The following is a 44,578-nucleotide window of genomic DNA, read 5'->3' on the forward strand; positions in this document are numbered from 1 at the left end:
ATAAAAGAATTAAGGCAAAATTAAAGGGTATGAGCCCAGTACAATACCGGGCTCATACCCTAGAGGCTGCCTAATGAAACGACCTGTCTAACTTTCGGGGGTCACTTCAAATGAATAGAGGACTTTTTCCAAGTATATTCTATTTTAAAGTTCTTACTTATCTTTTACTTTAAAAGATATTGCTGTAACTTCTTTATTAACAGTTCCATCCCGTTTGGACTTACAATAATCTTCCCATTCGCTAACGAAATATTGCTGTCTGAAATATCTCCTGTAAGTGCACAAGCTCTGGGAGATTGATATTTTCGTAAAATAATCTGATCCTCTTCTATAAACATTTCAAGAGAATCTTTTTCTACAATTCCTAAACTCCGTCTTATTTCCATTGGAATAACAATACGCCCCATACTATCTGCTTTACGAGTAATTCCTCTTGATTTCATAAAATGCCACCCTTTATATTTATCTAATATTACGGTATTCATTTTAGCAATAAACAACAATTAGGAATAGTTCGTATTACAGTACTTTTTTTAGAAATAAATAACAATTAGGAATAGTTTATGTTAAAATTCTTTCTTGTTTATTCTTGATTTTTAATATATTTTTCCTTGATCATTTTTATATATTGTTTTCTTTCAGTTAGTTCAAATATAAATAATGCTTTTTTTATGTCTGTTAAACCAACTTCATTAGAGTGCTGAACTTTCAATAAAATTGCACCTTTTTCAAAAAACAATTCACCTAATAAGTATAAAGTATTCATATTTATGGCTAATTTTATACCTATTTCACTATACTTTATTGCTTCTTCATATTGATTTGCAAGGTGTAAACATTTTGTTAACGTATGAATGAGTCTTAATTTGATTTCTTTTTCTCTAGGAAATTCTATCTTATTAAAATTAATTAAACTTTGTTTTAATATATTTATACTTTTCTCATACTCTTCATTTTCTGCATGTATTATAGCAATTGAATTCATTATGCTTATTTCTTTTTCTGATAAAAAGTTAGTACTACTTAAGGTTTGTTTTAGTGCTCTATTTAAAATGTCAAAAGCATTACTTGTTGCTCCATTTACATAATATATAGCAATCGCTTCATGCCATAATAAAAATTGTTTATCCTCTTTCAATTGGAAATTATTATCATTTTTCTCTTTTTTTACTATTTCATAAAGCTCATTATATTGTTTTTGTTTTACACAATCTCTCATTACACATTTTACATTTTCAATATATTTTATTTTTTTATTTTTGGTTAGTGCGAATATATAATTTGGATCAATACCAAGTCTTTCAGATAATTGATACAACAATATGCTAGATGGATAAATAATACCTTTTTCTATCTTACTAATTTGACTTTGTGAACATATTCCATGACATAATTCAGATTGTGACATGTTTTTTTCTTTCTAAGTTCTTTAATAATAATACCAAGATTGTAGAATTCCATCTTTCCTCCCTCAAATGTAACACTTTATGAGTATAAGAATATTTTCCAACTTTTAATGTAATGTAAAATTGATATAGTTACAATTACTAATTATATGGATTTATAGTTTCTTTTACAAACTTGTATCACAATACGAGAAATTATTAAAATATGGTTCACTAATAATCAATGTGCGTTTTATTCACCCCCACTGATTATTAGTCCACCCCAGGCAGGCTTTTACAGGGAGTCCGACTTCTTTGCCACATCTAAATTTTGAGGTCGGAGTCTTACTACCCGCAAATAGCCGGATTAAAATAAATATGATTTTTCACCTTTATTTCTTTTAATAGTTTCTTTTGATTTTTATATAAATAATTTCGAAGGAGCGTATTTTATGAAAAGAATGTTGACCGAAAGAGAGTTAGAAGTGGCTATTTATGTAGCAAAAGGATACACAGATGCAGAAATTTCAAAAAAAATATATGTTACCCCTCGAAGAATTTCAACGATAATTAATCATATTAAAGAAAAATGGCATATTAATTCTAGAGTGGAATTAGGTATTTTAGTTTATCATTATGGTTTTATAGATGCACCCTTATTTTCAAATAAAAAAATTCAGCTATGTAAAAAGGTTGTACAATAGATAGCTGAATATAACGAGTTTAAATTGCAAATAAAAATAGAAGAGCAGACAAACTTTTATTATTTGGTTTACTCCATCACTTTTTAAATTTCAGACATTAATATAAAAAGGTTAGAGAATTAACTTCTCTAACCTTTTTATATACACTATTAGGTTTCAAACAGTAAAGATGCCCTAATGCTACCATTGATCCTGTTCCCTATTCAACCTTGTATAAACAAAAAAAATCAGATATTACCACTATTCAAAACCAGTTACAATTCTCTCTTTCATTTTCTGTATTACTTCACTGCTCGATACTTTTTGACCAGCAGGAAGTTTTAATATGGCAGCGGCACCTTTACTAAGGTATATTTCTTGATCATTATTTTGATTTACTACCAATATTCCTTGCCCTTCAAATTCGAAATAACTAATATCTTTTGTTTCATTTGTATTATTTTTTATTGCTTTATATAATCCATATAAATCTTTACTTCTATTTTCTCCGCCCGTTCGAATCGGTTCAGTATCATTCGCAACAATTAGTCCTTCTGGCTGCTCACCCTTCATAATAAACCACAGCTTTTCATTTGTTGGTAATAGTAAATTCTTAAATTCAGAGCTATTTAAAATTTGCTGTGCTGGAATTGTTTCATAGATTGGTAACGAAAATGGAGATGTTGTTATTTTTTCAAAACTTAAATTTTCAGAAGAACTTCCCTTACTATATTGATAATCTTTTAATGCGATCGATTGTACTGATTCACTTTTATTTTTTGATGCATAACTAATTTTACTAGCGAAAATAATAACGGTCATTAAGCACATGCACAGTATCACAAGCTTAAGTAGTTTTCCCATTTATGAACCCCCGCTTTTAATATTATTAGTTTGCATGGATATTATAAACAGTTTCACTCCACCAAAAATTATTATTGTTATGGAACGTACTGAAATTATGATTATAATGATCACCATACCAAGGGTCCATGTATGTTATATAATCTGTTCCATTTGTCCCTTTATAAAATCCATCAAGTACTAGAAAGTGTCCGATGTTAGCTCCATTTTGCCACATAATGAGTGCAATCATCGGCTGATTACTATTAATTTGACTTTTGAACCAATCATAAGATTTTGCTCCAGAACTTATAGCTGAGCTAACACCATATCCCGATAATCCATATTGTATTTCACGTGAAGTTGCAGGATTATTATATGATCCACCCTTAACATACCTAACGTACTGATCTTGTGAAGGAGTTTTCCCAAAATAATTTAAAACTGAAACCGAAGTGCCTGCCCAACACCAATTTGATCTTTCTTGTAATATGTTAGGTACAGATAATTTACGGTCTGTTGGTGTACTTGGGGGATTTCCATTAATATACGCTGACGTTACATATACTTTTTTTCCATCTTTAAAATAATAAAACCAACGATTATCTAAATTTCCTGTCCAGTAATCTTTAACCGCTTCACCATACTCCCATCCTTTAAAAGATACTTTTGTATTTCCGGGAATCACATCTACAATATTTGCATTTAAACTTTTTGCCTCTCTAACATTTACATTCAATGGAGCTGTTGTTCCTGAAAATTCAACTTCTTCTGCTATTATTTTCTGAACACCAATAAAACTAAATGTGAAAAACAATAAAAACATACAAACAATAAAATGATTTCTTCCCTTCATTTCTCCACCCCTTCATCAGTACTAAAAAACATCAACAATTCATCCTTATTAATTGTTCAAGCTTAATATTACATACTAACGAAAAATGACTTCTCATAAAGTGAAACTTTAATCAGTAGTGGTTTTATTCATCCCCCACTGATTATTAGTTGAACCAATCGGGCTGCCCGGCAAATAGTGGGATAAATTCCAATACAAAAAAGGAGCCTATAAATTTTTATAGACTCCTTTTTATTTCGTCGTTATTGCTTAGCTAATTCTTTCGTACCCTTCATTACATCAATGAAGAATCCCCAGTTATTCACTACAGAAGAGATACTGATATGTTCATCTGGAGTGTGGACGTTGAAAATGTCTGGTCCGAATGAAATTGCATCTAATTCAGGCATCTTTTGAACGAATGCGCTACACTCAATCCCCGCATGTACAGCGAAGATTTCAATTTCTTTATTGTATTTTTCTTGATGTACTTTTTCAAATAAATTACGAATTTGTGAGTTTGGATTGTATGGCCATTCTGGATACTCTGACTCTATTTCAAATGTAGCACCAACTAATTCAGCAATATATTTGATTTCTTCTGCAACATGTTGTTTTAAACTACTTACAGAACTTCGCACTTCGTTACGTAATTTAATTTCATCTTGCAACGTTTCAATAACGCCTAAATTTGTTGAACTTTCTACAAGACCTTTAATATCCATGCTCATACTTTGAATGCCATTTGGAATTAAGAATAATGATGAAATAAGCTGCTTTTGTGTCTCTTTAGCAAATACTTTTTCAACTTTTTCATCCAATTTTGTCAGTGTAACATGAACATCTGGATCAACAGCACGCATTTCTTCTTGTAATACACGTGTCCATGATTCTAGTTTTTCTTCTACTTGTCCTACATCTTCTGTACGAATTAAAATTGTAGCTACACTTTCACGCGGAATTGCATTCGTTTTTAATCCGCCGTGAACTTCACTTATGTAAAACTCCGTATGTACTGATAAATCACGTAATACTCGTCCTAATACTTTGTTCGCATTACCGCGTTGTTTATCAATTTCCATACCAGAATGGCCGCCTTTTAGACCACCAACATATATACGGTATGCATCCATATTCGCTGGCGTTTCATCCCAAATTACTTGAATTGTTTCAACAGCTTTCGCACCACCTGCACTACTTACAAGTAATTTATGATCTTCTTCAGAATCAATATTTATAAATATCTTTCCTTCAAAATGATTTGGATCAATAGCAAAAGCTCCGCCCATTGTCGTTTCTTCTTCAGTAGTGATAACGACTTCAAGTGCTGGATGCGGAATTTCTTTTGAATCTAATAAAGCTAATGCATACGCAACTGCAATACCATTATCAGCACCTAAAGTTGTTTGATTTGCATATAACATGTCCCCAATGATTCGTAATTCAATTGGATCTTTTTCAAAATCATGTACTGTTGCTTGATTTTTTTCGCAAACCATATCCATATGACCTTGAATAATAATAGCTGGTACATTTTCATAACCAGCTGTTGCTTCTTTTTTAATAATGACATTTAATGCTTCATCTTGAATGACTTCTAAGTTACGCTCTTTTGCAAAGCCCACTAAATAATCACTAATTTCCTTTTCATTACCTGATCCTCTAGGAATCTTTGAAATTTCTGCAAAATGAAAAAATACAGGGTGCTTTGTTAATTGTTCTAAAGTAGAATACATTTTTCAAGCTCCTCTCAAAATGAAAAAATAATATGTAAGTCTCATATCATTATACCATGATTCATTATTTTATCTTTCTTTTAACTTTTATTGTTCATTTTATGTACAACACTCTTACAACATTGTAAGCGCGTTGTAATCTACATCGATTTTTCTCATTTAATAATAGTCGTATACTTTTTAAAGAAACACATTAAAGGAGATAAAGAAAATGAAAAAGTTTTTAGCAATTATTACACTATGTTTATTATTTTTTAGTTTTACTATTGGCTGTGAGAGAGCGTCACTAAATAGAATTGGTAAAGATGTATATTACATGCAGATAAAAGGCGAAGGAACTATCGAAAAAGTAGATCATAGAAACTTACGAAACTATACGCTGTCCGCATATGATGAAGATGGCGTCAAAAAACAAATTACATTTAGAAGTACAAAAAAAGAAAACAATCATAAATTAAATGAAGACGCGTTTTTACGCCTTTATGTAGATCAAGATGATAATAGCAACAATGAAATATCATCAATTGAAGTAAAGTCCTATGAAGAGATTCAGAAAACAGATTTACCTAAAAAAGTAAAAGATAAGTTTACTATTAAATAAAAAACAAAAGAAAATGCTCTATGCATTTTCTTTTGTTCTTTTCACCTGTATATATTTTGAACTACTATTATTCATCAGTTTCTCTAACCGATTTATATTCTCCGTTAATGCACCTTTCACAAGAGAGAAATCTGTATTGGATTCTTCTTTTTTTTCTTTAAAAAACGAAGACTTTTGTACATTGACTTCAGCCATCTCTTCTCCCCCTTTTCAAAAAGATACAACCTTTTATTTATATTATATAGCAAATGTAGAAAGAGTGTACACTTATGATTTTCTTTTTAATTCTTCTTCTAATTCTTCTACTTGCTGCAACGTATCCCCTTTTATTAAAGAGAAATCTGTTGTATCTTCGTTATCTTCTTTAAAAAAATCATTGTCATAATCTTTTACCACTACAATCACCTCTACATGCTAGTGTAGGAATGATTGTCCAATTTTATTCAACTTTGTCGGATTTTGTTTTTAATTTATGTATAGAAGAAAAGGACAGAAAAAGATTCTGTCCTTATTTACTAAAATAACTATGATGTATTGTTAAATTATATACATTTTCAAAATCCCGATCTTGCAGGTTATTTTTCTTTCCATCAATAACAATGAAAACGTCACTTACTATTTTTGCTGGTATAATCCCGACATTTTCTACTTGCACCGCTTTCTGCTCATTCAATTGCTCGATATGTTCTAACGGGACGATAATACTAAATTGTGAGCGAATACCACGAAAGTTTGTATTTAATTCCTTCGCAGCTTCAAAAACAACAATTTTCGCGCCAATCTTTTCCCCATATGAATCTAAAAATGCATTTAAGCTCTTTGTATATTCCTCTTCCGTATGCCATTCCATCGTACCGAATACTGCTGGATTAACATTTTGAATAATTGTCGTGTATATTTCTCCTCTTGCTTTAGATGCAATTAATGATCGTTTTATGGATTGAACTGTCTTGCCAATATCGCTAAATTTCGCACCCCATATTTCTGAAATATTAGGCGTTAAAATGAACGCAATATCAACAAAAATAACCATTGCAGTAAACATTAAAAGATTTTTCCAGAGGGTTAAATCGATTCCTTTTATCATGAAATACACGGTGACAGATATGATAAACAAACCATACCAAGTCTTTCTAATACGTTGCTTCTTCTCCTCGTACAACTCTTCATTTTTCCAATAAAAGAAAACAAGGACTACAAAGACAATCGCTAAAACAAATAAGCCAATTCGAATGTTAGAGATCATTAATCACATCACCCTCCATTCAAAAACTACTCACGATATCATTACATGCGCAAGCTGCTCTCTTTATGACAAAAGACGTGGACAAGCTTCTAAAATTAGCTACATCGCATATATATTAGAAGGTACCACGTCTTTTATCCTGCTATTTGTGGGCAGTAAGACCCCACTGATTAAAATTTCACTTTACCATGAGTCTATATTGTATATGTAGACAAGCATTCATTTCAAATTTTCGTATTAAAAAGAAATATGTTTCGGAATTTCCCCTTCAGGTACTTCTCCATCCATACTTAAATAATAATGACGAATCGGACGTAAGTTTTCGTCTAATTCATAAACAAGCGGAATGCTAGTTGGAATATTTAATGAAACTACACCATCACTTGAAAGGTTGTCTAAATATTTTACTAGCGAGCGAATTGTGTTACCGTGTGATGAAATAATTACTTTATTACCACTTTTTAATGTCGGCGCAATTTCTGAATGCCAATAAGCAAGTACTCTCTTCTCCGTATCCTCTAAACATTCAGTTAATGGAAATTCACCTTTTTTGAGTGTTTTATATCTTGGATCGGTCGCTTCATATCGAGGATCGTCTTCAGTAAGAGCCGGTGGTCTTACATCAACACTTCTTCTCCAAATATGAACTTGCTCCTCACCATACTTTTGAGCAGTTTCATCTTTATTCAGCCCTTGCAATGCACCATAATGTCTTTCATTTAGCTTCCAAGATTTATGTATTGGAACCCAAGTAAGATCCATCTCATGAAGTACAATCCATAACGTCCGAATTGCGCGTTTTAATACAGATGTATAAGCCACATCAAAAGTATATCCGTTTTTCTTTAATATTGCTCCTGCTTCTCTCGCTTCACTTAATCCATTCTCTGATAGATCAACATCTGTCCATCCAGTAAAGCGATTTTCAAGATTCCATAAGCTTTGTCCGTGACGAATAAGTACAAGTTTTATCATTATAATTCCCCTTTCGGAAATGTGAATTTTATTGTTCCATTGCGTACACGTATAAAGTATCTAGTAATGTATCTTTTTATCCATTCACTCTATGACCAATCGATAGTTGCCAAATGTATGGATAAAATTTGTTCTTTTTCAAACGATAAAAACAGAAGTTTTTTCATTATTTTTGATCGACTGGTATTTCACGTTTCGATATCCAAGCATCAAAACCTGATCGGCTATTTGCCATTTCATTCATAACTTGGTGCCAATTGTCCTCACATGATTCACCAAATTTTGAAAAAATAGCACCCATTTGTTGTCTTTGTACATCACTCAGTTTTTTCTCTAAATCTGTACCTTTTTCTGTTAAAGACAACTGTTTCACACGTCGATCATGCATAGCTTCATTACTCTCAATTAAGCCCTTTTCCACAAGTTGACGTAGCGGTCCGTGGAGCGCTTGCTTACTTATTTCTAATAGTGATAATAACTCATTTACACTTATCCCTGGAAAACGTGCGATAAAAAATAAAATTCGATGATGTACTCGTTGAATGCCATATTCTTTTATAATTTCATCTGGCTTTTCAGTAAATGTTTTATATGCAAAATAAAATAATGCTAATGCCTCATTCATCTGTTCTTCTTTATGTTGTGTCATCTACTTTCCCCCTGTATGTAAATTATACCACAATCTAGTAATGAATATTTTAATCAACGCATTAGAACTTGTTCAGTCTATTGAAACATTCATTGCATAATTAGGAGATGATTCATTTGAAAAAACAATATACTGTAAGTACATATTTATTGGATAGACTACACGAATTAGGAATTGAACATATATTTGGGGTTCCTGGTGATTATAATCTTGCCTTTTTAGATGATGTGGTAGCACATAAAAATTTAAAGTGGATTGGCAATTGTAATGAATTAAATGCTGCATATGCAGCAGATGGGTACGCTCGCATAAAAGGAATCGCCGCTCTTATTACTACTTTCGGTGTTGGAGAATTAAGCGCTATTAACGGTATTGCTGGCTCATATGCGGAAAACGTGCCAGTTATAAAAATTACAGGTACGCCACCAACAAAAGTAATGGAAAATGGAGCAATCGTCCATCATACGTTAGGAGATGGAAAGTTCGATCACTTTTCCAATATGTATCGAGAAATCACTATAGCACAAACAAATGTAACACCTGAGCATGCTGCTGAGGAAATTGACCGTGTTTTACGTGCATGTTGGAATGAAAAACGCCCTGTTCATATTAATTTGCCGATTGATGTGTATAATAAACCAATTAATAAACCTACAGAACCAATTTTATATAAACCGATTTTAAGTAATAAAGAAACGCTGGATAAAATGCTTCTACATGCCACTTCAATAATAAATAACGCCAAAAAACCTGTAATTTTAGCTGATTTTGAAGTAGATCGATTTCATGCTAAAGAAAGTTTACATCAATTCGTAGAAAAAACTGGGTTTCCCATCGCGACGTTCAGTATGGGAAAAGGAATATTCCCAGAAAAACACCCTCAATTTATAGGTGTTTATACTGGTGATGTAAGTTCTCCGTACTTGCGAAAAAGAATTGATGAATCTGATTGTATTATTAGTATTGGTGTGAAGTTAACTGATACTATTACAGGCGGCTTCACACAAGGTTTTACAAAAGAACAAGTTATAGAAATCCATCCCTACACTGTGAAAATTATAGATAAAAAATACGGTCCAGTTGTAATGCAGGATGTTTTACAACATTTAAGTGATTCAATTGAGCATCGTAATAAAGATACCCTTGACGTTAAGCCATTTATTTTAGAATCATCACCTTTTACTGAAGAGTTCAATCCAAAAGCACAAATGGTCACACAAAAACGTTTTTGGCAGCAAATGTACCATTTCTTACAAGAAAACGACGTCTTAATTGTAGAGCAAGGAACACCTTTCTTTGGTAGTGCTGCTATCCCTCTACCTAATAACACTGCATATGTAGGACAACCGTTATGGGGATCTATCGGATATACACTGCCCGCTCTACTTGGTACACAGCTCGCCAATTTATCACGGCGCAACATTTTAATTATTGGTGATGGTTCTTTCCAAGTAACTGCCCAAGAGTTATCAACTATACTACGTCAAAATTTAAAACCGATTATATTTTTAATCAATAACAACGGATACACTGTTGAACGTGCCATTCACGGACAAAACCAACTTTATAATGACATACAGATGTGGGATTACAATAAACTATCAATGATATTTGGATCAGAAGAAAAAAGTCTAACATTTAAAGTAGAAAATGAAGCAGAATTAGCAGGAACCTTAGCAAATATAATTTTTAATAAGAATCAACTTATCTTTATTGAAGTTATAATGAGCCAAAGCGATCAACCTGAATTGTTAGCTAAACTCGGGAAAAGATTCGGTCAGCAAAATTCTTAATATAAAAGCATAACCTAATTATACAACTAGTAGTGTAAAACTTGTTTTGAGAATAGTTTCGACACTCAAAATACATAAGGAAAAGGATGGAAAGTACCATCCTTTTCTATTTTAAGAGCCTTCTTCGACTAACGCCCCGTGCGACAAGCAAAAATTCTTAATCCATCTTTAATTTTATAGCTTTTGTCGCAATAAATGTTTTAATATGCTTATCTAATATCCTTGTTCCACCAAAATCATCCTCATAAAAACCTGTTATAGCAAAACCAGCATCAATTTGGCCTTGGATTTGGTCTTCTAAAGTATGCGCATATTCTATTGTTTGATTTGAATCGATGTAATCTTGAACTTCATCCTCTGGTAAATAATCCAATGTTGATGAAGGAATTGAATGTTTAACATCCAGAATACCTTTTTGCTCTTGGTTATCATCAAAAATCCATAGTAACGGATTTGTAAATCCAGCAATAAGAACACCTTTATTCTTTAAAACCCTAGAAACTTCATTCCATACAAGATGAACATCTTTGACAAACAAATTAGACACAGGATTTACAACAATATCAAAATATTCTTCCTCAAAATCACTAAGGTCTGACATATCTCCTTGTACGGTTTTTAAAGTTAAACCATCCCGTTTTGCTACCTTTTCATCTTGTTCCAATTGCTTCTTAGATATATCAGTAACTGTTACATCTGCTCCAGCAGCAGATAGAACTGGTGCTTGTTGTCCGCCACCTGATGCTAAGCAAAGTATCTTTAATCCATCTAATGACTTTGGAAACCATTCTCTAGGAACTGATTTTTCCGTAGTGACTGTAATCTCCCATTCACCTGATTTGCTTTTCTCAATAATCTCGCTACTTACAGACTGCGTGTATCTAGAACCTTCTTCCACCTTCTTATCCCATGCATTACTGTTTTGTTGTGTAGTATCCATTACAATTATTCCTCCTAACAATCTAGTTGCATTTTAAGTGTAAAATTATTAACTATTTATGCTTTCCTTTTTCTATTAACCCGCCTGATAGTTCATACATAGTTGTCTATATTTATATTAACAGATAAACGCTAATAATCGCTAAAAATTCTAAAAAGACAAAAAATTATACATCTATTCCATTCATTTAAAATAATCGTAGAATTGGTAAGTTTTAAACAACTCACTTCCACATAAAAATAGCATTCCAAATCTGTTGACAGTTGGAACGCTTTTTTATGTTATTTCATTTTTCAAGCTTTTAACTAAATCCATTAAACAAATAAGCTACGCTTTTTCTTTTTTTATTCAGCAAGAGTTAACTGCCAAGATACACCATACTTATCATTTAACCAGCCAAACTTTTTACTAAACGGATAAGAACCTAAAGGCATAAGAATCGCTCCATCCTGCGCTAGTTTATGAAAGACCTTTTCAATTTCTTCTTCTGTCTCACAAGTTACATAAAGAGACATAGCTGGAGTGAATGTAAAATTATGATTTACATAACTATCAATACACATAAACTCTTGGCCATTTAGCGTAAAAGTTGCATGAATTACAGTTCCCTCTTTACCAGGTCCATTTTCATCGTAGCGAGAAATACTTACAATTTCTGATTGATCAAATAGTGACGTATAAAAATTCATTGCTTCCTCAGCTTTGCCCTCAAACATTAAAAACGTAGTAATTTTTTGATTTGCGTTACTCATATGGAGACAGCCCCTTGTTATGTATTTATGTAAAACATACGCCAACAAAACCAAACGTACGTTCCTTTTAATATATTGTCTATAAAAACGATGAGTTTGTCAATTATCTACTTTATTATTTCTTCTTAAATAATGCTGTCCAAAGAAATGATTCTCCAAACATTTCTTTCGGTTGTTTCATTTGTTTCATTCTTCTAATCTCAATTACCTCAAATTCTTTAAATATCTCTCTTAACTTTTCTTCCGAGTATGCAAGACCACCTTGTAGACTCCACCCTCTATATACGTCCCAATCTGTTATTTCCGATCCATTTCGCTCATCTAAATCACCTGCCGCAAAACATGTTAATCCGAAATAACCACCCGATTTTAATGAGTTTTTAATTAAATCCACATAATTTATTCTTCTATGCGGTGGAATGTGATGCAAACAGCCCGAATCGTATACAAAATCAAATTCGTTTTGAACCTCTAAATTAAAAATTGAATCACAAATAAAATGAATTGCTACCTCTTTTGCCAATGCCCTTTCTTTAGCCCAATTAATGCCTTCTACAGATAAATCCACTGCTGTTACATCAAATCCTTGAGTCGCTAAATAAATGGCATTTCTACCTGGACCACATCCAAGTTCTAATACTTTCCCTTTTGAAACTCTCTCTTTTTGTATATACGAAACTAGGTTCTCATCTGGAACATTTCCAAAAAATGGAACATCCTTTTCTCTATTCTCATAAAATTCATTCCAAAATGGTTCTGCAGGTCTTAATAATGAATCAAGCATTTTTAAAATGTCTTCTTGTGTGTGTAACGTTTCATTTTTCATTAATACCCCTCCACAAATTAATAGTCAGAAAATTATTATATATCTTTTTGAACTTTCAAACAAAGAAAAAACTCCTACATTCAATAGGAGTTTTTCCCTTTAAAATCCAAGTATAGCTAACCATTTTAACAACTTCTCTTCTCATACTTTCAAATGATCATGTTCCTATTTACCCATCCGTATTTCACTAACAATTTCTCCGTCTGCCAAAAAAAGAACTCTTTCTGTTTTCACCGCTACCTTTACAACATGAGTCACTTAAGAAGAATACTTTGCTGAAAAATAAAGCCGATTTCGTTAAGGCATATTTTTGCTAACGCCTCTTCTTTCATACATGATATTTCTTTACTATTCACTTTCACACTTCCTGATGACATTTGATCCATTCCACTAATATTATATAATAACGTCGATTTTCCTGAGCCAGAAGCTCTCATGAACGATACACACTCTCCTTCATTTATCTTTAAAGCGATATTTTTTAGTAATTCGAAATTTCTATTTCCATCTATTGAGTATTTTTTATTTAATTGCTTTACTTCTAAAATTTTTTTCAAATTACACACCTCCTACTCTACTTTTAGCTTTCTTGCTTCCCTTATAAAATCCATATCTATGATCAACTTCTGCAATCATAATTACAAGTACCATTATTATTCCAGCTTTTACAAAAACACCTCTCCAAACTTTATCGACTTGGTATTTCTCTACGGCCTTTGCACGACGCATGATAGCTTTTCTAATTTTTCCTTTCTTTAAATTAGCTATTCTCCTAACTTCACTTTCTATTCAAAGGATCTATTTTGTTAAAAAATTCATTTTAATTTATAACCGCTATCTTTTTCTTTTATTTTCCATTAAAATTGAGTAAAACTATTTTGATAACATAGGAGAAAGCTATGAAGCATAACATCAATCTATGATCCTTTATTTGTTCTTTAGTTTGCGTTGGGCTATTCCGTTTATATTTTGAAATTTCACTTGAACTATTCAAATTTTTCACGGATTTATTACACATTCACCCTTTGTTTATATTACTAGTTTTAGCAATAGGAACTTTTTTGCAGACATCATAGGATTTTCTAAGATAAATAATTGGATTGCGATGCTTAGAAGTGTAGCAACAGTCTTACTAACATTGGTATTATCAGTGTTTTTAACACTAACTTTGATTGTTGGCTATGCATTAAGTTAAACATCGTTCTTCGTGAATAAAACTCAATATTCCGTTAATAATATAGATAGGCAATAGCCAAAACTCATTTAATGAAATCCCTAACCTTTCTCCTTTCCCCTTGGAGAACCAAGCAGTTAGCTTTTGCTGGCTGCTCTTTTATTTTCTGCAATTGGTTACACTTACCTGATGTTTTTAACGTAAAATTAAGTTACGATATAAAAGAATAAAATATATTTGGCTGTTATACCATTACCCTAGGAAACTAGGGTTTTCATTTCCATAAAATTAAATTTTTGTTAAAAATAACGAACTTTCAAAGCTACTGAATTGTAAATATAAAAACACGACAGTAGACAAAAGACTTTGCAAAGAGTGCCTTTACAAGGCGCTCTTTTTTTACATATACTTATCAAATAGCGTTTTGGTTTAAAATAAATGCTCTAAATAAATTAGATACATTTACCAGTATGTTTACCACAACATTCATGTTAAAATCCCTTGTGAGTACGACATAACTCGACCTTATGAAGCCTTGCAGCCATTATCGCGGGGCTCTTTTTTTAATTTAATTAACGGTTTTGTTTAATTTTCTAACTTTTCCCCCACTTAACATACTAAAATTCATATATAATAAAAACATAGTTGCAGCATTTTATTATTAGGAGGTGTAATTATGTCATTTGCAGTATGGAGTGCAATTTTTATGACTTTGATCGGAGCAATGTCCGGAGCAATATTTGGTACAATCTCTTCTAGAAATAAGAACAAAAGTACGAACTAAAAAACCTAATATTAAAATTTAATATCTATTTCAGTGCCAGCTGATACACCCTTGACATTTCAGCTGGCATTTTCTATTTAAATAAGGTTTTTGTTAAAAACTTACATGGATATATTTTCTGATACTTAATTAATTATATTAGGAATGTTAGTAATACTAAAAATAATAATGATTTTGTTATACATCTGTTTCGGAATAAGTGCAGTTTTTAGATTAATAAAGGAATTTCAAAAGCTACAGAAAAAACAGTTCTTGATTTTAGTTGATTCTCTAATTTTGATAGAAGCAATATTTTTAATGGCTAGTTTCTTTATCTAAATTACATAAAAAAACTCCCAGTGAGTGAAGCAGCTAGCAAAAGCTAACTGCTTTTTAATTACAATTACTAGTTTGTTTAAATTCACCTTAATTCATATCAAGTTTTCTTAACATTCTCTTTAATAACCTTATAATATAATTAAACTATTTGTATGAGAGGTGATTATTATGAACTGGAAACAAAAATACAATCCAAAATATCTCTTTTACCGAATGTATAGTTATATTTATAAAGCCCTTGATGATATATCATGGTCCTTAAAATAACGCTTTTGTTCACTTTTTTGATACATTTACGAAACATTCATGTGTTATCTTCATTAAGTTCTTTTCTTTTTATAATGTCGTGTGAGATATACCAACAGAGGAAGCCCTAGATCCCCTAATCCTAGGGCTTTTTTATAAGAATTTTATACATTTTATTATTTCCACTAACTCTTTAAATTGTATATACATAATATAAAATTTTCATGTTGTTATATTTTTTGATGGCCTCTTATCTTTCCTTAAAAGGCTTTTTTTCAAATAACGCTTTTGTTTAATTTATATTTAAAAAGTTCCTTTTCATAAAGACTTCCCTTATATGCTATACTCATTCTTAAATAATTGTATAAGGAATGTTAAAAATGGATGATAGATCGTCAAGACAATGGAAATTGCGACAAAAGTTAAGAGCACTGAAAACCAAAAACAACAATGACACAAACCCTTTGTTTAGTGAATGCCTTGAATCCCTAGGAAACGAAACTCTCATTTTCTCCCAAGAAAAAAGCCAGCAGATTGCTACTATTTTAATGAATTCATTTCCTATAACTGTCTCGGGAAGAATAGATTGGGAACAGATAGATAATCAATTCATAGCTTCGAACAAAGAACAACTAATTTCCCTTATTAGAGCAAACCAACTAGATTTTGACGAACAGATTTTTATAATATGGGATAGCTATGAAATCCCTGTAGTAAGTACAAATCTTGATAAAGTATTCCAATCACTAGTTGACGTTGATGCAGTCAGTTTTTATTACTGGCTATTAGACAAAGAATATAGATTCGTAATTGAAATAAATGATGAAGAATTGATTAGGATTGGGTTTCGCTAATACTCTAAGCATATGAAGCTAGTTCCCTTCATTTCTTAATATTTTCTTCGTCACCACCGCTATTATTATCATTATGAAACTAATAGCAAATATAGGTAAATAAATTTTCGTACTGAATCCTTCAAACATAAAACCATATACGACTTGCCCAATTGGTGCCATACATTGAGATACCGCTGTTATAAATGCCATCACTTTTCCTAGATTTTCATTTGGTGTTTTCTTTTGGACTACAGTAATCACATAAATGGATACAATTGTCATAATCATTGCGATTAGAAGAGAAGAAAGTATAAAGAGGATAAATGGTGGATAGTATCCTAAATTAAGAATAAACGGTGTAACTGATAGTGCCACTGGCATTACTAATAAAGCTATGATAAGCATCCAATTATATAATGTTTTCATCTGTAACTTTTTAGCAAAGAAACCGATTGACAATGCACCTAATATAGTTGCAAACTCAATTAATCCCATTCCAATTCCATACATCGTATCGCTACTCTGCATAGTTACTCGTAACATAATAGGTCCTCCAACAACAAATAACGGTGTCAAAATTAAGTTTAATAAAGCTGCTAGTAACATAGCCTTCAAAATAAAAGGTTGCTTTAAAACATAAAGAAAACCTTCTTTCATATCTTTTACAATTGTAGGTACGATATGGCCTTCCTGTATTCTTTTTATAAATGGTATTGTAATAAACATTTCTAAAATTGCAGATAAAAAGAAAGCAAGACAACTTGTTATTACGAGCATTTTCAAACCAATTATGCCATATAATATTCCTCCTAGTACAGGTGCAACTATATTAGATAATGCTTGCACACCATTTATGATACCGTTTGCTTGTTCTAACTTTTTCTCTGGAACTAATTGCGGAATACTTGCCATAACAACTGGTGAGTACATTGCACTAATGACTGCTAGTAAAAACATAATTGCTCCAATCAATAAAATAGATACCGATTCAGTTAATAACAAAACTATAAAACTTAATACAATAGCAGCGTTTATAAAATCCAAAATGACCATTACATTACGGCGGTTGAAACGATCTGCTATCGCTCCGCCAAGAGGAGCTAACAAAAACGGGATACTCGTTATGGCATATAACCCTGCAAATATATCGGCACGTCCTGTTATATCTAGCACATATAAAGACAGTGCAAAACGTAATAGTGTTGAACCTAAAATAGTAATAATTTGACCACTTACCATTAAGTGAAAATCTTTCAAGGAAGATTGAATACTTGCTGGCATCTTCATCACATCCTTCATTTAGTCTAGACCGACTGCCGGTCTATAACACCCAAACAGAAAAAAGCTATTTCTGTTTCATTAAAACCTCGATCATATAATCAAAGGACCCTTCTTTCGCTCCAACAGATACTTCCATCATTTTAATATAAGCCTTAGCTCTTCTCATCATTTCTTCCGGTTTCCACTGGAATAAACCATCATCAAATATGACTTGTGCTGAAGAGAGTAATAATTCAATTGTTTCTTGTGGGTATGGAGTAGAAAATATGCCTTCTTCTATTCCTTGCTCTAAAACTTCCGTTAATACAGGAGATAAATGTATAATGGATTGCACTAAACTTTTCTGATGCATTTCTGCATTATTTGGTTGATGGAATTGTTCAATCATTTTTTCTTTGACATCTCCTGATTTTGGTGATTGTTCCATTAAAATTTTAAATAACTTATCTAAAACGGGGATATCGGGATTGGAGACAATCCTTTTCGCCTTAGTGACATCCTCTTTAATAATCCTCATAATGATTTCATCCATTACTTCCTCCTTCGACTTAAAATAATGATAAAACGTCCCCTTTGCTATACCAATTTCTTTTAAAATATCATTCACGGTTGTTTTCGTATAACCTTTCGTAAGAAACAAACGCTCAGCTGTTTCTAAAATTTCCTTTCTACGCTCCTCATACTCCTTTACAATTCGCATTCAAGTTCTCCTTCCCATCAGACCGACTGTCGGTCTATTAAAATTATATGTTTAGTTTGCAAAAAGTTTCCTATTATCGTACATATACAACACCATACTTTCTATTTCCTTTATAAATTTTTATTTTTTAACGTCCGCTCAATTTGTTTAAAACGTATCTCATGTTTCTTATCGTCACCTTTCATTTTAGGAAAAGAACGATGCCTCCGTTCGATCTATGTACTTATCAATGGAGTATTTTGTTGAGTTCCAATATGTAATATTGCATATTTCGTACTTTTAATTTTTGTATATGTAATAATTTATTTATAAAAATATAAATTATTAATAAGGGTGATTTATATGAGCAAGTTCCGAAAGAAGATTATTAAATATTTGCAAACATTTTGGGGATGCTTAGCATTTGGTGTATTAATGTTTGCTATCTTCTTAATTACGGATTTAACAGATGCATCTTTAAATACATTAGGCTGGAGAGACTGGCTAGGTTCTGTAGCAGGCGCAACCATTTTATCTGTTGGGATGTTTACTTTAAATAAATTGAATTTAAAATAAATATTCGGTCAATACTGAATGTGGGCTGTATGCCAACATTCATTTAAAGTAGTCTTCTCTGTATCTCCTTGTATTGAGCAGTTAGCTTTTGCTAGCCGCTCTTTTATTTTGTTCCGGTTCTTGCCTCTTAAAGAACTCTTTATCTACTTTCCCCCAATAAGTACACATATCTATTCTCCATTGCTACAAAATGAAATCTTTATTTTGTTTTACGCGTCGCTTCTTCAATCAGCCAAGATACAATATTAAAATCATTAGTTTCACCCTTTAAAGATGTTCCGTTCCAAAAGCATTCTTTCATCACTTCAAGTAATTTTTCAACAGCTTCAATTCATCTCATATTAATTTTCCCTTTCTCCCAAATAACTATTTTGTTTTATTAATTAACTGATTAATAAAACAAACACCTTTATTAAACATTCCATGTTTCTTCACCCCTTGAATATTTTTCAAATAAAAATACATACTATTTTCAAGCCGCCGTGTCCACGGCTAATACCTCTTTCTTTTGATGTATATTTTTTTAGAAATCGAAAATAATACCAACAAGCTGTTTGAACTAGCAGCTTCACTCTTCTCGCAATGGGGATGCAAATTATCACAATTAGCTAACTCATTGAACTCACTGGCAGACAACCAAAATCGTTGTCTGCTTTTTGTATGAGATTTTTCGTTTTACATATACTACTTTTGAACCTGCAGACCAATACGAGCCATTTTGGTGCTTGGGATTTCCCTTCCGGGGATAAGTATCTTTTACTTATCCCTTTTTTGTATAGACACGTATATTTAGGGTAAAACTAATTACAAGCAGATTTTCTGTTTATGCGTAGTTCTAAACAAGATTACTTTTTCTCCTATTAAAGGACGGCAGGTACGACTGCTAGTCCTTTTTTCTTATTTCGCATATTATCACTACATTACCTTCATCGTCGTCGTAAGCAATTTCCCCATAAGGATGGCAGTGGTGCTTCTCGAGTTCCTCATCGATCAAAACTAACAAATTAGTTTTCCAGTTTCCAACGATCGTACACCAATACGAGTTTAATCCTTCATAAACTTCTCTTGTTCTATTTCAATAATTGCGGAATGTATAATGAAAATACTCGCTCGCTTCAATACCTTTTCTTTTAACCAAAGTGTTCTGCTGAATGATAGTAATACCCTTGCACTAATGGTTTTGGACTATAAAATTTCCTTTATAAATTTCAAATGCGGTGAATGAAATTTTGTTTTTTTCTTGCCATCATCCTTCTTGTATACAAACAAAAAAGAGCCACAATATTTTGCGACTCTTTTACAATTATAACTATTTAACGGCCACGTCTTTGCTGACCTTGCTTTGTACTACCTTTTTTATTACTTGGCTTATTAAATGATCGGTTATTTTCATTTCTAGAACTATTTCTCGAACTATTTCTTGAATCACTTCTTAAGCTATTTCTTGAATCACGTCTTGATTCACTTCTTGAACCTTCGCGGCTATCTCTTTGACGATTTTGACCTGATTTCTTCGGAGCCGGCTTTGGTACCGGTTTTCCGTTTTCATCTACACGTTTTATCTTCGGTTGTTCGATTATTTCTCTTTGTATTGGTGCACCAAGCGTTTTTTCAATTTCTTCTAAATGTTTTTCATCTTTCGCTGCAACGAACGTAATTGCAAGACCTGATCCACCTGCACGTCCTGTTCGGCCAATACGGTGAATATAACTTTCTACATCTTCAGGGATGTCAAAGTTAAATACGTGCGTTACACCATCTACATCAAGTCCACGAGCTGCTACATCCGTTGCGATTAAGTACTGAATTTTAGCTTCGCGGAAACTCTTCATAACTCTTTCACGTTTCGCTTGAGGTATATCACCATGAAGTTCAGCACAATTATAACCTAGTCCTTTTAAATTATCATACAGTTTACTTACTCTAAGTTTTGTACGGCAGAAAATAACAGCTAAAAATGGCTGATCACGATCCATAACAAAACGAAGTGCATCTGGCTTTGCACGGTCTGTCGTCTCAATGACACGCTGCTCAATTGTATCAACCGTTACTTCTTCGCTTTGTACTTGAATCATTTGCAGTTCATCCATATAACGCTTCGCCAATTTTTTAATATCTTTTGGCATCGTTGCTGAGAATAACATCGTTTGTTTACTACCTGGTGTCTCATCTAAAATATCTTCAATATCATATAAGAAACCAAAATAAAGCATTTGATCCGCTTCATCTAGTACAATCGTTGAAAGATTACTTAAATCAATTGTTTCACGGCGTATATGATCTAATAATCGTCCTGGTGTTGCAACAACAATATGTGTATTACCTTTTAATTTTCTCAATTGTTGTGCTACATCTTGCCCACCATAAATCGCTAGTACATTAATATCTTCTCTTTGAACAAGCATTTTTTTAATTTCAGTTGTAATTTGCAGGGCTAGTTCCCTTGTTGGTGCAACAATTAAAGCCTGAACATCACTAGACTCTGAATCGATTTTTTCTAAAATCGGTAACACGAATGCTAACGTTTTACCCGTACCTGTTTTTGCCTGCCCAATAATATCTTTACCAGACATAATAACAGGAATTGCCTGCTCTTGAATTGGTGTTGCTTCTGTAATTCCATTTTCACGTAATGTATGATTAAAAGTTTCACTAATTCCTAATTCTAAAAATTTTTTCAAATAGACCACTTCTTTTCCTTATTTTTCACATTAGCTTTCATTGTACCATTTGTTTCGCCAAATATGAAAAATAAAAAAATTCTTATCTTCTTTTTTTATATTCATCCTGTACTAGATGAACAAATTCTTTTTGCTTTTTCTCAGATTTTATTAATGCTTCCATATTTATAGAAGTCAAAATATACCTTTTAATTTTTCTATTACTCCAAATTAAACTTGTATACTTCAGATCTTCATGTAGATTTCGAAACCACTCTAATTCACTTAATTTTGCGATATGATGTTTCAATTTCATGTCATTTCGAGGATAAAATAAAATGATATCTGCTATTACATCAAATAACGAACCCATCTTCTCCCCCCTATACTCTTGCTCAAATTATATATATTCTTCTTTACATATATATTTCAATTTTACCGAAATATAATGTTACTGATTTGGTTGAAATCGCAAAATATATGAACTAAAAACCAATCTTTTCGATTTAGGAAAGACCGATTTTCATTAATTTATACAGTAAGCTTTCCTCCATGATAGCAATAATACTGTGTTGCTTTAAAACTTTTAATCCTATTTAAAGACTGTTTCGCTTTTTCTATATCTAAACAAAAATTCGGATTAGCTATTACTAACCCACGATTCTCTTGAACAGCCGCATCTCCCGTAATTACACAATCTAAATTCGGAAAATATAATGAAATATGCCCCGAAGTATGTCCTGGCGTCGCTACTATTTGACATTCATTATTCAAAATCATTTGACCATCATGCACTTTTTCATCGACGGAAATATGTTTTATATTTTTTAACTGTTGTATAAACCATTTACCAAATTCTTTTTCTTCATTTGGCATACGTTCTAACATTTCTTCAGCTTGAACTAACCTCTCTGATTTTATATCACCACTAATATAGTTAGATTCAATTTCACTAGCAATAACATTAATTTGAGGATATTTCACTTTAAAATCGTATAAAGACCCTATATGATCATCATCATAATGAGTAATAATTATATTCTTTAAGTTTTTTATCTCATATCCATGTTTTAATATTGCATTTTCAATTAAAGGTAAAAAACTTGGATATCCTGTATCGACTAACGTTAATTCATTATGTAATATAATTAAACTTGGATAAATACATTGTTTTTGCCCGTTAAATTCGAATTCAATTGGTAGTTCTATTATTTTCATTTTTCTTCCCCCATACCGCCTATTCAATATTTAATAATAACCACTTCGTCCACATACATTTTACTATACATATTAAAAAATTTTTTATCAGTATTTTGTTTTAAGTTTTTTATTAGTTAATTCTATTTTTAAATGTGGATACCAAAGTTATTTTATATCTATTTCTCATATGTGTTAGCAAGTTCGTCTGTAAAATCATAGACAGGGTTTTCACTCTTAACCTAAGCTGTTACTTTTTATAAATGAATTTTACCCTTATTGGGCAAGTATCCGTTTCGTAATTTTCATATGTAATAAAAGAGACATCTCCTTAAATTAGAAATGTCTCTTTTAAATTAATAGAACAAATTCAGTTGTATTTCTTTTTTGTGAAAAGTTTTTTCATCAATAAATTATACATTTTCAGTGCTTGTACTACAACTTGTCGAGTATAAAATTGGTATACCACATATAGCATCATTCATTACATCACGAAAAACTTTTGCAGCGACTTCTGTGAAAGTTTGGCATAGATTAGAAATATCATCATTAAAAAACTGAATCACTTTTGCAGCAAAAACCGGAAAAACAACATTCGCTCCACCTGGGAACTGCGGCTGCACAACAACTTGCTCAAAATACAAGTTGCTTTCTAAAGCTACTTGTAAAAGGTGTGCAATTTCAAAAGCATCTAAAGGACAAGGAATTGGGTTTACAATTCCATCCCCAATAACACTAACAACAATAGTTACATTTACATTGCCAAATTGCACTGTAGGTTTAAGAAGTGTAGCTAATGCAATCGCTTTTTCAAAATCCGTAGTTTGTACTAAAATAATAAAATTTCCATCAGTCGGTATTAGCGGACCTACTGTTACAGTTGGATCAGCCCCTACCGAATTTCTGAGTTCGTTAAAATATGTGATCCATGGCGGTGAAAGTTGAGGTTGTACACGCTCGTCCATTCTTTTTCCACCTCCTTATACAATTCTCAATACTATAATATGAAAAAATTCTAATAGCGCATTAGATATATTTATTATTTTTTATAGCATTTTCGTATCAATCTGAGAATTTTGTTTGTTTAGAAAACCTTTTAGAAACATTTAACCATTTATTGTATGTCAATAATATAGTAGTTAAAAATTTACAGGTGAAGGATATAGAAAGAACAAGGTTGCTAGTTCATTAATTGTAAAAATATGACGTTTTAGATGAATAAGCTTTATTTGCAGTAATATACCTTTATTATTATGTACCTTATATTGCAGCGATTCACTAATAAGACGTACAATCCCTATCCTTTTAGAAGTAATTAAAACCTTCGGTGAAATCTTCTTTAGATAGATACCATTTGCAAATTGTTTAATTTAACAAATACTACTTGCATACTATGTAATGAAACACTGTGAATCATTGTATAATGCACATTATATTATTTTGAACAGGTAATCCCCTATTTTTATGGAAATATATAATTAAGAAAAACAATAAAATTGATTAATCTCTCACTTCTTTGTCCATCCTTTTAAAAAATCTATGTTTTTGTAAAAGGAGTGTTTATATGGAGAAACAGACACTTTGGAAAAAGTTCAAAAAAAGCTCTGTAAACCTCGGTAAATCTAGCGTATATGAAAGTATTATTTTATTCTACACAATGAAAAAGAAAGAATTACCTACTAAGGCGAAATTCATAATATTAGCCGCTTTATCTTATTACGTATTAACAATCGATTTCATTCCAGATATAGCTGCTATTATTGGGATTGGGTTATTAGATGATGTTTTAGCAATCGCTGTAGCGCATAAATACGTTATGAGACACGCAGATGCTGAAATTCGAGAAAAGAGCAAAGTAAAGATGGAGTCATTATTTACTTCAGCACAAGCATAATGAAATTATCTAGTCATTTACCTACCTTTTTACTTTCAAATAAAGCTAACTGTAATTAATGATAGTTCCACCTCACTGAATATTACCCTTCACCATGAGAGCATAGCAGAATAAATTCCTAAACAAAAGCATTTCTCTTAGCTCTCAAACCGTAAACAAATAGGGAATCAGCACTTGTTCCTAAGTTCTGACTCCCTTTTATTTGTTCTTATATCTATCTGTTATACAGTTTCATACGTTCCCTTATACAAAACTGCTATTGCCGCTACTATAAGAATCATACCCATAAAAGCAGGTGCGGCATGACCAAGTGATACATAGATTTGTCCTCCAAGAATAGGACCAATCATTCTTGCTAAAGCTTGAATAGATTGGCTTCCACCTTGAATCCTTCCTTGTTCACTAGAACTGGCAGACTTTGAAAGCATCCCGTTGAATGAAGGCCCGAAAATTGAATCCCCAAAACCATACATTAGCATTCCAACGATTAGTAGTGGATAGAGTGAAAACAAAGCTGATGCCGCAATAAAACTGTATCCTATAATCTCCGAAACCATCCCAAGAATAGCTATTTGTTTATCACTAAGATTGATTAAAAGCTTTGGCATGATAAAACTTTGTGAAACAATGTCTTGAAAGCCCAAAATTGAAAACATAAGTCCGATTAATGCAGGTTTCCAACTGAAAGTATCTATTGTAAATTGCGTGAAAATTGCTTGTAAAGATCCGTTAGGTATCCAAAGTAAAAACGCTGAGATAAGTAACCATTTTAAATTTTTCATGGAAAGTATATTTGCTAGCTGTGCAAAAGGATTTAACCTTACAAAAGTAATCTCTTTTAACCTGTTATTTTTGTCAAGACTCTCAGGCATGTATTTCATACCATATAAAACATTTAATAAAGTTATGAACGCTCCAAAGTATAAAGGTACAGAATGACCAAACTTTGCAAGTAAACCCCCAAGAGTTGGTCCAATAATAGTTCCCGCACCTACAACTGCACTCACCCATCCAAAGTATTTCGTTCTCTGCTCTTTCGGAATGATGTCTGCAAAATATGCGAAGATAGTACTTATGCTCCCACCTGTTATACCTTCTATTATCCGTCCAGCAAATAATACCCATAAAGCTCCTCCTATGCCAAAAACCAAGTACCCAATTGCAGAACCAAATAAGCATATTAAAAGTAATGGACGACGGCCATACTTATCGCTTAAACCCCCGAGTGCTGGAGCAGCTAAAAACACACAGGCCGCATATACGGAAGTTAGTAGTGTAACAACTAATGCTTGTTCTTCCGGATTACTTGTATATGGCTGTACTAAGAATGGGACTACAGGCATGATGATACTGAAACCTATACCACAAAGAAATACAGAAATAAGTCCGAATAGCAACGCATGTTTATCTATGCTTTTTTCAGTTTCCCTTTCATTTTGTGATCTAAATATAGACATTTAACTTCTCTCCTTAAAATGTTTTGTTGCTTTGTCAACAAAGATAAAATAATAAAAAAGCAGCCTATTCTCATATTAGAGTAAGGCTGCCATTTTATTATTAAAATGTATTACGATTTAATATGTATACCTTGTTTCTTTATTTCTGCATCCAAATGTCTACTATACTTTTCCACAAAGCTAATTATACTGTCGAATTCTTCTTCAGTTACTTGCTCAAATACAGCTTTATCCCGCTCTTGAAACTCTTTGTGCAGATTTTCATGGATTTTATAAATTTCTTTCCCTTGTTCGGTAAGCTTAAAATAAATTTCTTTCTTATTTTCTGACTTTTGGTAACTTTCAACAAGGCCTTTTTGTATGAGCTTCTTAGTCATTCTACTTATAGCACCGCGAGTCACATAAAAAGCCTCTGCGAGTTGCGTCACGTTAGAATCTGCATTGTTTTCAATATATTCAATACAGTGGACTTCAGAAGACTTAAAACCTTTAAGACCTTCTTCCATCTTATCTTTATTAAGCCAAACCAGTTTATTATATAATTCCCTGAAACCGTTCATGACCTGTTCTTCTTTATTCATGATCTGCCCTCCTCACCGCTCATTAGCACATTAAAACTATTATATTAAATTTCTGCTTACATTTCGACAATATTGAAATAATTATTGTAACATTAAAGATATGTGTAAAAATAGGCGCTTAAATAAAATAATTTTTAAACAGCAAATTTTGCAAGTTTATTGCTACTTACAGTAAACAGTAGACAAAAAGTAAGAGCTAAGACTATTTCTCTTAGCTCTTCTTTCATAAAACTATTTCACTTCATTAGCGACAAAAAAGTGCTCACATACACTTGATATGCGCTGTAAGTCTACGTTCCCACCAGATATAACCGCTACTACTTTTTTTCCTTTTATATAGCTATCAACTTTTCCTGCAAGAAGTGCAGCAGTTGCTAATGCACCTGCACCTTCTACAACAGCTTTCCCACGTTGTAATAAATCTTTCATCGCTACTTCCAGCTCTTTTTCTGATACAGTTACAATATCATCTACTAATTCTTTTACAATTTCAAATGTTAATTCACCTGGTATTTTAACTGCGCAACCATCTGCAATAGTAGGCGCCTCATAATGTTCTACGATTGCTCCTTTATCGTAAGATGCCTTCATTCCATGAACATTATCTGCTTGGACACCAATTATATTAATGGATGGATTAAAAGATTTCAATGCTACAGAAATACCAGAAATAATTCCGCCTCCACCTATTGGTACAATGACAGTATCTACATCCCACATATCATCAAGAATGTCTAATCCTATTGTACCTTGACCAGCCATTACCTCTACATCATCATATGGATGTAAGTATGTTTCACCTGTATCCCTTATAATTTCTTCACATTTTACCTTTGCATCATCAAAGGTTTCACCATGTAAAATCACTTCAGATCCATATCCTTTTGTTGCTTCAACTTTCGCCTGCGGTGCAGAAATTGGCATAACAATTTTACTCTTAATACCGAGTAAATGAGCAGATAATGCAACTCCTTGTGCATGATTACCTGCTGAACATGCAATTACACCTCTTTCTTTTTCTTGATCCGTGAGCCGCGACATTTTATTAAATGCGCCACGGAATTTAAAAGAACCCGTTAATTGCATATTTTCTAATTTCAAATGAATTTCTCCGCCCGTTTTACTAGTCAAGTAAAAAGATTTTACTAATGGCGTTTTACGAGCATTTCTATCTAGAATTTTGTGAGCTTTTTTAATATCGTCTATATGTAATGGTAGTTTTCTAGTTATCATACTGACACCTCTTCCAAAGTTCTATTTCTAAGTTTTCGTAAGTCGTAGCTCCTTTATACGAAAAGAGAAAATCTTTATATATGTACCCCACTCTGAAATAAACATATTTGCAAACAATTTAACATCCTCTTCATATCGCGTTCTTTATAATGATTTAAACATGCAATTTGAATCCAATTATTCTTTTGTAAATAAGATGACTCATAATGAACAACGTATCCTTGTAATGCTAATGCATCGCCTACTACTTTAGAAGAATGCTCTTCGCTCAATACAATAGTAAGTATAATTGGTGCGGCGTGTTCTTTAGTTGAAACAAGCTTTAAACCCATATCAGTAATAACTTCTTCAACATAATCGTATGTCTCTTTAATTTTTACAAATGCCTTTTCATCTTCAAATCTCTTCAACGCTTCTTGCAATGCATAAATTAAATTCCATGATTGTGAGTATGGAATGCTTTCATTTTCTTCATACATGCCAATGTCCATATAGGCCGGCACAGCCTCGTTTATTTTTACAATGTGGTTATGAAAAACGAAAGAAATTCCTGTATATGATTTAATCGCTTTACCGCTAACACCACTTGCAAAATACACATCCTTCAAGTCTAATGGTATTGCTCCAATTGAACTTATACAATCTACACATAGTTTCATTTGATTCTCGTTACAAAGAGTATTTAGCTCGTCTAAATCGTTTAACATTCCAGTAGATGTTTCATGATGAACAAACCAAAGCCATTCATAATTTCCAGTTATTATTATTTCTTCTAATTCGTTATAAATAAACGGCTCTCCCATTTCTTTTTTATACGTATCAAAATGTAATTGTGCTCGTTTTGCATGTCCAACTAATCTATTTCCAAATTCTCCATTTGTTAATATTAGTCCTTTCCCTTTTAAAGAACGTAACTGTAAAGCAATCGCATCATTTGCTAACGTCCCTGTTCCTAACATAAGCTGTACATGTTTTGCTTTTGTCATGTGAAGTAACCGTTTTTTCACATTGTCCATTGTCACTTGAAATGACTTAGAGCGATGCGAAATAGGCCGCGTAGAAAATGCCTTTCGAACATTCTCTTCAATATCTACTGGACCAGGTAAAAACGTATATTCTTTCGTCATAATCCCTCCAACACTCGACTCTTCAAACATAGCAGGAGTAACATACATTGGCTGGAAGGCTGCTTCTTCTGTACCAACTAACGTATGAAAAGATTTGAATCCCATTTGCTCATATAAAGGTAGTTCACGTGTTGTTGCAGAAATGAGTGCTAATTCATATCCATTTAGAAGCAAATAACGATGTAGAAAACGAATTAATCCTAACAACGCTCTTCCATTTCTATATTCACGTTCTACTGAAAGTAAACGAATTTCATACACTTTTTCTCCATGCTCTTGCAAATAAATATCTAAATTTGAGATTTTATAATCTAACGAGAATGGTCGTTTTCCCCGCACTGCGACCATACCTACTAATCTATCCTCATCTAAACAAATTAAATATGTATTTTCATCATGAAAGCGATCTATACGAACACGCTCTTTCGTTTCTTCATGTTGCGGAATTTCTTCTACAAATGTTTTATAATTCAATTTATGTATACGTTCAAATTCCCGATCTTGATCAGCAACTTTATAAATTAACCCCATGGCTTATCTCCTTTATGTATTTAATAAAAATTATAAGTGGAGATTTACTCCACTTATTAAAATTTCGTTTCAGTCTCGATTTACATATAAAATAAGCACAATGATAAAAGCACTTAAAATAGTCGTAATAATAGAATAAGAATACAAAATCATGCAAACTGGTAAACAAGCAATTGTAATTAACCCTGGCTTAGTAAACCCTTTAAAAATTAAATAAAATATAATGAAAACAGCAACAAGAGTAAGCGCTATCAAATAATCAAATGCGATTAATCCTCCAATAAATGTTGATATGCCTTTTCCGCCCTTGCCTTTAAATACAATTGGATAAATATGTCCCAGTAAAACAGCTAGTAAAGCTAACATTACAAATGTAGAATCTCCAAAAAGGTATTTTGCAATAGAAACTACGATTGCCCCTTTAATTGCATCACCTAAAAATGTAGCGATGAAATATCCTTTTCCATATACACGCCCCATATTTCTTGCGCCGGGATTCCCACTTCCTTCATCTCGGATATCAACGTTATATCTCCATTTCGTTACTATATAAGCGGTCAATATGTTCCCAAATAAATAAGAAGCGACCAAATACAAAAACTGCATACTATTAATCATATAATCATTCACTTTCTACATGGAAGTACTTATACAATATTCATGAACTATGTATATTGTACTTTTTTATCCACTTCCCTTTATACATTTTAACATCATATATTTACAAATCATACAAAAATTCTCATACGCTATTTTTAAAAATATATATCCCTCATTAAATAATATGTTCCTTTCACTGCCATTTCTGCTTGTGATACGAATGTAATTTCTTTCATACTTTCTTCACAGCATTTCTTAAATACAGCAAATATTTCAGGAACTAAACGCAATATACTGCCACTTACTGCAATTGGCGTTGAGTGCTTAAAGTTCAACTTGTTATAAACATTTACTGTAATCCTTGCCAATTCCTTTCCAGCTTGCAAGATAATTTCACGTGCATCATCATTCCCATTTCTCGCTTCCTGAATAACTAATGGCGCGATTGCTGCAACTTTATCTTTTGAAGAACTATAAACTAGTCTTTTTATATGAGACGACGTCAAAAGTTGAAATTCATCTTGAATCCTTAAGCTTAATGGGCAAAGTGCAACTCCTTGATCAAATTGATTCGCCATTCTTTTTAAACCTTGTAATGCAATCCAATATCCGCTTCCTTCATCTCCTAAAATATGTCCCCATCCACCACTATACTCGTACACTTCTCCTTTCTTTCCAAGACAAATTGCACCTGTGCCGCCAATTGTTAAAATTCCATCTTTTCCTTTTAAAACAGCTGCATGTGCAATCATCGCATCATTAAAAACTTCAATTGGTGTTCCATACTTCTTCTTTAGACGTAATGTTAATTCATTCGTATTTACTCCACTTACACCCGCTAATCCTAAACAAATACAAACGCAATGCCCATTTAATACACCTTTCTGGCATTGATCAATCACCTCCATAATATGCACAAGAACTTCTTCAAAATCTATTAATATATTTCCAAAACCACTTGTAGCTCTTACAAGTTCATTTCCGTCTTTATCAAATGCAATTGCTTCTGTCTTTGTTCCCCCGCCGTCTACTCCAATCATATATTTCATCTATTCGCCTCATTCATTTCAAATTGGAGGGAATGTTATATTCCCTAAAACTACAGATTCCTTTGCACCTGTTGCGCTCGGCACATTACTCGGATTACGATGATATGTTTCATTTGCTAAAATGGCAAAGGCGATTGCTTCCTTCGCTTCTGAAGAATAGCCTATATCTTCTTGAAGGAATAATGCACATTTTTCTTCTTTCAATCCATGCCGTATCATTTCTACAAGTGTATCATTATAACTTCCGCCACCACCTAGAATTACCTCATCGATTTCATAATACGGCAGAATAAACTCCTTATAATGATAAACAATTGAACTTGCTGTAAACCTTGTGACAGTCGTCAATATATTTTCTTTACTATGCTTTTCAAACCGCTTTAATAACTCACTGACAAATTCTTCTCCAAACTGTTCTCTACCAGTTGATTTCGGTGGATTCATTTTCAAAAATGGATGATTCATACAATATGTCAAAACCTCTTCTACAACTACTCCTTGTTTTGCAATGTTACCATTTTGATCATATGACAACTGAAACAACCTTTGACATACTTCATCCATTACCATATTACCTGGACCTGTATCAAATGCTATAACGCTTTTCTCACTTAGTTGACTTGGTATTACAGTCACATTACCAATCCCGCCGATATTTTGTAGTAGTCTATTTTTAGTTTGGTGACGATATAAAATAATCTCTGAATATGGTACAAGTGGTGCTCCTTGTCCTCCAGCTGCCATGTCCATCGTTCGAAAATTAGAAATAACCGTCGTATTCGTTTCATACGCTATAATTGCTGGTTCTCCAATTTGTAATGTAGAAGGAATCATACCTCCATCTTGCTGTGGCTGATGATAAATCGTTTGTCCGTGAGAACCAATTAAATCTAATTGTCTCAAAGGAAAATTGGCCTCTTTACAAACTTCCTTTACAGCGTTTGCGAAGCGTAAACCGAGTTTAAAATTCAAACTGCATATAAGTTGTACATTTGAATTTTCTATTGATAATGCCTGCTGGATATCATTTTTCATATCATTACAAAATGGCACAGTAGTAAAATGGATGAGTTCAACTTTAGAATCTACACCGCTTCCATCTATATGAACGAGTGCTACATCTATTCCGTCTAACGAAGTACCGGACATTACCCCTGCAACATACATAACATGCATGACCTCCTATTTACTAAAAAACAATCATGTAAGTAACCAACGTACAACCAATCGAAAACAATATAAATCTAAAAAACAACTGAGCTTTCGATGCAAACGATCCATCAATGAAAGAAACAACTACCGTAAGCAAAACGCTTGCCGCAATACTTGTAACGAGCCAAATACTATGCATTTGTGATAAATTTAGCATGCCTAATAAAGGGACAAAAAGTAAATTTGCACAAATCACTCCAAATAGTAATAAAAACACACCTTTATAACTAAATTTTATATTCATTCTATTTCCCCCTTTCTAGTTTTAATGTGAAAGAAGTGATAGACAAAAAGTCTATCACTCAAAATAACAGCATGCAGATTAAGGATTAACCGACTCTCCGTCACCATTCTTTTCGATTTCAAGCATATTTTTGTCGTACATTTTAAAGAATGGTAAATAAATAAGGAACGATATTGCTATATTTATAAAAACTAATACAATCGCACGCCAATCTCCACCTGTTGCTAAATATGCACCAATTGGAGCAGGTAATGTCCATGGCGGCATAATATGCGTTGGTGTTACAAATCCCATTGCGGTTGCAGCATACGCTATAGTAGCTGTTACTAACGGGGTAATGACGAAAGGAATAATTAAAATTGGATTTAATACAATCGGCAAACCGAATATAACCGGTTCATTTATATTAAAGATCCCCGGAACAATACACGTTCTCGATAATGCTTTCGAATATTTTGATCGACCAAATACAATCATAGCTAACACAAGCCCTAACGTTGCGCCCGAACCACCAATCCAAATAAACCATTGATAAAACGGTTCTGGTGCAATAAACGGAAAATGACTCGCTCCACTTGCTACAGCTTCACCGTTCTTTCCTAAATACACATCCCAAAGTGGCCTTGCCACAGTACCTACAACTGATACTCCGTGTATCCCGAAAGACCAGAAAAACGTAATTAAAAATACAGGTATAATAACGCCAAAGTAACTATCACCAGCTTTTACTAATGGTGCGGCTAGTTTATCTACAACGTAATGTAAATCAACTTTAAAAACGACTGTAATAAGACTCATCATAATAATAACGAATGCTGCAGGTATAAGTGCTTCAAATGAACGTGATACTGACGGTGGTACTTGTTCTGGCATTTTTATCGTTACGTTATTCTTCTTACAAAACCTTAAAATCTCAACTGATAAAATAGAGACGATCATCGTCACAAATAATCCATGACCTCCAAGATTTGTCATCGGAAGCATGAATCCTTTTTTATCAATTAACTCAGGCGTTAATGTTAAAAGTAGTGAACATACCGCAAGCTGTGCTCCTGATAAAGCATCTAATTTATAACTTTTCGCTAAATTATATCCTATTCCAAATGCTATATATAAGGACATAATAAACATAGTTAAACGATATGGTATCAATATACTTGTTTGATTCTTTAATGCCCAAACCGATATGAAACTATCTTTCGGCAGTGGTGGAAATGCTACTATTAAAAAAAAGCTTCCTACTATAATAAATGGTAACGCCGAAATAACTCCATCACGGATTGCTTGTAGATGCCTCTGCTCAGAAAGCCTTGCCATCGGGCCAGATAAGTTTTTATCAAGAAACGTGACAAACTTATTCATAACGCTTCCTCCTAACTAATTAATTCATTTACAGTTTTTAATAAAGTCGGGCCTCCAAGTGGCGTGTATGCTTGCGGTGGAATGATGCCACACGGAATAGATTCCTCCTCTGCAAATTTTTTTACAGAGTCAAATCGGTGTCTTATTTGAGGTGCAACCATTACGACATCCCAGCCATTCTTTACTTCTTCCTCTACCTCATTCGTTCCAATTGCATGCACTTCCATGTTCACACCATTTTTCTCCGCTTCTTTTTTTAAAGCGTTTACAACAATTGCACTGGACATTCCTCCAGAACAGACGAACAAAACTTTCATTTATTAATCCTCCTATACTTATAATTTATTACCCTTCAAATGAAAGGAAGTTTCACTTTACTAACAAGCATATGAAGTAGTAAATGAATTTAGTTATAATGAAAGTAAATTTCATTAAAAATATTTTTCCTATTAAATTAATGTTTCAATATGCAATTTTCTCTATTGCAAAGTCAACCTCGCCTCCTATATTATTTTAAATAATCATATGATAGGGAGGCGTATAAATGATCGTTAAACGTTTATTAATGATATGTTGTATCGTCATCTTGTTCATCCCTTTCTCTTTCATTCCCCCTCACTCTACTTATGCTGAAGTAAATACTGCATACAAAAAACATGAATTACGTGCTGTATGGATTGCATCTGTTCTGAATATTGATTGGCCCTCAAAAACTGGCTTACCCATTGAAAAACAGAAACAAGAATTTATAAGATTATTAGACGATGTAAAAAGCACTGGTATGAATGCAGTTGTTGTACAAATTAAACCAACCGCTGATGCTTTCTATCCTTCAAATTACGGTCCTTGGTCTGAATACATTACAGGAACACAAGGAAAAGATCCTGGTTATGACCCGCTTGCATTTATGATTGAAGAAACTCATAAAAGAAATATAGAATTCCACGCTTGGATTAACCCATACCGAATAACGATGAATCACACCGATATAAATCGATTATCAAATAATCACCCTGCAAGGCAACATCCCAATTGGGTTGTCCCTTATGGCGGAAAGTTATATTACAATCCCGGTATTCCAGAAGTGAAAAAATTTATAACAGAAGGTGCTTTAGAAATCGTGCAAAATTACGATATTGATGCGCTGCATATGGATGATTATTTTTATCCATATAAAGTAGCCGGTGAAGAATTTCCAGATCAGAAAACGTACGAAACATATAATAACGGTAGATTTACAAATATAGAAGATTGGCGACGTAACAATGTAAATGAACTTGTAAAAGATTTAAATACTGCTATAAAACAAGAAAAATCATATGTAAAGTTTGGCATTAGTCCGTTCGGCGTATGGAGAAATATAGCTGACGATCCGACTGGCTCTAACACAACCGCAGGCCAAAGAAACTATGATGACCTTTATGCTGACACACGTGAGTGGATACAAAAAGGATATATTGACTACATTACACCGCAAATATATTGGAATATAGGTTTCACCCCAGCTGCATATGACATATTAGTAGATTGGTGGGTTAAAGAAACAAATAACAAACCGATTCACCTATACATCGGTCAAGCGGTCTATAAAATTAATAATAACTCCGTCCCTGCTTGGTCTGATCCAGAAGAATATCCAAGACAAATTGCATTAAACCGGCTATATCCTGAAATAAAAGGTAGTATGCATTTTAGCTTAAAAGATATTAATAACAATCCACTTGGAGCTAAAGATAGACTCTCAAAAGACATATATAAATATCCTGCATTAATTCCGCCTATGCCTTGGCTTGATCATGATCCACCAAAACAACCGACTTTAAAAGGTGCCATTCCAAGAGATGAAGGTATTGCAATCGGTATCATTGACAATAGAGATAATGATTCTACTTATTACGCTATTTACCGCGCGAATGGGAAAAATGAAGTGGATATACAAAATCCGAAAAATTTACTTACTACTGTAAGAAAAACAAAACTTGGAGAAATTTATGTAGATAAAACCGTTATTTCTGGAGAAACGTATACGTATGTCGTAACTGCAGTTGATCGATTGCATAATGAAAGTGTGGCTTCTAGTCATACTACCGTTAGTGCAAAATAAAATCTCATAACAAAAAGCGCCCTAAAGCTGTGATACTTAGCTTTCAAGGCGCTTTTTGTTATTTATTCTTAAACTTCTCAGTCGCTGCTCTCATCTTCACATTTAAATCGTGATCAATTGAGTCGCGAATATCTCGCTCTACTACTTCCATTTCTTTTTGGAAATTTTCCAAGTAGATTTTCAGTTCTTCTTCCTTCTCTGGTCTTTGTGAAGGTGGTAATTGTACTACCAACGATAACATGGCCGTTAAATCTTTCATTAAGAACGTTTCAAGTTTATGTTGTTGTTCAAACATGCGTTGCTCTTGATAGTACGGAAGTGCATTCAATACTGAAATTGTAATATCATCAACCGTTCTTTGTAATGAAGGATTTATTGAGCGTTTATACGCTTGAATTGTATTTAATGCGTCTGGATAACGGTCATAAAAATACAATTTGTAAAATGATAAGTCTGTCGGTTTTACAGTTTGCTGTGTCTCTTGTCTTAAGAAATCTTTCACTTTCATCGCAGCTACATCAATATCTTCATTCGTAAGCTTTTTCGTAGTTTTTGCCATTACATGCACTTTTTTCTGCTTTTCTTTCGGTAACATCGAGAAGACTTGTTCTCTCGTACGTTGACCTGATGCACAAAATAGAGTATTTAATGTATTTTGTTCTTTCTTTCCTTCAGTGCGAATCCAGCGATAAAACAGTGGATGTTGTGTAAATTCTTGTAGAAACGGTATTGATTTGTTTGATAACTTATCTAAAGAATCTTGCGCTCTTTTATATGGCTTCGTCCATGAAAAATACAGCTTCCGTCCGAAATATACGACTAAAACAACGACAGTAAATGCTATTAAAAGCAATGTACCGAGTAGTAATAATACTGTTTGAATGAAACTCATTTGTTCACCTCCTCTAATAATACGTTATTTCCTTGGACGCTGAATGAGTTTCTGCTTCATCTCATCATTAAATGTGTCTAGTTCAATAACGAACTTCTTACTTGACTCGATAATACGTTCTGACGATTTTTCAGATGCTTCAATTGCAGCGAACACATTTTGGAATGATTCACGTAATTTACCCATGCTAATAGCAGGGTTTTCAAGCAATTTTGTCGTTTCTTCTGTATTTTGTTTTAACGCTTGAGAATTACTTAATACCATCGATTCAATTGCTTCATTTGTCGCATTCACTGCATCGATTGTTTTCCGTTGATTTGTTAACGCTAACTGAATAGCAGCTGAAACCGTTACAACGTTTTGCGTCATCGTAATTGCATTACGAATTGCCTCTGTTAACTTTTCATTATTTTTCTTAATAATGTCTACAGATGCGATAGATTGTAATAAAACACTTTTCGCTTGCTGCATATTACGTGTACGTACAAGTATCTTTTCTAACGCATCGTTAATTAATGGAATATCTCTTTGACGCTCTGGGTTTTGTTTCTCAGCTTCAAGCATGCCAGCAAGCTTTTTCCCTAAGTATACTTGTTTATCAAGCGCATGAATTTTATCGTGCGATTGTTCTTTAAGCATTTCAAGACCCACTGTATCCTCTTGTAAGTTATCACGGCCAATTAGAAGGGATCTAATGATTTCCTCGATTTGTTTATCTATTGATTGGTATTTATGCACGTATGTTTCAAGTGGATTTTTCTTGAATACTTTAAACATTATTTTCTTCATACCACTTGCTTTAAGTGAATTGGGATCAAGCTCTGATACCACTTTTCGTAATTCTAACAATGTATTTGGAATTTCTTCATTTTTCCCATTCATCATCGCTGTTACAGGACGTTTTAATGCTGACAACGTTTGTCCTGCTGCTTGTTGCTCTTTATCTCCTAAATCTCCTAGCTGAGACAATACTTTTGATAAATCTGTATTTTGCTCGCTATTTAACTTTTGTACATAAAGATCAGCTTCTTTATTCAGTTCCTCTAATTCTGCATCTTTTATAACTGTATCAACCACTACTTCTACATTATTATCTTTCACGATCGATACAGGTTCTTTTTTCTCGAGTTCAGTCAACAAAATCGCTCCTTTATTTATATGTGCGAATTTATATGCACTATATTTCATCTATTATATCGTATTTCATATACATTCTGATTGCTTGAAATCGATTTTTTTAGAAATGCCTGTTTATGCAGTCATTCCCTGTTTCTTACTATAAGTATACCTGTAAACAACATAATTTTCCTCAGACTTAAGACCTAGAGAACGACATGCTGAAGGCGGATTCTTCGTATGTTACGTATATAAATTATGTTCTTCTATCCTTCTGTACTCAATCTTTTGACATACACCCTTTTTCAATGTGATAATTATATTGCGCCCACTCCTATTTCTTCTTGCGCGCTACGAATGCTCCATTTTGAAATGCCAATAACACCGTTTCAAACATTTCATCTTCTTCTATCATTTTTTTAAACTCGGCTAATTCATTTGCATGAGAGGTTGCGTTATCAACAACAAGAAAACCCTTTGGTTGTAAAATGCGTTTTATATGCTCAAGCCACCACATGTATTGCGTACGCTCTGAATCTAGGAAAATAAAATCAAATGAATGATCTAATTGCGCATCTAAAAATGCCCCTGCTTCTTGATTATGAACATCAATCCTTTGTAAAAGGTTTGCCTTTTCAAAATTGACAAGTGCCTCTCCAACTCGTTCTGAAGAAAGCTCTACAGTTGTTACATTTCCATTTGTTTCTTCTACCGCATTAGCTAACCACAATGTAGAATAACCATTAGAAGTTCCGATTTCTAAAATGTTTTTTGCGCTACACCCTTTTACTAAAATTGATAAAAATTGCCCCATCTCACGAGTAATATTCCGTAATTTTTCTTCCCTTGTTTTTTTATTTCGATCATGCTCTTCTCCATATTGTTCAAGTTGAAATAATAATGAATCTAACGTATCCATTTTTTCCATCGCCTTTCCAAAGCAATATGATGAAAAAGCTCTTGCTGCCCGTCTACTTTCATTATATGCGAAACAAAAACCTTTTTCCTGTTATATGACAAAGATTTGAATTTTTTTATAGCATATTGTTTCGTTTTTTGGTAAAGTTAATTTCTACGTGCAATTATTCCATTCATATTATTTCATATTAAAATTGCAGTTATTAAATTATATAAACCCCATTTAAATGAATCGGTATTTCAAATTCAATTAAGCGCCCTTTTCGGACGCATTTTCTTTGTTTATATATTTCCAGAAGAAAGGATGCTTACAAATGAACGTGATTAGCTTAGATGCTGCTAGAAAACGAAAGCAGCATAAAAAATTAATGATTACTATACCGATTATTACACGTATTTATGAAGAAGACGGGGAAATTAAATTTGAGGTAGCTGGCGAAAAAGATGTACCTCTTGAAATGTTAGAAAAATAATAAAAAACGCATTTCTGAAGAAATGCGCTTTTTTATATTTTTACATTTAAATGCATAAGTTTTTCAGGGTTAACCATCATATAAATATTTGAAATTTTCTCATCCTCAAATACAAACGAAAGAACATAAGTTACTTTATTATTTATTGTAACTATAACTCCTGGTATACCATTGACCATTTTGAAATCAACAGTGTACTCTTCTGTCAATCGTTGTGCAATCCCAAAGAACAAACGTATAATTCGATCCGCAGAATAAATCGGGTTAATCGCAGTCGTAACTTTACCACCACCATCAGCTTTGAGTATAGCATCTGTTTTTAATACTTCTAACATACCTTCCGCATCCCCACACTGTAATGATGATACAAACTTTTCAACATAAGAAGCCATTTTCTCCGTGCTTAATTTTGATTGCTTCGGTTTCTCCAACATGCTTTTTCGAGCACGTTGAAAGATCTTCCTGCAGTTTACACTACTCTTATCAACAATTGAAGCTATTTCTTCGTATTCATAACTGAAAACTTCTCTTAATATGAAAACAATCCTTTCTACCTCAGATAATTGTTGTAAAAGTAATAAATATGCGGTGGAAAGGGATTCTTTCATTAAATAATAACTGATCCATCCTGATTCAGGTAATACGTGATGTGGTTTTACCAAGCCTTGCTTCACTAATTCATCTCGCTTTAACTTCGGAAATGGTAAATCAGCTAATTTATCACCATGAAGATGGCCAAGTTCTTTCTTGCCATAATTTATTTCAATACCACCAAATCGATGCGGTTTTTCAGAAACACCCGCCCAGCTGAGTACTTCATTTCTAATCATTTCACTAAATGACATGAACATTCACTCCTTATAAATGATTGATGTAATTTTAAATTAACATTTTCATTACTTTTTTCCATCAATCCAAAGTATGAATGGGAATACGAATATAGTTTGGTCTTAACACCTTATTCTTTATGGAATAAGTGAATTTATTAAGCTACCGACAACAGCACAAAACAAAGACTAGACACATATCCTAATTTTGTAACCTAACTTACCTATAGAAAGGCGGGTAATACAATTGACTGCCAACATCGACTATACCTCCCCCTCAACCAATTTTACTTATGATGTAAATAAAAGTAATTTTTTTCGGAAAGATGCCCAAAATTATATAAATGTACTTGGTATTAAACAATTAAATACTTTAGAAAATACTTCTTTATTAGATATTTATTTAAGTACAGGAAATGTTGTAGAACCACATATTCATCAAAATGCAGCTGAACTTGTTTATTGTATTTCAGGGTCTGCTGTTGTTTCTTTACTTAATCCATTTACGAATCAAATATTAAACTTACCGATAAAACCCGGGCAAGTTGCCAACATTCCACAAGCGTGGTGGCATTATGAAATTGCTACAGCAAATAATACTCATTTATTAGCTATTTTCAATGCTCCAGCGCCAGAAGTTATTTTCGGTTCTGACATTTTAAGATTAACTCCTGCTCATATGATGGCACATACTTACTGCCTCAATGAACAACAATGGAAACAAGCGGTTTCCCCTATTCAATCAACTACTGTAATTGGTCCTCCGTCAAACTGCAATCAAAACCGTGAAATGAAAAATTATCCAACCCAGCCCCTCGCTCAACAACATAATCCGCATCACCAAGATTCTTATTACTTCCCTCTTTACTGGGGCTATTAATTTGTAAATTTTCGAAAGAATCATCATTTATCTCCTAGGAAAATACCAAGGAGATTTTTTTATTGTATCTTCTCTTCCTATTAAAAATAGTAACAATTGATAGTGGACATACATATAATATTTATATATTAAATTGGAGGTGATAGTACTATGAGTAATTATAACTATCGAAAAAACTACTCTTATAATAAAAATAGTAGTTCTTCAGCATCCTCTCAATCTTCCAATTCTCAATCTTCCAATTCCCAATCGCAAAGAGACTTAGCGGAGCAAGGCTATGTAAAGAAAAAAGGATGTAACTGTAATAAAAATAAATAGTTTATCTTATGGATGAATTCTTTTTTAAAAGAATTCATCTTTTTTTACTGATCGGAAATTTTTAAAGTTACATAACTTATTACTTAAATGAGAAAGGGTAAATTATACTTTTTTATACGAACTTAACAAAGAGTAATTGTTCAATTAATTTATTACTTATTTTCCTAAAAAATATAGTCCTTCCTAAATTTATTAGGAAGGACTATATACAAACCCCTGTTTAATTTCCTACTAAACATTGTAACAAATTAAACGATATTAATACCTGCACTTACAAATCCAGCAACTGCAGCTATTGGACTTGCTGCTGTTAATGAAACATATAACAGTATTTTATCCCCAGCTGCTACTGGAATAGCTTCAGGTATGATTCCTGATGCTGTAGAACCAATCGCTATTGCGGCAAATGCTGGCGTTAATAATAGAGGTGCACCTTGTACTGTAAACGTATTGCTTGCTGCAGGTGCAGTTAATATTTGTATTTGCACTTGAACAGGTGATAATGGAGATAATGCAGCTGTTGCACTAAAGAAACCTGCTAATGACGTAATAGTTCCTGCGCGTGGTGCTACAAATGCATAATCACCTACACCTAATGCTAATGTGATACTTGTTCCACCCGTTAACGCTATACCAGGCTGACTAAATCCAAATCCGAGAAGAGTTCCTGTATTAGCTACTAACGCATTAACTAATGCTGCTGGTGTTGTACCTGAAGCAAACGGAATAATAGCTCCGCCACCAGTTGCACCTGTTGCTCCTGTTAAGCCTGTTGCACCAGTTAAACCTGTTGCCCCCGTTGGACCTGTTGCTCCTGTTGGACCTGTTGCTCCTGTTAAACCTGTTGCTCCTGTTAAACCTGTTGCTCCTGTTAAACCTGTTGCTCCTGTTGGACCTGTTGCTCCTGTTGCTCCTGTTGCTCCTGTTGGACCTGTTGCTCCTGTTGCTCCTGTTGCTCCTGTTGCTCCTGTTGCTCCTGCTCCTGTTGGACCTGTTGCTCCTGTTGCTCCTGTCGCTCCTGTTGCTCCTGTTGCTCCTGTTAAACCTGTTGCTCCGCCTCCTGGACCTGTTGGACCTGTTGGGCCTGTTGGGCCTCCTCCTGGAGTAGCACCAATTAATTGAGTTAATAAATTTAATAAAAGTTGTAAACTTGCAGGGTCAATAATTAAAGAGAAAAAGAATGGTGCAAGAGCACTGTAGAATTGTTGTAATAAAGAAAGTAATTGACTTAGATTTGGGTTAGGAGATTGTAGTAAATTAATAATACTTTGAATTAATTGTTTTAAGAAATTCCCTTCTGGAGAAGGTGCTAATTCATTTAGTAAGTTCAATAGTTGAGTAAACAAATTGAGTAAAGCTAATCTGTTTGCATCACTTGGATTTGCAAAAAACGCTGCAATAGCCGAAATTAAAGAGTTTAGTAAAGTAATTAATCTACCTAATTGCTCACTAGTAATCGGAACTGTTTGTGGATTGTTACAACACTCTGGAGTGAAAACAATCGGATTATTGCAGTGGTTATGACCGAAACAATTATTACTTGTCATTTATGTCCTCCTTACTTGTTTTATATTTGAGTTTTTCCTATTATAAGGATCATAAAGTTGTAAAAGAGTATGTGTTATATATTGACTTAAAATAGGAAACATGAAATATAATTAAACTTGCAAACGCTATTTAATTATGTTCATGACTCACATATTAATTATATGTTTTTAATAATTGACTGCTTAGATTAAATACCTAAACTTAAGAGTTTATTTTATTTTTCCACGTTTATCTCTTAGGTTCAAAGACACATTTTAATTTGAATACAAAAACCGAATTTACGATTAACATATATTCCGCAAGTAACAACATCATTTTTTCATATAAATAAAGAACATTTCCTTACTAAAATTGGGCTCACCTTATAAAGGTGAAGCCGTTTCTATTATAAAAAACTCTCATACAATATAGTGGACAAGTTATTTTATACTTCGTTCTAATAAAATATTGTAAGGAGTGAAAATTAATTGCCTATCATTCAACCATTTATGGCATCTAGAAGATTTACATCCACACTAGGAGCCGGCACAGGTACAGGTGCAGCTTTTGCAATTGCTGCCACAGCTTGTTTAAACGATGCGGGTACTACTGCAACCGCTTTTCCGACTTTCACGTATTACAACTTATATGTGAACGGTATTCTTCAACCAAGCGTGAACTCCAGTGTTACTACTGGTCCTACTGGTGCTATTACAATTCCTGGTGGGGATGCATTAGACGGCGGAATTCCAATTACAATTGAATTTATCGTCACTTAATGTTAACGAATGTAATTCAGAACAAAAAAGACAGATTCCTTTTCATTAAGAATCTGTCTTTTTTAATTAATAATAATAAATTGTAAAATAATTGAAGCACCTTGCGATGGTGGTTGGTTATCCAATAAAGTTAGTTTACCAGTACTAACTTCATAGAATGGTTGTGGTTGCAAAATTCCATTGATAAACAAATTTATATACGAAACCTCACTAGGTGAAAGTATATTCGTTGTACCATATTGAGCTATGCCATCTGCATCTGTATATATAAGTTTCTCTCCATCTGAAAAAGTGTAAAATAACAAATTAGTTGTTGTTATAGGGCCAATCCCCCACATCCATCAACTTAAGGATTTAGACTATTTTTGAAGTTAAAAGCACGTTACTATTTTCTTATGTTAATGAGAAAGGGTGACGTGTTTTTTATGAATATGAATCA

Annotated in this window: 46 protein-coding genes and 4 pseudogenes; 13 read left to right on the top strand and 37 right to left on the bottom strand. The window is 33.0% G+C overall.

From position 1 onward, the window contains the following. A partial coding sequence (locus tag ACS2CR_RS23650; RefSeq protein WP_228161212.1) for an integrase core domain-containing protein occupies positions 1–74 on the top strand: 74 nt, incomplete at its 5' end. A gap of 90 nt (positions 75–164) precedes the next feature. Here ACS2CR_RS23650 and ACS2CR_RS23655 read toward each other — a convergent pair. Then, positions 165–443, bottom strand: coding sequence for an AbrB/MazE/SpoVT family DNA-binding domain-containing protein (locus ACS2CR_RS23655; protein WP_000842216.1), 279 nt, complete (start codon positions 441–443; stop codon positions 165–167). Positions 444–583: 140 nt separating this feature from the next. Continuing rightward, a pseudogene (locus ACS2CR_RS23660) lies at positions 584–1,461 on the bottom strand (helix-turn-helix domain-containing protein). Between the two features lie 376 nt (positions 1,462–1,837). On the opposite strand from ACS2CR_RS23660, the gene ACS2CR_RS23665 reads away from it, so the two are divergent. Beyond that, positions 1,838–2,089, top strand: coding sequence for a response regulator transcription factor (locus ACS2CR_RS23665; protein WP_000827560.1), 252 nt, complete (start codon positions 1,838–1,840; stop codon positions 2,087–2,089). A 240-nt stretch (positions 2,090–2,329) separates the two neighbouring features. Here ACS2CR_RS23665 and ACS2CR_RS23670 read toward each other — a convergent pair whose 3' ends face one another. From ACS2CR_RS23670 to pepD, 3 genes are all read right to left on the bottom strand, one after another. Then, positions 2,330–2,932 carry a hypothetical protein gene (locus tag ACS2CR_RS23670; RefSeq protein ID WP_053513524.1) on the bottom strand — a complete coding sequence of 201 codons (603 nt, stop codon included), beginning with the start codon at positions 2,930–2,932 and terminating at the stop codon, positions 2,330–2,332. A gap of 25 nt (positions 2,933–2,957) precedes the next feature. Further along, positions 2,958–3,767, bottom strand: coding sequence for a papain-like cysteine protease family protein (locus ACS2CR_RS23675; RefSeq protein ID WP_000678509.1), 810 nt, complete (start codon positions 3,765–3,767; stop codon positions 2,958–2,960). Positions 3,768–4,009: 242 nt separating this feature from the next. Beyond that, complete coding sequence (pepD, locus tag ACS2CR_RS23680) at positions 4,010–5,482, bottom strand: beta-Ala-His dipeptidase (protein ID WP_053513522.1); 1,473 nt, start codon at positions 5,480–5,482, stop codon at positions 4,010–4,012. Positions 5,483–5,693: 211 nt separating this feature from the next. Between pepD and ACS2CR_RS23685 the strand changes: the two genes are divergently transcribed. Then, positions 5,694–6,083 carry a YxeA family protein gene (locus ACS2CR_RS23685; protein ID WP_000713866.1) on the top strand — a complete coding sequence of 130 codons (390 nt, stop codon included), beginning with the start codon at positions 5,694–5,696 and terminating at the stop codon, positions 6,081–6,083. Positions 6,084–6,101: 18 nt separating this feature from the next. Here the strand turns inward: ACS2CR_RS23685 and spoIISB are convergent, their stop codons facing one another. From spoIISB to ACS2CR_RS23710, 5 genes are all read right to left on the bottom strand, one after another. Then, positions 6,102–6,278 carry a stage II sporulation protein SB gene (gene spoIISB / locus ACS2CR_RS23690; protein WP_000852629.1) on the bottom strand — a complete coding sequence of 59 codons (177 nt, stop codon included), beginning with the start codon at positions 6,276–6,278 and terminating at the stop codon, positions 6,102–6,104. 72 nt (positions 6,279–6,350) lie between these two features. Beyond that, a complete protein-coding gene (locus ACS2CR_RS23695) occupies positions 6,351–6,479 on the bottom strand; it encodes a hypothetical protein (protein WP_000237818.1) in 129 nt (42 codons plus the stop codon). A 112-nt stretch (positions 6,480–6,591) separates the two neighbouring features. Further along, on the bottom strand, positions 6,592–7,329 hold the full coding sequence (locus ACS2CR_RS23700; protein ID WP_000624977.1) for a type II toxin-antitoxin system SpoIISA family toxin: 738 nt from the start codon (positions 7,327–7,329) through the stop codon (positions 6,592–6,594). Between the two features lie 237 nt (positions 7,330–7,566). Next, on the bottom strand, positions 7,567–8,304 hold the full coding sequence (gpmA, locus tag ACS2CR_RS23705; RefSeq protein WP_000594152.1) for a 2,3-diphosphoglycerate-dependent phosphoglycerate mutase: 738 nt from the start codon (positions 8,302–8,304) through the stop codon (positions 7,567–7,569). Positions 8,305–8,470: 166 nt separating this feature from the next. Then, positions 8,471–8,953 carry a MarR family winged helix-turn-helix transcriptional regulator gene (locus ACS2CR_RS23710; protein ID WP_000191888.1) on the bottom strand — a complete coding sequence of 161 codons (483 nt, stop codon included), beginning with the start codon at positions 8,951–8,953 and terminating at the stop codon, positions 8,471–8,473. Between the two features lie 107 nt (positions 8,954–9,060). Here ACS2CR_RS23710 and ACS2CR_RS23715 point away from each other — a divergent pair, with 107 nt between their 5' ends. Beyond that, positions 9,061–10,746: an alpha-keto acid decarboxylase family protein gene (locus tag ACS2CR_RS23715; RefSeq protein WP_058839616.1), complete on the top strand. Its 1,686-nt coding sequence runs from the start codon at positions 9,061–9,063 to the stop codon at positions 10,744–10,746. Positions 10,747–10,903: 157 nt separating this feature from the next. Here ACS2CR_RS23715 and ACS2CR_RS23720 read toward each other — a convergent pair whose 3' ends face one another. From ACS2CR_RS23720 to ACS2CR_RS23740, 5 genes and pseudogenes are all read right to left on the bottom strand, one after another. After that, on the bottom strand, positions 10,904–11,686 hold the full coding sequence (locus tag ACS2CR_RS23720) for a class I SAM-dependent methyltransferase (RefSeq protein WP_000381800.1): 783 nt from the start codon (positions 11,684–11,686) through the stop codon (positions 10,904–10,906). Between the two features lie 344 nt (positions 11,687–12,030). Next, on the bottom strand, positions 12,031–12,438 hold the full coding sequence (locus tag ACS2CR_RS23725) for a VOC family protein (protein WP_053513518.1): 408 nt from the start codon (positions 12,436–12,438) through the stop codon (positions 12,031–12,033). Positions 12,439–12,553: 115 nt separating this feature from the next. Further along, positions 12,554–13,264, bottom strand: a complete 711-nt coding sequence (locus ACS2CR_RS23730; protein ID WP_000787498.1) for a class I SAM-dependent methyltransferase — start codon at positions 13,262–13,264, stop codon at positions 12,554–12,556. 141 nt (positions 13,265–13,405) lie between these two features. Continuing rightward, a pseudogene (locus tag ACS2CR_RS23735) lies at positions 13,406–13,821 on the bottom strand (ATP-binding cassette domain-containing protein). Position 13,822: 1 nt separating this feature from the next. Then, a complete protein-coding gene (locus tag ACS2CR_RS23740) occupies positions 13,823–14,053 on the bottom strand; it encodes a DUF3983 domain-containing protein (protein WP_309319071.1) in 231 nt (76 codons plus the stop codon). Positions 14,054–14,193: 140 nt separating this feature from the next. Here ACS2CR_RS23740 and ACS2CR_RS23745 point away from each other — a divergent pair. Together ACS2CR_RS23745 and ACS2CR_RS23750 are read left to right on the top strand one after the other, a co-directional pair. After that, a pseudogene (locus ACS2CR_RS23745) lies at positions 14,194–14,459 on the top strand (hypothetical protein). A 1,707-nt stretch (positions 14,460–16,166) separates the two neighbouring features. After that, positions 16,167–16,640: a CDI toxin immunity protein gene (locus ACS2CR_RS23750; RefSeq protein WP_053513514.1), complete on the top strand. Its 474-nt coding sequence runs from the start codon at positions 16,167–16,169 to the stop codon at positions 16,638–16,640. Positions 16,641–16,658: 18 nt separating this feature from the next. On the opposite strand, the gene ACS2CR_RS23755 is transcribed toward ACS2CR_RS23750, so the two are convergent. Both ACS2CR_RS23755 and ACS2CR_RS23760 read right to left on the bottom strand, forming a co-directional pair. Then, the gene (locus tag ACS2CR_RS23755) at positions 16,659–17,903 is read right to left on the bottom strand and encodes an MFS transporter (RefSeq protein ID WP_153602668.1); all 1,245 of its coding nucleotides are present in this window, start codon (positions 17,901–17,903) and stop codon (positions 16,659–16,661) included. 64 nt (positions 17,904–17,967) lie between these two features. Continuing rightward, positions 17,968–18,603, bottom strand: coding sequence for a TetR/AcrR family transcriptional regulator (locus ACS2CR_RS23760; protein WP_001223580.1), 636 nt, complete (start codon positions 18,601–18,603; stop codon positions 17,968–17,970). A gap of 342 nt (positions 18,604–18,945) precedes the next feature. On the opposite strand from ACS2CR_RS23760, the gene ACS2CR_RS23765 reads away from it, so the two are divergent. Further along, positions 18,946–19,158: a hypothetical protein gene (locus tag ACS2CR_RS23765; protein ID WP_000033153.1), complete on the top strand. Its 213-nt coding sequence runs from the start codon at positions 18,946–18,948 to the stop codon at positions 19,156–19,158. A 1,313-nt stretch (positions 19,159–20,471) separates the two neighbouring features. Here the strand turns inward: ACS2CR_RS23765 and ACS2CR_RS23770 are convergent. From ACS2CR_RS23770 to ACS2CR_RS23785, 4 genes are all read right to left on the bottom strand, one after another. Further along, on the bottom strand, positions 20,472–21,848 hold the full coding sequence (locus ACS2CR_RS23770; protein WP_309567971.1) for a DEAD/DEAH box helicase: 1,377 nt from the start codon (positions 21,846–21,848) through the stop codon (positions 20,472–20,474). Between the two features lie 73 nt (positions 21,849–21,921). Beyond that, the gene (locus tag ACS2CR_RS23775; protein ID WP_000535034.1) at positions 21,922–22,191 is read right to left on the bottom strand and encodes a hypothetical protein; all 270 of its coding nucleotides are present in this window, start codon (positions 22,189–22,191) and stop codon (positions 21,922–21,924) included. A 158-nt stretch (positions 22,192–22,349) separates the two neighbouring features. Further along, positions 22,350–23,036 carry an MBL fold metallo-hydrolase gene (locus tag ACS2CR_RS23780; protein ID WP_016109972.1) on the bottom strand — a complete coding sequence of 229 codons (687 nt, stop codon included), beginning with the start codon at positions 23,034–23,036 and terminating at the stop codon, positions 22,350–22,352. Positions 23,037–23,428: 392 nt separating this feature from the next. Then, on the bottom strand, positions 23,429–23,980 hold the full coding sequence (locus ACS2CR_RS23785) for a hypothetical protein (RefSeq protein WP_053513508.1): 552 nt from the start codon (positions 23,978–23,980) through the stop codon (positions 23,429–23,431). Between the two features lie 599 nt (positions 23,981–24,579). Between ACS2CR_RS23785 and ACS2CR_RS23790 the strand changes: the two genes are divergently transcribed. Further along, complete coding sequence (locus ACS2CR_RS23790) at positions 24,580–24,909, top strand: YkvA family protein (RefSeq protein WP_000415089.1); 330 nt, start codon at positions 24,580–24,582, stop codon at positions 24,907–24,909. A 221-nt stretch (positions 24,910–25,130) separates the two neighbouring features. Here ACS2CR_RS23790 and ACS2CR_RS23795 read toward each other — a convergent pair whose 3' ends face one another. The 10 genes from ACS2CR_RS23795 to ACS2CR_RS23840 form a co-directional block, all read right to left on the bottom strand. Further along, positions 25,131–26,366, bottom strand: coding sequence for an MFS transporter (locus tag ACS2CR_RS23795; RefSeq protein WP_053513506.1), 1,236 nt, complete (start codon positions 26,364–26,366; stop codon positions 25,131–25,133). Between the two features lie 110 nt (positions 26,367–26,476). After that, positions 26,477–26,947 (bottom strand): MarR family transcriptional regulator, encoded by a 471-nt coding sequence (locus ACS2CR_RS23800; protein ID WP_001030901.1) that lies wholly within the window; start codon positions 26,945–26,947, stop codon positions 26,477–26,479. 231 nt (positions 26,948–27,178) lie between these two features. Continuing rightward, on the bottom strand, positions 27,179–28,180 hold the full coding sequence (tdcB, locus tag ACS2CR_RS23805; protein ID WP_053513505.1) for a bifunctional threonine ammonia-lyase/L-serine ammonia-lyase TdcB: 1,002 nt from the start codon (positions 28,178–28,180) through the stop codon (positions 27,179–27,181). Between the two features lie 74 nt (positions 28,181–28,254). Next, positions 28,255–29,838, bottom strand: a complete 1,584-nt coding sequence (locus ACS2CR_RS23810; RefSeq protein WP_000523029.1) for an aminotransferase class V-fold PLP-dependent enzyme — start codon at positions 29,836–29,838, stop codon at positions 28,255–28,257. A gap of 69 nt (positions 29,839–29,907) precedes the next feature. After that, positions 29,908–30,456: a glycerol-3-phosphate 1-O-acyltransferase PlsY gene (gene plsY, locus ACS2CR_RS23815; protein WP_016109967.1), complete on the bottom strand. Its 549-nt coding sequence runs from the start codon at positions 30,454–30,456 to the stop codon at positions 29,908–29,910. Positions 30,457–30,593: 137 nt separating this feature from the next. Next, positions 30,594–31,487: a BadF/BadG/BcrA/BcrD ATPase family protein gene (locus tag ACS2CR_RS23820; RefSeq protein WP_000876593.1), complete on the bottom strand. Its 894-nt coding sequence runs from the start codon at positions 31,485–31,487 to the stop codon at positions 30,594–30,596. Between the two features lie 18 nt (positions 31,488–31,505). Further along, on the bottom strand, positions 31,506–32,654 hold the full coding sequence (gene anmK / locus ACS2CR_RS23825) for an anhydro-N-acetylmuramic acid kinase AnmK (RefSeq protein WP_016109965.1): 1,149 nt from the start codon (positions 32,652–32,654) through the stop codon (positions 31,506–31,508). 22 nt (positions 32,655–32,676) lie between these two features. Then, on the bottom strand, positions 32,677–32,943 hold the full coding sequence (locus ACS2CR_RS23830; protein WP_001021966.1) for a hypothetical protein: 267 nt from the start codon (positions 32,941–32,943) through the stop codon (positions 32,677–32,679). Between the two features lie 78 nt (positions 32,944–33,021). Next, positions 33,022–34,305 (bottom strand): PTS sugar transporter subunit IIC, encoded by a 1,284-nt coding sequence (locus ACS2CR_RS23835; protein ID WP_001032295.1) that lies wholly within the window; start codon positions 34,303–34,305, stop codon positions 33,022–33,024. 11 nt (positions 34,306–34,316) lie between these two features. Next, a complete protein-coding gene (locus ACS2CR_RS23840; protein WP_000865907.1) occupies positions 34,317–34,622 on the bottom strand; it encodes a PTS sugar transporter subunit IIB in 306 nt (101 codons plus the stop codon). A 227-nt stretch (positions 34,623–34,849) separates the two neighbouring features. Between ACS2CR_RS23840 and ACS2CR_RS23845 the strand changes: the two genes are divergently transcribed. Further along, a complete protein-coding gene (locus ACS2CR_RS23845; protein WP_053513503.1) occupies positions 34,850–36,409 on the top strand; it encodes a glycoside hydrolase family 10 protein in 1,560 nt (519 codons plus the stop codon). A gap of 58 nt (positions 36,410–36,467) precedes the next feature. Here the strand turns inward: ACS2CR_RS23845 and ACS2CR_RS23850 are convergent, their stop codons facing one another. The 3 genes from ACS2CR_RS23850 to ACS2CR_RS23860 form a co-directional block, all read right to left on the bottom strand. Next, positions 36,468–37,301, bottom strand: coding sequence for a DUF3974 domain-containing protein (locus tag ACS2CR_RS23850; protein ID WP_000008378.1), 834 nt, complete (start codon positions 37,299–37,301; stop codon positions 36,468–36,470). A gap of 24 nt (positions 37,302–37,325) precedes the next feature. Continuing rightward, on the bottom strand, positions 37,326–38,438 hold the full coding sequence (locus ACS2CR_RS23855) for a toxic anion resistance protein (protein WP_053513501.1): 1,113 nt from the start codon (positions 38,436–38,438) through the stop codon (positions 37,326–37,328). A 313-nt stretch (positions 38,439–38,751) separates the two neighbouring features. Next, complete coding sequence (locus ACS2CR_RS23860) at positions 38,752–39,345, bottom strand: O-methyltransferase (protein WP_002103079.1); 594 nt, start codon at positions 39,343–39,345, stop codon at positions 38,752–38,754. A gap of 304 nt (positions 39,346–39,649) precedes the next feature. Here ACS2CR_RS23860 and ACS2CR_RS23865 point away from each other — a divergent pair, with 304 nt between their 5' ends. Then, positions 39,650–39,808, top strand: coding sequence for a hypothetical protein (locus ACS2CR_RS23865; RefSeq protein ID WP_001100984.1), 159 nt, complete (start codon positions 39,650–39,652; stop codon positions 39,806–39,808). 32 nt (positions 39,809–39,840) lie between these two features. Here ACS2CR_RS23865 and ACS2CR_RS23870 read toward each other — a convergent pair whose 3' ends face one another. Further along, entirely contained in the window at positions 39,841–40,653 is an 813-nt protein-coding gene (locus tag ACS2CR_RS23870; protein WP_053513499.1) for a luciferase domain-containing protein, read from the bottom strand. 229 nt (positions 40,654–40,882) lie between these two features. Between ACS2CR_RS23870 and ACS2CR_RS23875 the strand changes: the two genes are divergently transcribed. Further along, the gene (locus tag ACS2CR_RS23875) at positions 40,883–41,515 is read left to right on the top strand and encodes a cupin domain-containing protein (protein WP_000126329.1); all 633 of its coding nucleotides are present in this window, start codon (positions 40,883–40,885) and stop codon (positions 41,513–41,515) included. Between the two features lie 150 nt (positions 41,516–41,665). Next, a complete protein-coding gene (locus tag ACS2CR_RS23880) occupies positions 41,666–41,833 on the top strand; it encodes a hypothetical protein (RefSeq protein WP_002094006.1) in 168 nt (55 codons plus the stop codon). A gap of 248 nt (positions 41,834–42,081) precedes the next feature. On the opposite strand, the gene ACS2CR_RS23885 is transcribed toward ACS2CR_RS23880, so the two are convergent. Next, positions 42,082–43,380, bottom strand: coding sequence for an exosporium glycoprotein BclB-related protein (locus ACS2CR_RS23885; RefSeq protein ID WP_153602666.1), 1,299 nt, complete (start codon positions 43,378–43,380; stop codon positions 42,082–42,084). 468 nt (positions 43,381–43,848) lie between these two features. Here ACS2CR_RS23885 and ACS2CR_RS23890 point away from each other — a divergent pair, with 468 nt between their 5' ends. Further along, positions 43,849–44,139 carry a DUF4183 domain-containing protein gene (locus ACS2CR_RS23890; RefSeq protein ID WP_001121647.1) on the top strand — a complete coding sequence of 97 codons (291 nt, stop codon included), beginning with the start codon at positions 43,849–43,851 and terminating at the stop codon, positions 44,137–44,139. A gap of 62 nt (positions 44,140–44,201) precedes the next feature. On the opposite strand, the pseudogene ACS2CR_RS23895 reads toward ACS2CR_RS23890, so the two are convergent. Continuing rightward, positions 44,202–44,471, bottom strand: a pseudogene (locus tag ACS2CR_RS23895) (DUF4183 domain-containing protein); the annotation flags it as partial. Positions 44,472–44,578: the final 107 nt, after the last annotated feature.

Source organism: Bacillus cereus group sp. BceL291, from assembly GCF_051776705.1.
In the GTDB taxonomy this organism is placed as follows: Bacteria; Bacillota; Bacilli; order Bacillales; family Bacillaceae_G; genus Bacillus_A; species Bacillus_A cereus.

Bases quoted from the DNA above. Each gene is read 5' to 3' on its own strand.
- gpmA (WP_000594152.1), bottom strand. From the start codon at position 8,304: ATGATAAAACTTGTACTTATTCGTCACGGACAAAGCTTATGGAATCTT.
- spoIISB (WP_000852629.1), bottom strand. From the start codon at position 6,278: ATGGCTGAAGTCAATGTACAAAAGTCTTCGTTTTTTAAAGAAAAAAAA.
- ACS2CR_RS23675 (WP_000678509.1), bottom strand. From the start codon at position 3,767: ATGAAGGGAAGAAATCATTTTATTGTTTGTATGTTTTTATTGTTTTTC.
- ACS2CR_RS23765 (WP_000033153.1), top strand. From the start codon at position 18,946: ATGAGCAAGTTCCGAAAGAAGATTATTAAATATTTGCAAACATTTTGG.
- ACS2CR_RS23780 (WP_016109972.1), bottom strand. From the start codon at position 23,036: ATGAAAATAATAGAACTACCAATTGAATTCGAATTTAACGGGCAAAAA.
- ACS2CR_RS23830 (WP_001021966.1), bottom strand. From the start codon at position 32,943: ATGAATATAAAATTTAGTTATAAAGGTGTGTTTTTATTACTATTTGGA.
- ACS2CR_RS23715 (WP_058839616.1), top strand. From the start codon at position 9,061: ATGATTCATTTGAAAAAACAATATACTGTAAGTACATATTTATTGGAT.
- anmK (WP_016109965.1), bottom strand. From the start codon at position 32,654: ATGTATGTTGCAGGGGTAATGTCCGGTACTTCGTTAGACGGAATAGAT.
- ACS2CR_RS23755 (WP_153602668.1), bottom strand. From the start codon at position 17,903: ATGCCAGCAAGTATTCAATCTTCCTTGAAAGATTTTCACTTAATGGTA.
- ACS2CR_RS23750 (WP_053513514.1), top strand. From the start codon at position 16,167: ATGGATGATAGATCGTCAAGACAATGGAAATTGCGACAAAAGTTAAGA.
- ACS2CR_RS23800 (WP_001030901.1), bottom strand. From the start codon at position 26,947: ATGAATAAAGAAGAACAGGTCATGAACGGTTTCAGGGAATTATATAAT.
- ACS2CR_RS23850 (WP_000008378.1), bottom strand. From the start codon at position 37,301: ATGAGTTTCATTCAAACAGTATTATTACTACTCGGTACATTGCTTTTA.
- ACS2CR_RS23870 (WP_053513499.1), bottom strand. From the start codon at position 40,653: ATGTCATTTAGTGAAATGATTAGAAATGAAGTACTCAGCTGGGCGGGT.
- ACS2CR_RS23880 (WP_002094006.1), top strand. From the start codon at position 41,666: ATGAGTAATTATAACTATCGAAAAAACTACTCTTATAATAAAAATAGT.
- ACS2CR_RS23760 (WP_001223580.1), bottom strand. From the start codon at position 18,603: ATGCGAATTGTAAAGGAGTATGAGGAGCGTAGAAAGGAAATTTTAGAA.
- ACS2CR_RS23840 (WP_000865907.1), bottom strand. From the start codon at position 34,622: ATGAAAGTTTTGTTCGTCTGTTCTGGAGGAATGTCCAGTGCAATTGTT.
- ACS2CR_RS23725 (WP_053513518.1), bottom strand. From the start codon at position 12,438: ATGAGTAACGCAAATCAAAAAATTACTACGTTTTTAATGTTTGAGGGC.
- ACS2CR_RS23820 (WP_000876593.1), bottom strand. From the start codon at position 31,487: ATGAAATATATGATTGGAGTAGACGGCGGGGGAACAAAGACAGAAGCA.
- ACS2CR_RS23790 (WP_000415089.1), top strand. From the start codon at position 24,580: ATGGAGAAACAGACACTTTGGAAAAAGTTCAAAAAAAGCTCTGTAAAC.
- ACS2CR_RS23860 (WP_002103079.1), bottom strand. From the start codon at position 39,345: ATGGAAAAAATGGATACGTTAGATTCATTATTATTTCAACTTGAACAA.
- ACS2CR_RS23670 (WP_053513524.1), bottom strand. From the start codon at position 2,932: ATGGGAAAACTACTTAAGCTTGTGATACTGTGCATGTGCTTAATGACC.
- ACS2CR_RS23885 (WP_153602666.1), bottom strand. From the start codon at position 43,380: ATGACAAGTAATAATTGTTTCGGTCATAACCACTGCAATAATCCGATT.
- tdcB (WP_053513505.1), bottom strand. From the start codon at position 28,180: ATGATAACTAGAAAACTACCATTACATATAGACGATATTAAAAAAGCT.
- ACS2CR_RS23845 (WP_053513503.1), top strand. From the start codon at position 34,850: ATGATCGTTAAACGTTTATTAATGATATGTTGTATCGTCATCTTGTTC.
- ACS2CR_RS23720 (WP_000381800.1), bottom strand. From the start codon at position 11,686: ATGGATACTACACAACAAAACAGTAATGCATGGGATAAGAAGGTGGAA.
- ACS2CR_RS23730 (WP_000787498.1), bottom strand. From the start codon at position 13,264: ATGAAAAATGAAACGTTACACACACAAGAAGACATTTTAAAAATGCTT.
- pepD (WP_053513522.1), bottom strand. From the start codon at position 5,482: ATGTATTCTACTTTAGAACAATTAACAAAGCACCCTGTATTTTTTCAT.
- ACS2CR_RS23865 (WP_001100984.1), top strand. From the start codon at position 39,650: ATGAACGTGATTAGCTTAGATGCTGCTAGAAAACGAAAGCAGCATAAA.
- ACS2CR_RS23795 (WP_053513506.1), bottom strand. From the start codon at position 26,366: ATGTCTATATTTAGATCACAAAATGAAAGGGAAACTGAAAAAAGCATA.
- ACS2CR_RS23785 (WP_053513508.1), bottom strand. From the start codon at position 23,980: ATGGACGAGCGTGTACAACCTCAACTTTCACCGCCATGGATCACATAT.
- ACS2CR_RS23775 (WP_000535034.1), bottom strand. From the start codon at position 22,191: ATGGGTTCGTTATTTGATGTAATAGCAGATATCATTTTATTTTATCCT.
- plsY (WP_016109967.1), bottom strand. From the start codon at position 30,456: ATGATTAATAGTATGCAGTTTTTGTATTTGGTCGCTTCTTATTTATTT.
- ACS2CR_RS23655 (WP_000842216.1), bottom strand. From the start codon at position 443: ATGAAATCAAGAGGAATTACTCGTAAAGCAGATAGTATGGGGCGTATT.
- ACS2CR_RS23835 (WP_001032295.1), bottom strand. From the start codon at position 34,305: ATGAATAAGTTTGTCACGTTTCTTGATAAAAACTTATCTGGCCCGATG.
- ACS2CR_RS23685 (WP_000713866.1), top strand. From the start codon at position 5,694: ATGAAAAAGTTTTTAGCAATTATTACACTATGTTTATTATTTTTTAGT.
- ACS2CR_RS23710 (WP_000191888.1), bottom strand. From the start codon at position 8,953: ATGACACAACATAAAGAAGAACAGATGAATGAGGCATTAGCATTATTT.
- ACS2CR_RS23700 (WP_000624977.1), bottom strand. From the start codon at position 7,329: ATGATCTCTAACATTCGAATTGGCTTATTTGTTTTAGCGATTGTCTTT.
- ACS2CR_RS23665 (WP_000827560.1), top strand. From the start codon at position 1,838: ATGAAAAGAATGTTGACCGAAAGAGAGTTAGAAGTGGCTATTTATGTA.
- ACS2CR_RS23810 (WP_000523029.1), bottom strand. From the start codon at position 29,838: ATGGGGTTAATTTATAAAGTTGCTGATCAAGATCGGGAATTTGAACGT.